The organism is Bradyrhizobium sp. AZCC 1610 (assembly GCF_036924515.1).
Classification (GTDB): Bacteria; Pseudomonadota; Alphaproteobacteria; order Rhizobiales; family Xanthobacteraceae; genus Bradyrhizobium.
This window is the reverse complement of record NZ_JAZHRR010000001.1, coordinates 340,611-396,659: the sequence shown is the minus strand read 5'-3', so window position 1 is coordinate 396,659 and position 56,049 is coordinate 340,611. Positions and strand designations below refer to the sequence as shown.

General features: G+C 63.7%; 54 protein-coding genes, 1 pseudogene and 1 riboswitch (1 of these 56 cut by a window edge). Of the genes and pseudogenes, 28 read left to right on the top strand and 27 right to left on the bottom strand.

What is annotated here, in order from left to right:
- Positions 1–546 carry the 3' portion of a M23 family metallopeptidase gene (locus V1279_RS01960; RefSeq protein WP_334431927.1) on the top strand. 1,524 nt of this gene lie to the left of the window's left edge, so the window shows 546 of its 2,070 coding nt (coding positions 1,525–2,070); the start codon falls outside the window, past its left edge; it ends in the stop codon at positions 544–546.
- 179 nt (positions 547–725) lie between these two features.
- The gene (locus V1279_RS01955) at positions 726–2,351 is read left to right on the top strand and encodes a hypothetical protein (protein ID WP_334431925.1); all 1,626 of its coding nucleotides are present in this window, start codon (positions 726–728) and stop codon (positions 2,349–2,351) included.
- Between the two features lie 5 nt (positions 2,352–2,356).
- Here V1279_RS01955 and V1279_RS01950 read toward each other — a convergent pair whose 3' ends face one another.
- On the bottom strand, positions 2,357–2,854 hold the full coding sequence (locus V1279_RS01950; RefSeq protein WP_334431923.1) for a hypothetical protein: 498 nt from the start codon (positions 2,852–2,854) through the stop codon (positions 2,357–2,359).
- Positions 2,855–2,998: 144 nt separating this feature from the next.
- Here V1279_RS01950 and V1279_RS01945 point away from each other — a divergent pair, with 144 nt between their 5' ends.
- Both V1279_RS01945 and V1279_RS01940 read left to right on the top strand, forming a co-directional pair.
- Positions 2,999–3,358, top strand: a complete 360-nt coding sequence (locus tag V1279_RS01945) for an SPW repeat protein (protein ID WP_334431920.1) — start codon at positions 2,999–3,001, stop codon at positions 3,356–3,358.
- Positions 3,359–3,540: 182 nt separating this feature from the next.
- Positions 3,541–3,822: a hypothetical protein gene (locus V1279_RS01940; RefSeq protein WP_334431918.1), complete on the top strand. Its 282-nt coding sequence runs from the start codon at positions 3,541–3,543 to the stop codon at positions 3,820–3,822.
- Positions 3,823–3,867: 45 nt separating this feature from the next.
- Here V1279_RS01940 and clpB read toward each other — a convergent pair.
- Positions 3,868–6,508 (bottom strand): annotated as a pseudogene (clpB, locus tag V1279_RS01935) (ATP-dependent chaperone ClpB).
- A gap of 219 nt (positions 6,509–6,727) precedes the next feature.
- Here clpB and V1279_RS01930 point away from each other — a divergent pair.
- Together V1279_RS01930 and V1279_RS01925 are read left to right on the top strand one after the other, a co-directional pair.
- Positions 6,728–7,516, top strand: a complete 789-nt coding sequence (locus V1279_RS01930) for an MOSC domain-containing protein (protein WP_334431915.1) — start codon at positions 6,728–6,730, stop codon at positions 7,514–7,516.
- A 1,256-nt stretch (positions 7,517–8,772) separates the two neighbouring features.
- A complete protein-coding gene (locus V1279_RS01925; RefSeq protein ID WP_334431913.1) occupies positions 8,773–9,069 on the top strand; it encodes an HU family DNA-binding protein in 297 nt (98 codons plus the stop codon).
- A gap of 206 nt (positions 9,070–9,275) precedes the next feature.
- Here V1279_RS01925 and V1279_RS01920 read toward each other — a convergent pair whose 3' ends face one another.
- Positions 9,276–10,001, bottom strand: coding sequence for an HpcH/HpaI aldolase family protein (locus V1279_RS01920; protein ID WP_334431911.1), 726 nt, complete (start codon positions 9,999–10,001; stop codon positions 9,276–9,278).
- A gap of 701 nt (positions 10,002–10,702) precedes the next feature.
- Between V1279_RS01920 and V1279_RS01915 the strand changes: the two genes are divergently transcribed.
- Entirely contained in the window at positions 10,703–11,500 is a 798-nt protein-coding gene (locus tag V1279_RS01915; protein WP_334431910.1) for a phosphatase PAP2-related protein, read from the top strand.
- 86 nt (positions 11,501–11,586) lie between these two features.
- On the opposite strand, the gene V1279_RS01910 is transcribed toward V1279_RS01915, so the two are convergent.
- Complete coding sequence (locus V1279_RS01910; RefSeq protein WP_334431908.1) at positions 11,587–12,453, bottom strand: TIGR02594 family protein; 867 nt, start codon at positions 12,451–12,453, stop codon at positions 11,587–11,589.
- A 249-nt stretch (positions 12,454–12,702) separates the two neighbouring features.
- Between V1279_RS01910 and V1279_RS01905 the strand changes: the two genes are divergently transcribed.
- Positions 12,703–13,563: an alpha/beta fold hydrolase gene (locus V1279_RS01905; protein WP_334431906.1), complete on the top strand. Its 861-nt coding sequence runs from the start codon at positions 12,703–12,705 to the stop codon at positions 13,561–13,563.
- Positions 13,564–13,658: 95 nt separating this feature from the next.
- Here V1279_RS01905 and metW read toward each other — a convergent pair whose 3' ends face one another.
- Together metW and metX are read right to left on the bottom strand one after the other, a co-directional pair.
- Positions 13,659–14,333 (bottom strand): methionine biosynthesis protein MetW, encoded by a 675-nt coding sequence (metW, locus tag V1279_RS01900; RefSeq protein ID WP_334431903.1) that lies wholly within the window; start codon positions 14,331–14,333, stop codon positions 13,659–13,661.
- A gap of 1 nt (position 14,334) precedes the next feature.
- Positions 14,335–15,540, bottom strand: coding sequence for a homoserine O-acetyltransferase MetX (gene metX / locus V1279_RS01895; protein ID WP_334431901.1), 1,206 nt, complete (start codon positions 15,538–15,540; stop codon positions 14,335–14,337).
- Between the two features lie 81 nt (positions 15,541–15,621).
- Positions 15,622–15,701, bottom strand: a riboswitch (SAM riboswitch).
- Between the two features lie 173 nt (positions 15,702–15,874).
- Between metX and V1279_RS01890 the strand changes: the two genes are divergently transcribed.
- The 3 genes from V1279_RS01890 to V1279_RS01880 are packed head-to-tail and all read left to right on the top strand — an operon-like array spanning position 15,875 to position 18,797.
- Positions 15,875–16,735, top strand: coding sequence for a chorismate mutase (locus V1279_RS01890; RefSeq protein WP_334431899.1), 861 nt, complete (start codon positions 15,875–15,877; stop codon positions 16,733–16,735).
- Positions 16,736–16,764: 29 nt separating this feature from the next.
- A complete protein-coding gene (gene hisC / locus V1279_RS01885) occupies positions 16,765–17,862 on the top strand; it encodes a histidinol-phosphate transaminase (protein WP_334431897.1) in 1,098 nt (365 codons plus the stop codon).
- Positions 17,859–18,797 carry a prephenate/arogenate dehydrogenase family protein gene (locus V1279_RS01880; protein WP_334431895.1) on the top strand — a complete coding sequence of 313 codons (939 nt, stop codon included), beginning with the start codon at positions 17,859–17,861 and terminating at the stop codon, positions 18,795–18,797. The genes hisC and V1279_RS01880 overlap by 4 nt, the downstream gene beginning before the upstream one ends.
- Positions 18,798–18,936: 139 nt before the next feature.
- On the opposite strand, the gene V1279_RS01875 is transcribed toward V1279_RS01880, so the two are convergent.
- Positions 18,937–20,124, bottom strand: a complete 1,188-nt coding sequence (locus tag V1279_RS01875; RefSeq protein ID WP_334431893.1) for a DUF2125 domain-containing protein — start codon at positions 20,122–20,124, stop codon at positions 18,937–18,939.
- Positions 20,125–20,233: 109 nt separating this feature from the next.
- Here V1279_RS01875 and V1279_RS01870 point away from each other — a divergent pair, with 109 nt between their 5' ends.
- Entirely contained in the window at positions 20,234–20,839 is a 606-nt protein-coding gene (locus V1279_RS01870; RefSeq protein ID WP_334431891.1) for a gamma-glutamylcyclotransferase, read from the top strand.
- Between the two features lie 25 nt (positions 20,840–20,864).
- Here V1279_RS01870 and V1279_RS01865 read toward each other — a convergent pair whose 3' ends face one another.
- From V1279_RS01865 to ftsE, 3 genes are all read right to left on the bottom strand, one after another.
- Positions 20,865–21,578, bottom strand: a complete 714-nt coding sequence (locus V1279_RS01865; RefSeq protein ID WP_334431889.1) for a YdcF family protein — start codon at positions 21,576–21,578, stop codon at positions 20,865–20,867.
- A 116-nt stretch (positions 21,579–21,694) separates the two neighbouring features.
- A complete protein-coding gene (locus V1279_RS01860; RefSeq protein WP_334431887.1) occupies positions 21,695–22,666 on the bottom strand; it encodes a cell division protein FtsX in 972 nt (323 codons plus the stop codon).
- The gene (gene ftsE / locus V1279_RS01855; RefSeq protein ID WP_334431885.1) at positions 22,659–23,318 is read right to left on the bottom strand and encodes a cell division ATP-binding protein FtsE; all 660 of its coding nucleotides are present in this window, start codon (positions 23,316–23,318) and stop codon (positions 22,659–22,661) included. The genes V1279_RS01860 and ftsE overlap by 8 nt, the downstream gene beginning before the upstream one ends.
- Positions 23,319–23,591: 273 nt before the next feature.
- On the opposite strand from ftsE, the gene V1279_RS01850 reads away from it, so the two are divergent.
- Both V1279_RS01850 and V1279_RS01845 read left to right on the top strand, forming a co-directional pair.
- The gene (locus V1279_RS01850; RefSeq protein WP_334446156.1) at positions 23,592–24,476 is read left to right on the top strand and encodes an MJ0042-type zinc finger domain-containing protein; all 885 of its coding nucleotides are present in this window, start codon (positions 23,592–23,594) and stop codon (positions 24,474–24,476) included.
- Between the two features lie 32 nt (positions 24,477–24,508).
- The gene (locus V1279_RS01845) at positions 24,509–24,886 is read left to right on the top strand and encodes a response regulator (protein WP_334431883.1); all 378 of its coding nucleotides are present in this window, start codon (positions 24,509–24,511) and stop codon (positions 24,884–24,886) included.
- Between the two features lie 156 nt (positions 24,887–25,042).
- Here V1279_RS01845 and V1279_RS01840 read toward each other — a convergent pair whose 3' ends face one another.
- Positions 25,043–27,697, bottom strand: a complete 2,655-nt coding sequence (locus V1279_RS01840; RefSeq protein ID WP_334431881.1) for a TIGR02302 family protein — start codon at positions 27,695–27,697, stop codon at positions 25,043–25,045.
- A gap of 168 nt (positions 27,698–27,865) precedes the next feature.
- Here V1279_RS01840 and V1279_RS01835 point away from each other — a divergent pair, with 168 nt between their 5' ends.
- Positions 27,866–28,246, top strand: a complete 381-nt coding sequence (locus V1279_RS01835) for a carboxymuconolactone decarboxylase family protein (protein ID WP_212418832.1) — start codon at positions 27,866–27,868, stop codon at positions 28,244–28,246.
- A gap of 169 nt (positions 28,247–28,415) precedes the next feature.
- Complete coding sequence (locus V1279_RS01830) at positions 28,416–29,327, top strand: NAD(P)-dependent oxidoreductase (RefSeq protein ID WP_334431878.1); 912 nt, start codon at positions 28,416–28,418, stop codon at positions 29,325–29,327.
- A gap of 20 nt (positions 29,328–29,347) precedes the next feature.
- On the opposite strand, the gene V1279_RS37730 is transcribed toward V1279_RS01830, so the two are convergent.
- The gene (locus V1279_RS37730) at positions 29,348–29,569 is read right to left on the bottom strand and encodes a DUF4167 domain-containing protein (RefSeq protein ID WP_442894868.1); all 222 of its coding nucleotides are present in this window, start codon (positions 29,567–29,569) and stop codon (positions 29,348–29,350) included.
- A gap of 378 nt (positions 29,570–29,947) precedes the next feature.
- Here V1279_RS37730 and V1279_RS01825 point away from each other — a divergent pair, with 378 nt between their 5' ends.
- On the top strand, positions 29,948–30,187 hold the full coding sequence (locus tag V1279_RS01825; protein WP_334431875.1) for a hypothetical protein: 240 nt from the start codon (positions 29,948–29,950) through the stop codon (positions 30,185–30,187).
- A gap of 33 nt (positions 30,188–30,220) precedes the next feature.
- On the opposite strand, the gene lysA is transcribed toward V1279_RS01825, so the two are convergent.
- The 3 genes from lysA to argH form a co-directional block, all read right to left on the bottom strand.
- Positions 30,221–31,486, bottom strand: coding sequence for a diaminopimelate decarboxylase (lysA, locus tag V1279_RS01820; RefSeq protein WP_334431873.1), 1,266 nt, complete (start codon positions 31,484–31,486; stop codon positions 30,221–30,223).
- A 7-nt stretch (positions 31,487–31,493) separates the two neighbouring features.
- On the bottom strand, positions 31,494–31,757 hold the full coding sequence (lptM, locus tag V1279_RS01815; protein WP_334431871.1) for an LPS translocon maturation chaperone LptM: 264 nt from the start codon (positions 31,755–31,757) through the stop codon (positions 31,494–31,496).
- Between the two features lie 111 nt (positions 31,758–31,868).
- Positions 31,869–33,266, bottom strand: a complete 1,398-nt coding sequence (gene argH, locus V1279_RS01810) for an argininosuccinate lyase (RefSeq protein WP_334431869.1) — start codon at positions 33,264–33,266, stop codon at positions 31,869–31,871.
- A 121-nt stretch (positions 33,267–33,387) separates the two neighbouring features.
- Here argH and tlpA point away from each other — a divergent pair, with 121 nt between their 5' ends.
- The gene (gene tlpA, locus V1279_RS01805; protein ID WP_442894721.1) at positions 33,388–34,062 is read left to right on the top strand and encodes a thiol:disulfide interchange protein TlpA; all 675 of its coding nucleotides are present in this window, start codon (positions 33,388–33,390) and stop codon (positions 34,060–34,062) included.
- A gap of 141 nt (positions 34,063–34,203) precedes the next feature.
- On the opposite strand, the gene V1279_RS01800 is transcribed toward tlpA, so the two are convergent.
- The 6 genes from V1279_RS01800 to V1279_RS01775 all read right to left on the bottom strand — a co-directional run bounded on the left by V1279_RS01800 (position 34,204) and on the right by V1279_RS01775 (position 38,295).
- A complete protein-coding gene (locus V1279_RS01800) occupies positions 34,204–34,392 on the bottom strand; it encodes a putative motility protein (RefSeq protein ID WP_028348190.1) in 189 nt (62 codons plus the stop codon).
- Positions 34,393–34,615: 223 nt separating this feature from the next.
- On the bottom strand, positions 34,616–35,497 hold the full coding sequence (locus V1279_RS01795; protein WP_334446153.1) for a 3-hydroxybutyryl-CoA dehydrogenase: 882 nt from the start codon (positions 35,495–35,497) through the stop codon (positions 34,616–34,618).
- Between the two features lie 190 nt (positions 35,498–35,687).
- Entirely contained in the window at positions 35,688–36,632 is a 945-nt protein-coding gene (locus V1279_RS01790) for an electron transfer flavoprotein subunit alpha/FixB family protein (protein ID WP_334431867.1), read from the bottom strand.
- Entirely contained in the window at positions 36,632–37,381 is a 750-nt protein-coding gene (locus tag V1279_RS01785; RefSeq protein ID WP_334431865.1) for an electron transfer flavoprotein subunit beta/FixA family protein, read from the bottom strand. The genes V1279_RS01790 and V1279_RS01785 overlap by 1 nt, the downstream gene beginning before the upstream one ends.
- A 124-nt stretch (positions 37,382–37,505) precedes the next feature.
- Positions 37,506–38,078, bottom strand: coding sequence for a cob(I)yrinic acid a,c-diamide adenosyltransferase (locus V1279_RS01780; protein ID WP_334431864.1), 573 nt, complete (start codon positions 38,076–38,078; stop codon positions 37,506–37,508).
- A gap of 22 nt (positions 38,079–38,100) precedes the next feature.
- Entirely contained in the window at positions 38,101–38,295 is a 195-nt protein-coding gene (locus V1279_RS01775; protein ID WP_334431863.1) for a twin transmembrane helix small protein, read from the bottom strand.
- Between the two features lie 191 nt (positions 38,296–38,486).
- On the opposite strand from V1279_RS01775, the gene V1279_RS01770 reads away from it, so the two are divergent.
- A complete protein-coding gene (locus tag V1279_RS01770) occupies positions 38,487–39,347 on the top strand; it encodes a YihY/virulence factor BrkB family protein (RefSeq protein WP_442894867.1) in 861 nt (286 codons plus the stop codon).
- Here V1279_RS01770 and V1279_RS01765 read toward each other — a convergent pair.
- Positions 39,271–40,521 carry an ATP-binding protein gene (locus tag V1279_RS01765; protein WP_334431861.1) on the bottom strand — a complete coding sequence of 417 codons (1,251 nt, stop codon included), beginning with the start codon at positions 40,519–40,521 and terminating at the stop codon, positions 39,271–39,273. The two genes, V1279_RS01770 and V1279_RS01765, sit on opposite strands and share 77 nt — an antisense overlap.
- Before the next feature lie 64 nt (positions 40,522–40,585).
- The gene (gene gluQRS / locus V1279_RS01760) at positions 40,586–41,488 is read right to left on the bottom strand and encodes a tRNA glutamyl-Q(34) synthetase GluQRS (RefSeq protein ID WP_334431860.1); all 903 of its coding nucleotides are present in this window, start codon (positions 41,486–41,488) and stop codon (positions 40,586–40,588) included.
- A gap of 206 nt (positions 41,489–41,694) precedes the next feature.
- On the opposite strand from gluQRS, the gene V1279_RS01755 reads away from it, so the two are divergent.
- The gene (locus V1279_RS01755) at positions 41,695–42,348 is read left to right on the top strand and encodes a DNA-3-methyladenine glycosylase family protein (RefSeq protein ID WP_334431859.1); all 654 of its coding nucleotides are present in this window, start codon (positions 41,695–41,697) and stop codon (positions 42,346–42,348) included.
- Positions 42,349–42,509: 161 nt separating this feature from the next.
- Here V1279_RS01755 and V1279_RS01750 read toward each other — a convergent pair whose 3' ends face one another.
- Complete coding sequence (locus V1279_RS01750; protein ID WP_334431858.1) at positions 42,510–43,397, bottom strand: LysR family transcriptional regulator; 888 nt, start codon at positions 43,395–43,397, stop codon at positions 42,510–42,512.
- A gap of 207 nt (positions 43,398–43,604) precedes the next feature.
- Here V1279_RS01750 and V1279_RS01745 point away from each other — a divergent pair, with 207 nt between their 5' ends.
- The 5 genes from V1279_RS01745 to V1279_RS01725 all read left to right on the top strand — a co-directional run bounded on the left by V1279_RS01745 (position 43,605) and on the right by V1279_RS01725 (position 50,541).
- Entirely contained in the window at positions 43,605–44,579 is a 975-nt protein-coding gene (locus V1279_RS01745) for an NAD(P)H-dependent flavin oxidoreductase (RefSeq protein ID WP_334431857.1), read from the top strand.
- A 59-nt stretch (positions 44,580–44,638) separates the two neighbouring features.
- A complete protein-coding gene (locus V1279_RS01740) occupies positions 44,639–45,835 on the top strand; it encodes an ABC transporter substrate-binding protein (RefSeq protein WP_334431856.1) in 1,197 nt (398 codons plus the stop codon).
- Positions 45,832–47,364, top strand: coding sequence for an acyl-CoA synthetase (locus tag V1279_RS01735; protein ID WP_334431855.1), 1,533 nt, complete (start codon positions 45,832–45,834; stop codon positions 47,362–47,364). Before V1279_RS01740 ends, V1279_RS01735 begins: the two co-directional genes overlap by 4 nt.
- A gap of 220 nt (positions 47,365–47,584) precedes the next feature.
- Complete coding sequence (locus V1279_RS01730) at positions 47,585–48,676, top strand: DUF2855 family protein (protein WP_334431854.1); 1,092 nt, start codon at positions 47,585–47,587, stop codon at positions 48,674–48,676.
- Between the two features lie 104 nt (positions 48,677–48,780).
- Positions 48,781–50,541: a flavin-containing monooxygenase gene (locus V1279_RS01725; protein ID WP_334431853.1), complete on the top strand. Its 1,761-nt coding sequence runs from the start codon at positions 48,781–48,783 to the stop codon at positions 50,539–50,541.
- A 15-nt stretch (positions 50,542–50,556) separates the two neighbouring features.
- Here V1279_RS01725 and V1279_RS01720 read toward each other — a convergent pair whose 3' ends face one another.
- Complete coding sequence (locus tag V1279_RS01720; protein WP_334431852.1) at positions 50,557–51,066, bottom strand: DUF2380 domain-containing protein; 510 nt, start codon at positions 51,064–51,066, stop codon at positions 50,557–50,559.
- Between the two features lie 60 nt (positions 51,067–51,126).
- Complete coding sequence (locus tag V1279_RS01715) at positions 51,127–51,651, bottom strand: DUF3280 domain-containing protein (protein ID WP_334431851.1); 525 nt, start codon at positions 51,649–51,651, stop codon at positions 51,127–51,129.
- A 178-nt stretch (positions 51,652–51,829) separates the two neighbouring features.
- On the opposite strand from V1279_RS01715, the gene V1279_RS01710 reads away from it, so the two are divergent.
- From V1279_RS01710 to V1279_RS01700, 3 genes are all read left to right on the top strand, one after another.
- Positions 51,830–53,221 carry a sensor histidine kinase gene (locus V1279_RS01710; protein ID WP_334431850.1) on the top strand — a complete coding sequence of 464 codons (1,392 nt, stop codon included), beginning with the start codon at positions 51,830–51,832 and terminating at the stop codon, positions 53,219–53,221.
- A gap of 2 nt (positions 53,222–53,223) precedes the next feature.
- A complete protein-coding gene (locus V1279_RS01705) occupies positions 53,224–53,919 on the top strand; it encodes a response regulator transcription factor (protein ID WP_334431849.1) in 696 nt (231 codons plus the stop codon).
- A 93-nt stretch (positions 53,920–54,012) separates the two neighbouring features.
- Positions 54,013–54,981 (top strand): peptidyl-alpha-hydroxyglycine alpha-amidating lyase family protein, encoded by a 969-nt coding sequence (locus tag V1279_RS01700; protein WP_334431848.1) that lies wholly within the window; start codon positions 54,013–54,015, stop codon positions 54,979–54,981.
- On the opposite strand, the gene V1279_RS01695 is transcribed toward V1279_RS01700, so the two are convergent.
- Complete coding sequence (locus V1279_RS01695; protein WP_334431847.1) at positions 54,978–55,901, bottom strand: LysR family transcriptional regulator; 924 nt, start codon at positions 55,899–55,901, stop codon at positions 54,978–54,980. The two genes, V1279_RS01700 and V1279_RS01695, sit on opposite strands and share 4 nt — an antisense overlap.
- Positions 55,902–56,049 lie beyond the last annotated feature (148 nt).

Below are 56,049 nucleotides of genomic sequence, written 5' to 3'. Positions count from 1 at the left end.
AAGAAGTTCCTGGTGCGCAAACCTGTCAGCAACGCGATCATGCGTTCGGGCTTCGGCGGCCGCCGCCATCCGATCCTGGGCTATACCAAGATGCACACCGGCGTGGACTGGGCCACCCCCTACGGCACGCCGATTTTCGCCTCCGGCAACGGCGTGGTCGAGAAGGTCGGCTGGGAAGGCGGCTACGGCAAATATGTCCGCCTGAAACACAACAACGGCTACGAGACCGCCTATGGCCACATGTCGGCCTTCGCCAAGGGCATGGAGCCCGGCAAGCGCGTGCGCCAGGGCCAGGTGATCGGCTTCGTCGGGTCGACGGGCATGTCGACCGGCGCCCATGTCCACTACGAAATCCTGGTCAACGGCCGCTTCGTGGACCCGATGCGTGTCAAGCTGCCGCGCGGTCGCTCGCTCGAAGGCGTGATGATGGCGAACTTCGAAAAAGAGCGCGACCGGCTCGATGTCCAGATGAACAACCGCGGCAGTGCGGCCCGCGTCTCCGAAGCCGCCGGCGCCACGCCGCAGACGCGGCAAGTGAGCCGCTGAACAAGTAAGCCGCTGAAGCAGCCGCTGAGCCTTCGATAAGATCTTTGGGATCGGACACGGCTTCTCACGCCGCGTGTCGGATTTATGGCAGCGGTCGCGCAGGCGCCCGGCAGCTTTGTTTGCCAAACCGCTCGCCGCGACAAATACTGCCTCCCATAAAATCCGTGGGAGGAAGCGTCATGACCAGCAGACTCGCACTCGCAACAACTGTTGCGGCGATCGTTCTTGGGAACACGGCCGGCGCATCGGCGCAGACCTACGAGGTTACCAAGCTGGTTCCGGGCTCGGCGTTTCATGGCGTACACGGGCTCGGAATCGACAAGTCCGGCCGCCTGTTCGCCGGCAGCGTCGCGGGCGCCGCGGTCTACGAGGTCGATCGCAATAACGGCGCGTCGAAGATTGCGGTCCCCTCCCCGGAAGGCATGTCCGACGACATCGCGTTTGCCCCCGACGGCACCATGGCGTGGACCGCCTTCCTCACCGGCGATCTCTATTCGCGCAAGGGCGACGGCCCGGTGAAGAAACTCGCCTCCGGCCTGCCCGGCATCAACTCGCTCGCGTTCCGCAAGGACGGGCGGCTATACGCGACGCAGGTTTTCCTCGGCGACGCGCTCTATGAGATCGACGTCGAGGGCGTCAAGCCGCCGCGCAAGATCATGGAGAAGATGGGCGGCCTCAACGGCTTCGAATTCGGGCCGGACGACAAGCTCTACGGCCCGCTGTGGTTCAAGGGCCAGGTCGCCAAGGTCGACGTCGACAAGGCCGAGCTCTCCGTGGTCGCCGACGGCTTCAAGATTCCGGCGGCGGTCAATTTCGATTCCAAGGGCAATCTCTGGGTGGTCGATACCGCCCTCGGCCAGTTGGTGCGGGTCGATCCGAAGACCGGGGCCAAGAAAATGGTCGCGCAGCTCAAGCCCTCGCTCGACAATCTCGCGATCGACGACAAGGACCGCATCTTCGTCTCCAACATGGCCGACAACGGCATTCAGGAGGTCGATCCGGCAACCGGCAATGCCAAACAGGTGATATCGGGCAAGCTGGCGCTGCCCGGCGGCATCGGCGTCGTCTCCGACGGCGGCAAGGACACGATCTACATCGCCGACGTGTTCGCCTACCGCACCGTGGATGGCGCGACCGGCGAGGTCTCCGAACCCGCCCGCATGCATGCCGACGGCGTGACGCTGGAATATCCGATGAGCGCCACCGCCAAGGGCGACGATGTGCTGCTGTCGAGCTGGTTCACCGGCACGGTGCAGCTGATCGACCGCAAGACCGGCAAGACCAAGGAGATGCTGCACGGTTTCAAGGCGCCGCACGACGCGGTCAAGCTTGGCGACGGCAGCATTCTCGTCAACGAGCTCGGCAGCAAATCGCTGGTCCGCGCCAGCGGCGAGCACGGCAAGGACCGCACCATCGTGATCGGTGGCCTCGAAGGGCCGGTCGGGCTCGCCGCCGGATCGGGCGGCACGGTCTATCTGACCGAAGCCTTTGCCGGCCAGGTGTCGAAGGTGGAAGCCAACGGCGAGAGGTCCGTGGTTGCCAGGGATCTGAAGGGACCCGAGGGCATCGCGCTGGCGCCTGACGGCAAGCTGATCGTGGCCGAGGTCGGCGCCAAGCGGATTATCCAGATCGACCCGGCGAATGGCACCATCACCGAGATCGCCGCCAACCTGCCGATCGGATTGCCGGCCGCGCCCGGCGGACTGCCGAGCAACATCCCGACCGGCGTCGGCGTTGGGGCTACGGGGGTGATCTATTTCTCGTCGGATCTGGAGAACGCGCTTTACAAGGTGGTGAGGAAATAGGCGCGCTAGCGAGCGCCGTTGGCGCAGATTAGAAAGACGATTCCCAGCGCCGTCAGACCGAATGCCACGGCCGCAAGCGGCAGCAGCATGTCGATGGCGGCCTGCGTGCCATGAAGCCGGCCGCCCCAGACCACGAAGTCGCCCCTTCTCCAATCGCGCAGTGAAATGCTGTTCGGATCCCGCTCATGGGGCATCCGGTGCCTACTCCAGACCAGGGACAGCGACCAAGGCAGCATCACGGCGACCAGCAGCAGGACACTCACCATCGCGAGCGGAAGCCCGATGTCGCTTTGGCGGTCGAACAAGATCCAGGCCGCGGCGGCGAACCAAACGACAAGGCCGACCGCAGCGCGGTAAATGCCCGGGTGAAACTGATCGAACACGGGGGTGTTGCGGGTAACGAGTTCCCTGGTCATAAAAAGCGCCTCCTGCATCGGGACCGGCTGGGCAACCCGGTTCGCGCCGCGACGACCCTGTTCGCGCCGCAACACTGCGACCCGCATTCGCCCGAAGATTTCTACCGGAGCCCCTGCTCAGGCACCAACCGACCGTGGCCACGCCGGTTTCATCAAATTTTCCCCCGGCAGTGGAACCGGCACGCGGTCATCCGGTTGATTTGCATAGGAAAACCTCCAATGGAGGCTGTCATGGAGAACTGGACGAACGCAAAATTCTGTGACGTCGCGAATCTGGTACTTGGTGCGATTCTTCTGTTATCGCCCTGGATATTTGGGTTCGACAGCGGAACGGTCTCTGCGAATGCTAATATTACCGGTCTCGTTATCGCGGTCCTTGCGGTCGCGGCACTGGCGGCATTCGCGGTCTGGGAAGAGTGGTTGAACCTTGTCGTCGGACTTTGGGCGCTGGTTTCGCCTTGGGTCCTGGGCTTCCAGGGAACCACCGCGATGACCGTGCATGTGGTGATCGGCGCGGCCGTGGCGATCCTGGCGGCGATCGAACTCTGGATGATGTCCCAGAACCCGCCTCGGCTGACGACAGGCCGCTGAGGCCAAACTTTTTGGATAAGCCGGCCCGGCGTTGGACAAATCTGCCCGGCGCCGGGTTGGTGAATGAACTCGAACGGTGCGGCGAGGACGCTCGGCTCCGCCATTTTTATTGGCGGCCGAGGGAACCTGAACGGGGAGCGACCATTTGATCAGCATCGGCAGAACCTCGATGGAGGATGGCCATGGCGAACCTGTCGGGATCCGAGCGCATTACGCGGGATGACATCACCAAGGCGATCAGCGAGGCCGACGACGTCACCATAGCCAACATCATCGCGACCGGTGCAACGACGGACGAACTCGCCGAAGCCCTTGCGTGGATGGCCAATGACGAGCCGATGCTGAATTCTGGCCGGCCGCTGGCGACAGGGCGGGTTCGCGAGCTTGTAGATATCCTGTCAGAGCTTGAGCCCGAAGATGAAGATGATGGAAGGGGAGCGCCCGTTTCCACGGATCAGGGCTGAGATGCCCCGGCACGCATGGCGCGCGCCGGAGCACATCCATTTAGGTCAGTTCAGCTTGCGCTTCGGCACCGGCGCCTCGAACGGGGCGATCTCCGCGGTCTGCGCCGCCTTGCCGTTGAAGGTCAGCACGTTGCCTTCGCTCGAGATCACGACGCGGTCGCCGTCGGCGATTTCGCCGGCGAGGATCATCTCGGCCATCGGGTCCTGAAGATTGCGCTGGATCACCCGCTTCAGGGGACGTGCGCCGTAGGCGGGATCCCAGCCCTTGGCGGCGAGCCAGTCGCGGGCCGCCGCATCGAGCGTCAGCGTGACCTTGCGGTCCTCCAGCAGCTTCTGCAGCCGCGCGAACTGGATCTCGACGATCCGGCCCATCTCGCTCTTCTGCAGGCGGTGGAACAGGATGATCTCGTCGACGCGGTTGAGGAATTCGGGCCGGAAATGCGCCCGCACCATCCCCATCACCTGCTCGCGCACCGCTGAGGTATCCTCGCCCTCCGGCTGGTTGACCAGGAATTCCGAACCGAGGTTCGAGGTCATGATGATCAGCGTGTTGCGGAAGTCGACGGTGCGGCCCTGACCATCGGTCAGGCGGCCGTCGTCGAGCACCTGCAGCAGCACGTTGAAGACATCCGGATGCGCCTTCTCGATCTCGTCGAACAGCACGACCTGGTAGGGCCTGCGCCGCACCGCTTCGGTGAGAGCCCCGCCCTCGTCATAGCCGACATAGCCGGGAGGCGCGCCGATCAGCCGCGAGACCGAGTGCTTCTCCATGTATTCCGACATGTCGAGGCGGACCATCGCAGTCTCGTCGTTGAACAGATATTCCGCGAGCGCTTTGGTCAGCTCGGTCTTGCCGACGCCGGTGGGACCCAGGAACATGAACGAGCCCATCGGCCGGTTCGGGTCCTGCAGGCCGGCGCGCGAACGGCGCACCGCGGTTGCCACCGCACGCACGGCTTCGGCCTGTCCGACCACGCGTTTGCCGAGCGAGCCCTCCATCTTCAGGAGCTTGTCCCTTTCGCCTTCCAGCATCTTGTCGACGGGAACGCCGGTCCAGCGCGACACCACCTGCGCGATGTGGTTGGCGGTCACCGCCTCCTCCATCATCTCGCCGACGTCCTCCTTGGCCTCGATCTCGGCGAGCTTCTTTTCGAGCTCGGGAATCCGGCCATAGGCAAGTTCGCCCGCGCGTTGGAATTCGCCGCGGCGCTGCACGTTGGCGAGTTCGATGCGCAAGGCGTCGAGTTCGCTCTTCAGCTTTTGCGCATTGGAGAGCTTGTTCTTCTCCGCGCTCCAGCGCGAGGTCAGGTCGGCCGACTGCTTTTCAAGCGCGGCGAGCTCTTTCCTCCAACGTCTGCAGGCGGGTTTTCGAGCCGGTATCGGTTTCCTTTTTCAGCGCTTCCTGCTCGATCTTCAGCCGGATGATTTCCCGGTCCATCAAATCGAGCTCTTCGGGCTTGGAATCGACCTGCATCTTCAGCCGCGCCGCCGCCTCATCCATCAGGTCGATCGCCTTGTCGGGCAGGAAACGGTCGGTGATGTAGCGGTTCGACAGCGTGGTCGCGGCGACCAGCGCGGAATCGGCGATGCGAACGCCGTGGTGCTGCTCATACTTGTCCTTCAGCCCGCGCAGGATCGAGATGGTATCCTCGACGGTCGGCTCGGAGACGAACACCGGCTGGAACCGGCGCGCCAGCGCCGCGTCCTTCTCGACATGCTTGCGGTATTCGTCGAGCGTGGTGGCGCCGATGCAATGCAGTTCGCCGCGCGCCAATGCGGGCTTCAACAGGTTGGACGCATCCATCGCTCCGTCAGCCTTGCCGGCGCCGACCAGGGTGTGCATTTCGTCGATGAACAGGACGATCGAGCCTTCGGCCGAGGTGACTTCCTGCAGCACGGCCTTCAGCCGCTCCTCGAATTCGCCGCGGTATTTTGCGCCCGCGATCAGCCCGCCCATGTCGAGCGAGAGCAGCTTCTTGTCCTTCAGGCTTTCGGGCACGTCGCCGTTGAGGATGCGCAGCGCCAGGCCCTCGACGATGGCGGTCTTGCCGACGCCGGGCTCGCCGATCAGCACGGGGTTGTTCTTGGTGCGGCGGGACAGCACCTGGATGGTGCGGCGGATTTCCTCGTCGCGGCCAATCACTGGATCGAGCTTGCCGTCGCGCGCGGCCTGCGTGAGATCGCGGGCATATTTCTTCAGCGCATCATAGGCGTTTTCGGCCGTGGCGCTTTCTGCGCTGCGGCCCTTGCGCAGCGTTTCGATCGCCGCGTTGAGGTTTTGGGGCGTGACGCCGCCCTTGCCGAGAATGCTGCCGGCCTCGCTGTTCTTCTCGAGCGTCAGGCCAAGCAGTAATCGCTCGACTGTGACAAAGCTGTCGCCGGCCTTTTCGGCGGCCTTCTCCGCCGCATCGAAGGCGCGCGCCATGTCGGGGGCTAGATAGATCTGCCCGGCGCCGCTGCCCGAGACTTTCGGCAGCTTCTTCAGCGCATCCTCGGTGGCCTTGAGGATGGCGCGGGAGTTACCGCCGGCGCGGTCGATCAGGCCGCCAGCCAGCCCCTCGCTGTCATCAAGCAGTACTTTGAGCATATGCAGCGACGAGAACTGCTGGTGTCCGTCGCGCATGGCGAGCGATTGCGCAGACTGGATGAAGCCGCGCGCCCGCTCGGTGTATTTTTCAATATTCATCGGTTTATTTCCCTCGGCATGCCACCCTCACCCCTGAGGCATGATTGCGGCATCTTCATTGGGTATCCGCGAACCGCATTGACTTTCCTCAACCGGCCGCAGTCGTCGCCCGCTTTTCAGGCTTGCCTCGAATGTGGGCATCGCGGCGAAAAACGGAAGAGGCACGGCTACAAATTTGGAGCGGTGGCGTGGGCTGCAGGAATCCCTTAAAGAAGCGGCATGTCTGCCACCGCGCTTCCCGCCCGGATCGCCGGGATCTACCGCTACCCCGTCAAGGGCCTGACCCCGGAGCAGCTCAGCCGCGCCGAACTCAAGCCCGGCCAGACGCTTTTGGCCGACCGCCGCTACGCGATCGAAAACGGCCCTTCCGGTTTCGACCCTGCAGAGCCGAAATGGCTGTCGAAACCGCACTTCCTGATGCTGATGCGGGACGAATGGCTGGCCGGCCTGCGCACCCATTTCGACGATTCGAGCAACGTTCTCTCGATTAACCACAACGGCCAGATCGTGGCCCAAGGCAATCTCGCAACGCCCGAGGGCCGGCGGACAATCGAGAACTTCTTCGCCACCGCCTTTGCCGGTCAGATCAAGGGCCCGCCCAAAGTGCTCGAAAGTCCGGGCCACAGTTTTTCGGATGTCGCCCGCAAGGTCGTCTCCATCATCAATCTCGCCAGCGTCCGCGCCATCGAGGACATGGTGGGTGCGCCGGTCCATCCGCTTCGCTTCCGCGCCAACCTCTATGTCGAGGGCTGGTTGGCCTGGCACGAATTCGACCTCCTCGACCGCACGCTGGCGATCGGCGACGTGAGACTCAAGGTGGTGAAACGCATCGTCCGCTGCGCCGCCGTCAATGTCGATCCGGATACGGCCCAGCGTGACCTCGCCATCCCGCAAGCGCTGCAGCGCCGGCTCGGTCACGGCGATTGCGGGATCTATGCCGAGGTGATCGAGGGCGGCACAATTAGTGCCGACGATACGATCGCGGCGGAGCAGCCGGAGTTGCTGTAGTTCGACAGCGCGTAGGATGGGTGGAGCGAAGCGATACCCATCAATACCGGTCGCGAGCCGATGGGTATCGCTGCGCTCCACCCATCCTACGATTCCTTCTTTAGGCCGCGAGATGGATTGCTTCGCGGAGCCTGTCATCGGGCGGCGCTTCGCGCCGACCCGTTGGCTCGCTATGACGGCGTCTATCATTTGGACATAAACTCGCGTTCTCGCGACGCAAAGCGCCCGAGCTTTTCCATGAACCTTGTCCCTCCTGAGAGGGAGCAGGGAATGCCGGGTGCTTGCTGCACCCGCGGTCTCGTGTGCAATGTGCACAAGGAAGTGCGCACACGAGCATACAGGTACAGCCGGAGCACTCCGGCATTCCCTGCGCAATGGTTTGACGGCTTATGCCGCGCTCTCCCTGGAGACGAATTCGTCTTGCCTCCATCGCTGCCGGCTTGATGGCTGATCGATCCGGTCGGATCGATGTCGCCACCGGCAGCTTGGCACCAGCCACGGGTGTCAGGACCACACGGTTTTGCCGTACGCGTCAGCGCCGTACGTCCTGCGCGCCGGATTTTCGCTCACAAGATAACTTGCCCTGCGACTCCGTCTGCGCGCCTGACGCTGCTGCGTCCACCGCATCCCATCCCGCGTTCGTGACGATCGCGATACGCCCCTCTTGCCGGGACGAGACGGGCGAATTGATAGAACTGATTTGCCCGACACGTTAAGCGGAATATTTTTGCAACCGAGACTGGACGACCCAAATCACGTTGAAATGGCTGACCAAATCGCCGTTTTGGCGCAGCGGGTTTTGGACGGTTCGTCCGCAGAAATTGTAGCCCGCATGAGCGAAGCGATATGCGGGTCCTGAACAGCGGTATCAGCTAAGTGCCAACGGCAACAGCATTCGATCAGTTCGTCATCCGGTTCTAGGAGAAGCGCTTTGGCACGTACCGCGTAATAGCTTTGGATGTCTGGCACGCGCGATGGCTGCAGTAATCTGCATTGTTACGCCTATGAGGCATTACGTCCGAAGCGAGGCGCCGCGATGGTCCAATCAAAGGAAAGCGTTGGTGAGCAGGCCAGATATGGAGCGCACGCCGAGCTGCTTCTTGCGTTTTGGGCCTCGATAGGTTTTAAGCCCGGGGACTTTCATGAACAAAGGCATGAACGAGTAGCGTGCTGCGTGGCTTTGCCGCGTCTTAAACAGAGTGACGCACCTAGCGTGGCTCATGCGCATTGAATGAAGCTCTACAAAGGAACCCATCATGGCCAAGATGACCAAGAATCAGTTAATTGATGCAATTGCAGAGGGAACGCAGATTTCCAAGGGAGACGTAAAGGCCGTCATCGAGCAGATGGCGATCGTAGGTTACAAGGAGCTGAATGAATCCGGCGAGTTCGTCATTCCCGGTTTTGTCAAAATGTCGGTCGTGAACAAGCCCGCTACGGAAGCTCGCAGCGGTGTAAATCCTTTTACGAAAGAGCCTATGGAGTTTGCGGCCAAGCCAGCCAGCAAGTCGGTCAGGGCGTCACCCCTGAAGGTTGCTAAAGACGCTGTCTGAAGCGGCGGCTTGGCTGACGTGTGTTCGTTCGTCTGTGGGTAATTCCATTACACCCTACAGTCTCGCAAAGGCCATGCGGTGTAATGCCCGCGTGGCCTTTTGTTTTTATTTATTGGATAGTCTGGCCGGAAAAATACGGACTCTGTTCATTCTCCGCGAACCGATATTGATTTCAGGCCACCTTCGTCGGCAATTCGCCCTTCGCTCTAATTCGTCACGGTTCCCTGCAACAGCTTGATGCCATGCGCGAGCGCGCCCTGCATCAATAGCGTGTCAACGCCGTAGGCAATCATGCGAAAGCCCTTGGCACGAAAATCGCGCGCCCATTGCTCGTTGCCGGCGAGAAAGCCCGGCGTCTTGCCGTGCTTCTTGCACGCCCTGACCAGGCTATCGACGGCGGCATGGAATTTTGGGTTGTCGAACTCCCCGGGGATGCCGATGAAGTTCGTCAGATCGTAGTGACCAAGCCAGACCACGTCGACGCCGTCGACTGCCGCGATCGCCTCGACATTCTCGATGCCTGTTGCGGTCTCAACGAGCGCGATCACCATCGTGCGGGCGTTCGCCTGGGCGATCTTGTCGGTCTCGGGCCCGCCCGAATAGTCATCGTGCGCCGCTACATTGAAAGCGGCGCCACGTCGTCCTGCCGGCGGATATCTGGTGCAGTCAACGATCGCCCTTGCCTGCTCGGGTGTTTCGACCATCGGCACCATGATGCCCATCGCACCAATATCGAGTGCACGCGCAATGTGATGGTAGTCGCCCGAGGGAACGCGGACGAGAGGCACCAGATCAAGTCCACGGCAGAATGCGAATTGTGCCTTCATGGTCTCGAAGCCGACGCCTGAATGCTCCATATCATAGAGGATGAACTCAGCGCCTGCCTCGCGGCAGATCGTCGGGTAGCCGGGCGTGAAGAATTCGAACGTCATCGTTCCGAACGCACAGCCGCCCGACGCAAGGCGAGGTTTCAATGGGTTTGGGCGCAACGCATTTCCCCAGAAGTGCTCCATGGTCACCCGAGCATGGCGAAGACCGTGACGATCATCAGCATTTGATGCAACCTACGTGGGCCCCTGGCTTTGATCAATCCCGCCCTGCAGGATCAAGAGGATCCGCGGGGTCGATGCCTGGATTGCAGGGCCCAACCATGTCAGGGAGCTTACCAACATACCGGGTTTCACACGTCCCCGACATGGCTGCGAAGGTCGAACCGCTCCCGCGCGAACGATTCAGATTCCAAGCGCGAGAAAGCCGGTGCAAACCACAATCAGGCTCACAATGATAAGAGCAAGGAAACTGGAAGAAGTAATGTCTTCGCGCATGACGGCACCTATGCCTCAATCAGGCAAAGATCATTGAACCATCAATTTGTTTCAGGATGTCTTCGTCGCACTCAGAAAACGACTTCGTCGGGCGGCTCTACTGTTACGTGCAGCACGCCCCACGAAGCATCTTCACGTCCGCGAGAGCCCCGCGAGCATCGGGTAGGCCTCATCATACCGCTCAACGCGACGGATTTCCGAGATGTGGCGTGCTTCACACGCGGCTATCGCGCGCACGACTACAGTTGCGTGCTCCCAGTTGACAATTGGCTTGGCCCCAGCGGAAATTTGCGCACGGAGCATTCGTCATGGAAGAGACCATACGGCTCTACCGAACGCTGCTGGGCAATCGCGCGTATCTGCGCTCGCTGGCCGAGGGCGCAGCTTTCCTCGCCGCCAGCACCATCGCGATATTCGCCGCGGTCACCTATGCTACGGTCCATGCCAGCAACTACGTCACCGATTTTGTGCTGAGCCGCGTTGGCCCTTTCAACGTGCGCTTTCTCTTCATCTACGGGACATTCACAGCGTTCGTCATTACGGCGAGCCTGCTGGCCTGGCGGCCAAACCGGGTGCCATTCGCGCTCAAGGCGATGGCGCTGTTTCTGCTGGTCCGCGCCGTGTTCGTGGCGCTCACCCACATGGCGCCATCGCCGATCGATCCGCAGAAGCCGGCGCCGTTCTTCAACTCGATTTTTTACGGCAGCGATCTGTTCTTCTCCGGCCACACCGGCCTGCCGTTTCTCGCCGCGCTTGCCTTCTGGCACATCCCGCAATGGCGAATGTTCTATCTCGCGCTGACCGGCTTCTTCGGCTCAGTCGTGCTGCTCGGCCACTATCACTATTCGATCGATGTGTTGGCCGCCCTGTTCATCACCCATGGCGTCTTCCAAATTTCGTGCTGGCTATTTGCGCGCGACTACACGCTGTTTCGCTCTTCCGAAAACCAGACCGCCCCACGGCCCAAGCGTGCAAGCCGAAAGGCGTTGGCGCCGGCCGGTAGCGGACATGAGCGCGCTCCCAAACCGTTTGTGCTGCACGTCGTCGGAGACGAAGCGATGCCGAGCGGCCAATCCAAAGCCGACTTGAGTCATCCGAACGGATAGGCGCTGCCGTGTATTCCGTACCCGTCCCGCGATGAAGGCGTCCCCTTCCCGTCAAGGAACGGCAAGAGAATGCAACGCAATCCGCCTCAGCTCGACGGCATGACGTAGGCATAGATCCGGCCGCGCGAGACCGGGGCTTCGCGGACGCGGTTGCCGTTGTTGCCCGAAATCATGATCGGATTGCCCTTGGCGTCGATGCCGGTGATGATGCCGACATGGCCGCCGCGGCGGCCGCGCGTCATCACCGCAATCGCGCCGACTTGCGGCCCGGAAATGCGCTGGCCGTATTTCGCGAACGAACTCGCCATATCAGAGCCGGTGCCGCGATAGCCGGAGTGCTGCAGAACCATGTTGGTGAACCGCGCACACCACAGGCTGCCGCGTCCCGTCGGGTTGCCGCCGAGATAGCGGCGCGCTTCGGCCACGACATTCGATGAGGTGAAGTGAGAGGCCATCGCGCCTCCGGTCGGCGTCCCGGTTGCATTCGCCCCGACGCTTGCGTTCGTCGCGACGCTTGCATTGGCATCGGCAAGACCGCGCGCCTGCATTTGCGCTACGCTGCGTTCCCAGCGCGACGTGTGCGCGGCGTGCTTGAGCCGGGCACGACGGCCGCGATCGGCGCGCGCCTCAGTGACGGCGTTGGGCGCGCTGAAGCCGCCAGGCGCAGCCATCTGGGGGCTGCTTTCCATGAAGCTCGGGTTGGTGTTGGCAAAGCCGCCGGCCTGCATTGGCGCACCCCCGCGCTTCCAGCGCGACATCCTGATGGCATGGCGATGGTGACGATGAGCGTAATGATGCTTGGCATGATGGCCGGCGTGATAGGCCCGGGCGTGTCGCCCTGCGCCGTGGTGAGGCCGTGCTTCAGCTGGAGAGACAAATACGACGATGGAAGCCGAACACAGTGCCAGCGCGATGAAACGAAGCGACCGGCGAAACGCAAACAACTGACGCATACTTGATCCTCTAACACTTCCCCTTTGCGTTCGTCTACGAACGAACGCGGGCGGCGTTTTGCGTCGCGATGTGACGGGAGGAAGATTTCATGTGGCGGCGCGGAAACGATTTCGGGGTGATTCCGCGATGATTCGATGGCGAAAATGAAACTAAACTGCCGCATTGCAGCCGCGGGAATTAACTGCAATTTTGCGGGCCGGCCGCGCAAGGAAGTTGCGTGAAAACAAGAAAATGGAGAGGAATCCGAAATGCCCTATGCCGTCGCCAAGGATAGCGTTCGTCTTCACTATGAAGAGGCGGGAAGCGGGACGCCGATCATCTTCCTGCACGAATTCGCGGCCGACCATAGCAACTGGGAGCCGCAGATGCGCTACTTCTCGCGCGGCCACCGCTGCATCGCCTATTCGGCGCGCGGCTATACGCCATCCGACGTGCCGTCTGACGCCGACGTCTACACTTACAAGCACTTCTACACCGACGCGCTCGCCGTGCTCGATCACCTCGGCATCGCGAGAGCGCATTTCGTTGGCCTGTCGATGGGCTCTTATTCCTCGCTGCAGGTCGGCCTCAATGCGCCGGAGCGGGCGCTGTCGATGACGCTCGCTGCCGTCGGCGCGGGCTCGGATCTCGAAAACCTCGACGCCTTCCGCGCGCAGTGCCGGGCCAACGCCGAGCAGTATGAGGCGATCGGCTCGGTGGAAGTCGCCAAGGTTACGCGTGAGGCTCCGAGCCGGATTCCGTTCCTGCTGAAGGACCCGCGCGGCCACGCCGACTTCTACGCCGCGCTGGCGCGGCACGACGCCAAAGGTTCGGCCAACACCATGCGCAGCTTTCAGGGGATGCGTCCCTCGATCTACACCATGACGGATGCGATCAGACGCGTGCCGGCGCCGGCGCTGATCCTGTGCGGCGACGAGGACGACAATTGCATCGGGCCGAGCCTGTTCCTGAAACAGCATCTGCCGGCGGCCGGGCTCTCGTTCTTCCCCAAGTCAGGCCACGTGCTCAATCTCGAAGAGCCGGCGCTGTTCAACGAGATGGTGGAGCGGTTCATCGCGCTGGTGGAGGCCGGGAGATGGCCGGTGCGCGATGCGAGGTCGATGGTCTAGCCCCGTCATTGCGAGCGAAGCGAAGCAATCCATGCCTCGACTCGGGGAAAGATGGATTGCTTCGTCGCTTCGCTCCTCGCAATGACGGCGGAGGCCTATTTTCCCTGCCCCGCCCCGCCCCTGCTCAGCAAAAACACGCCCTGCTCGCCGAACATGTTCCAGACCCACCAGGGCAGGTTCAGCGGCACCGGGCGGCCGTAGAGATCGAGCGCCATGGCGCGCTCCATCTTGACGTTGATCTCGTCGCAGAGCTGCACGAAATCCTTGATGGTGCAGAAATGGATGTTCGGCGTGTCGTACCAGGTGGCGGGGAGATTTTCGGTACGCGGCATGTGCCCGCCGACCAGCAGTTGCAGCCGCATCTTCCAGAAGCCGAAATTCGGGAATGAGACGACCGCGCGCCGGCCGATCCGCAGCAGGTTTTCCAGCACGGCCTTCGGCTGCCGCGTGGCTTGCAGCGTTTGCGACAGGATCACGTAGTCAAAGGCGTCATCAGGATAATTGACTAGGTCAGTGTCGGCGTCGCCCTGCACCACCGCAAGCCCCCTGGCGACGCAGCGGTTGACGCCCTCGCGCGACAGCTCGATGCCGCGGCCGTCGATGCCGCGGCTTTCCAATAGCTGCAGCAACTCGCCATCGCCGCAGCCGACGTCGAGCACCTTCGAGCCAGATGGAATCATTTCCGCGACCAGAAGATGATCGGTGCGATACTTGCCGGTGCGATCGGGCGCTATGCCGCCGAGCGGCAAGGCCGGTTCCTGAACCGCCATATCAACCACCCGCACCATTGCAGAGCCCACGCGCCTTGCCGGCGGATTCCAGGAAGGCGCGGGCAATGTCGAAGAGCTCCGGCACATCGAGCAGGAAGGCGTCATGGCCGCGATCGGTTTCGATTTCGGCGAACGACACCCGCGCGCTGGAGGCGTTGAGCGCATGCACCAGCGCCCGCGATTCCGAGGTCGGGAACAGCCAGTCCGAGGTGAACGACACCACGCAGAAGCGGGTCTTGATGCCGCGAAACGCCTGCGCCAGCACGCCGTCATGGTCGGCGGCGATATCGAAATAGTCCATCGCCCGCGTCAGGTAGAGATAGCTGTTGGCATCAAAACGCTCGACAAACGACGAGCCTTGATAGCGCAGATAGCTTTCGACCTGGAAATCCGCGTCGAACGAGAAGGTCGGCAACTCGCGATCCTGCATTCGCCGTCCGAACTTGCGATGCAGCGCGGCGTCGGAGAGATAGGTGATGTGGCCAGCCATCCGCGCCACGGCCAGCCCGCGGTGCGGATGGGTGCTGCGTTCGAAATAGCGCCCATGATGCCAGTCCGGATCGGCCATCACGGCCTGTCGGCCGAGTTCGTGAAACGCAATGTTTTGCGCCGAATGGCGCGTCGAGCAAGCGACCGGCAGCGCCGAAAACACGCGCTCCGGACAGGCGGCGGTCCATTGCAGCACCTGCATGCCGCCCATCGATCCGCCGGTCACGCACAACAACGTTTCGATCCCCAGCCGATCGAGCAGCATGGCCTGCGCGCGAACCATGTCGGGGATGGTGATGACTGGAAAATCCAGCCCCCAGGCCTTGCCGGTAGCCGGATTGGTCGAGGCCGGACCGGTCGATCCCATGCAGCCACCGATCACGTTCGAACAGATGATGAAATATCTGTCGGTATCGAGCGGACGGCCGGGACCGACCATGATCTCCCACCAGCCGGCCTTGCCGGTCAGGGGATGCACGTTGGCGACATGCTGATCGAGGGTCAGCGCGTGGCAGATCAGAATAGCGTTGGAGCGGTCGGCGTTCAGTTCGCCATAGGTCTGATAGGCGATCTGAAATGGCGCGAGATCGATGCCGCAATCGAGCTTCAAGGGCTGCTCGGTGCCGAACTTCGCCACCAGCGAGGTCGGATGATCGGCCTCATGGGCGCGATCCTCGTTGAGGATCGAGGGGCTCGGTATCGAATGCACGTTTGTCATCGCGGCGACCCTCCTCCTCGCGGAGGCTACGGACAGAATCAGGCCATAAAAAACCCGGCCTGAACAAAGGTTCGGCCGGGATCAAATCTGTCCCCGGCCTGTTTAGCGAATTGTTTAACGTGGCTGCAAGCCGGCCGGCTCAAATGACCACGGAATGGAACAAAGCTAGTCCCGCCCAAGCATTTCGTCAAGGCAGGCGGGGCCGGGCACCATGGTTAACCTGATCGCGCAGGGCTCCTCCGTGACGTTTCTCTTTGCTTTCAGCGCCCGTCTTTCCTAATCAATGCGACTGTCTGCCGGCCGCATCGGGCTGTCCGGCACCAAGGTTTTTGAGATGTCCAAGGTACCGTCCAAGGCACCCCCGGCCCCGCCCTCGCTGCAGGAGCTGCGCAAGGAGATCGACGCGATCGACGAGCAGGTTCATCGCCTCTTGATGGCGCGCGGCGACATCATCGACCGGCTGATCCAGGTGAAGCAGACCCAGGAAGTCGGCTCTGCGTTCCGGCCTGCGCGCGAGGCCAGCATGATGCGGCAACTGGTGCAGCGCCATCGCGGCATCCTGCCGCTCGACACCATCGAGAGCATCTGGCGCGTCATCATCTCGACGTTCACCTATGTCCAGGCGCCGTTCTCGGTGCATGCGGATGTCTCGGTCGGCGAGGCCGCGATGCGGGATTCGGCGCGGTTTCACTTCGGCTTCGTCGTGCCCTATGTCGGCCATTTCAGCGCGCACGCCGCAGTCGAGGCGGTGGCGAAATCGAAGGGCGATCTGGCGCTAGTCTCGGCGATCTCGAGCCGCACGCCGTGGTGGATCGCGCTGGAGGCCAGCGGCGCACCGAAGATCATCGCCCGGCTGCCGTTCCTCGAACGCGCCGATCATCCGGCGGCGCTGCCGGTGTTCGTGATCTCGCGGGTCGCCGACGACGCCATGGTGACGGAAGTCCAGATGTGGAGCGTGCGCGTCGCCGGCTGGAACGCCGATACCGCGCGCGCACTGGCGCCGCTTGCCGAAATCGTCGCCGTGCCCGATACCGCCTTCGACGGCGCGGCGCTTCTGGTGTCGGACGCCGGCGCCGGCTTCGAAAAGATCAAGAATGCCCTGATCCAGGCCGGCGCCTCAGTGCGCTCTTCGGCCCTCGTCGGCAGCCACGCAACGCGCTATACGGTGCCCCCGAACGGGGCAGCCAAGGCTTAAGGGCCCGCCCCGAAATTCCGGAGTTGAAGATGAACCGACCCGTGCCGAATCCCGGCATTCTCGATATTGCGCCCTACACGCCCGGCAAGACGCCGGTGCCGGAGCCGGGCCGCAAGGTATTCAAGCTGTCCGCCAACGAGACCCCGTTCGGGCCCTCGCCGAAGGCGATCGAAGTCTACAAGCAGGCGGCGGCGCATCTGGAGGACTATCCGGAAGGCTCCTCGCGGGTGCTGCGCGAGGCGATCGGCCGCGCTTATGGGCTAGATCCCAACCGCATCATCTGCGGCGCCGGCTCGGACGAAATCCTCAATCTCTTGGCGCACACCTATCTCAGCCATGGCGATGAAGCGATCTCCACCGCGCACGGTTTTCTGGTGTATCCGATCGCCACCATGGCGAACGGCGCGAAGAACGTCATCGCGCCCGAGACCGACTTCACCGCCAACGTCGACGCCATCCTCGCGCGCGTGACGCCGCGCACCAAACTGGTCTGGCTGGCCAACCCGAACAACCCGACCGGCACCTACGTGCCGTTCGACGAGGTCAAGCGGCTGCGCGCAGGTCTGCCGCCGCATGTGCTGCTGGTGCTGGATGCCGCCTATGCCGACTACGTGTCGCGCAACGATTACGAGCTCGGCCTCGAACTGGTGGCGACCACCGAAAATACCGTGATGACGCATACGTTTTCCAAGATTCACGGGCTGGCCAGCTTACGAATCGGCTGGATGTTCGGCCCCGCCAACATCATCGACGCCGTCAATCGGATCCGCGGGCCGTTCAACGTCTCGACGCCGGCGATGCTGGCGGCGGTCGCGGCGATCGAGGACACCGCGCATGTCCGGATGTCGAAGGCGTTCACCGAGCAGTGGCGCAACTGGATCACGGAAGAGGTGACAAAACTCGGGCTCAAGGTCACGCCGAGCGTCGCGAATTTCGTGCTGATCCATTTCCCGCTCGACAAGGGCAAGACCTCGACTGAGGCGGATGCGTTCCTCACCAGGCGCGGCCTGGTGCTGCGCGCGCTCAACAATTACGGCCTCCCCCACGCCCTGCGCATGACCATCGGCACCGAGGAGGCCAATCGCCTCGTCGTCGATGCCTTGCGCGACTTCATGGCGGCCAGATGAGCGCCGCGCCGATCTTCCGACGCGTCGCGCTGATCGGCTTCGGCCTGATCGGCGGCTCGATCGCGCGCGCGGCGCGGGCGCAAGCGCTCGCCAGCGAAATCGTCACCACCGCGCGCTCGGAAAAAACCCGCGCGCGGGTGACCGAACTCGGCATCGTCGACCGCGTGCTGGAGACCAACGCGGAAGCCGTTGCAGACGCCGACCTCGTGATCCTCTGCATCCCGGTCGGCGCCTGCGGCCCGGTCGCCCAGGAGATCGCGCCGTTCCTGAAAGCCGGCGCGATCGTCTCCGACGTCGGCTCGGTCAAGGGCGCGATCGTCCGCGAGATGGCGCCGCATCTGCCGCAGACCGTTCATTTCGTTCCGGCGCATCCGGTGGCGGGCACCGAGCATTCCGGGCCCGATTCCGGCTTCGCCGAACTGTTCATCGACCGCTGGTGCATCCTCACGCCACCTGATGGCACCGATCCGACGGCGATCGAAACCCTGCGAGCGTTCTGGGCCGGCATGGGCGCCAGGGTCGAGATCATGACGCCCGATCATCATGATCTGGTGCTGGCGATCACGAGCCATCTGCCGCATCTGATCGCCTACACCATCGTCGGCACGGCAGATGAACTGGCGCAGGTGACGTCGTCGGAGGTAATCAAATTCTCCGCCGGCGGCTTTCGTGACTTCACCCGCATCGCAGCGTCGGACCCGACGATGTGGCGCGACGTGTTTTTGAACAACAAGGAAGCGGTGCTGGAAATGCTCGGCACCTTCAACGAGGATCTTTCAAAGCTCACCCGCGCGATCCGCCGCAACGACGGCGAGGCGCTGTTCGAGCATTTCACCCGCACCCGCGCCATCCGCCGCGGCATCGTCGAGATCGGCCAGGATTCGGCGGCGCCGGATTTCGGCCGGCCGCATCCGCCGCTGAAGAAGACGGAGTGAGGGTTGTGCGCTCCGCTCTCCCCTCCGTCATTGCGAGCGCAGCGAAGCAATCCACAGCGCGGCATAACCGATGGCTGGATTGCTTCGTCGCTTGCGCTCCTCGCAATGACGTGGAGAGATTGGCGCGCAACGGTGAAAGCTAAAACAGCGGCGGCACTTGCCCCACCTTTATTGGCCCCAAAAACACCGCGCCGTCGACGAAGCGCATCGGGAAGACGCGCGCCTTTTTGCCCTCCAGCTCCGCCTCCTTGCCGAGCGCGTTGATGCCGGCGACAACGCCGGTATTGGCGTTCTGCTTGACGACCTTGCCGAGGCCCGGGATCGCCCTGTCGAGCGCGCCGAACAGGTTGTTGAGGTCCTGCGACTTGACGCCCGGCGCGACGCGATCGAGCGTTGCCTGTGGCACGCCCTCTTCCAGCATCTTTTCGATCCCAAGCGCCGGGATCACGCGCTCCAGTCCCGTCACCGTCATCTGCAGTTCGCCGTCGATCCGCCCCTGCGCGTTGAGACTCAACGTCCCAGCGGCCACCGAGATCAGATCGCCCTGTTGAATCCGCGAGCGCACGATCTCGACATGACCGCCCGCCGCCTGCAATTCCCTGAACCGCTCGGGCCACGGCTTCGGCGTAAAATCCTTCAGGCCCGTGAGCTTGGTCTGGATGTCGGCGTCGAATGGCGCTGCGAGTATCGGATGCACTTCCTGCACGTTGCCGCCTGCTATCTGCAGCACCGCTTCGATCACCGGCCTATCCCTGGCCGAGCCCTCGGCGAGGCGGCCGTGCAATTCGGCACGGCCGGCGCGCGCGAGCGGCGTCTGCACCGGTCCGTTGACGCGGTCGATCGAGGGATTGTCGAACACGATGGAAGCGCGCTGCGGAATATCGGGCAAGCCGCTCACGCTGCTGCGGCCGCTGGTCCAGTTCACCTTCATCGACGGCGGCTGGCCGCGATCGGCCAGCGTGGCCGGCGCCTTGAATTCTGCGATCAGCAATCTCGGCTGATAGATCTGCGCGATCACCATGATCTCGCCGAGCCGCGCGGTGAACGGCGCCTGCGCGCCCGCCGTCTGCGAAACCAGCGATACGCTGGCGTCGTCGCAGCGGACCTCGAAGCGGAACGGGAAGCCTGCCACCGAGCGCTTGCCGCACGCATAGACCCGGCCGGATTTTGCCTCCTGCGCCGCCCAGGCGTCGGCGCGCACGCCGACTTCGGAAGCGGCATAGAACCAGAACGCGCTCCATGCCGCGGCGGCGACGACGAGCAGTGCGGGCATGATGAAGAGGCGCCACAGCGGGCGCCGGCGCGGCGCGGGGGTCGTGTCAGGCATGCGGCGTCCTTTGGCTAGCGATTTTGTCAAATGTAAGCATCCGCTCCCCGCAACAAAAGGCATTGATTTCACTTCGCTTTGCCGTGCCGTTCTGGTAGCGGTGCGGGCGATGTCCGCGATTGCGCTCAACGATACGGAATTCTCGTCAGGCGACCTCTGGGTGTTCGGTTACGGCTCCCTGATGTGGCGCCCGGGTTTCGAATTCATCGAACGGGTTCCGGCACGGCTAATCGGCGAACACCGCGCGCTCTGCGTCTATTCCTTCGTCCATCGCGGCACGCCGGAAAAGCCCGGCCTCGTGCTCGGGCTCGATCGCGGCGGCGCCTGCCGCGGCGTCGCGTTCCGGGTCGCGGAGAAGAACCGCACAGCGACCATCGCCTATTTGCGCGAACGCGAGCAGGTCACCTCGGTGTACCGCGAGGTGAAACGATCGGTGTGGCTGGAGAACGAGGCGCGCCAGCGCGTCAGCGCGCTCGTCTATGTGGTCGACCGCGGCCACGTGCAATATGCCGGGCGGCTGTCGCTGGCGGAACAGTTGCGCCACGTGCTTCAGGGACACGGCCAGTCCGGCGTTAACCGCGACTATGTTCTAGCCACCGTGAAGGCGATCGAGGCGGCCGGCTTTCGCGATTCCCAACTGCATCGGCTGGCGATGATGCTGCACGATCAGCATCTGCTCCATTCACCCGTTCAAGGCGCGCAAGATGCGCCCTAGCCTGGTAGCCGAAAGCCGGTCAGTTTCAGTTGGCTTGCGCCGTCGCCGGGCGGGGCGGCCCCGGCGCGGGCTGATCGGAAGGTTCGGGCACGAGATCGATGCCCGCACCGGCGAGGCGCACTCGCACCTCGGCGGCGACATATTTCGCATACTCCGACAGCAACAGACGTAGCGTCGCGCCGCTGGTCCACCACGGCTCGTCGCGCCATTTGTCGCCGATCACCGCGAACGGAATCAGCGTGACATCCGGCATCGCATGCGACAATTCCAGAATGGCCCGCGGCATGTGGTAGTTCGACGTCACCACGATCAGCGACTTGAAGCCGCGCTCCCGCGCCCAGCGCCGCGTCTCGGCGGCATTGCTGCGCGTGTTGATCGCGGAGCGGTCGAGATCGACGCAGCAGCCGAGCAGCGACTGGTTGTCGGGCAGCGAGCGCGAAATGTCGCGCGCGGCGTTGGTCGGATGCACGCCCGAAATCAACAGCCGCTTGCCGTAGCCGCCGGCCAGCAATTCCATCGCATCCGACACCCGCGACGAGCCGCCGGTGAAGACCACGATCCCGTCGGCGGCGCGCGTCGGCTTGATTTCGACGCCGCGCAATTGCGAGAGAAAGGCGATGAAACCTACCGCCGCACCGACGAACAGAATCGCCATGGAGCCGACGATGACCGCGCGCAGCCATCCGCGCGGCGGCGCGACCCGCGTTCCCGGCGTGCTATCGTCGTGCTGCAAATCCATATCGTCCGGCAACCCTCGTCCCACGGATAATTCTAGAACGTTTTCAGGCGAAGTGGAGTCCCGGTCCCCGGGTCAAGTCCGTGACTTGCTTCACTTGAAAATACCAATGGCCCAAATCAATCGATATCGTCCAGCGTGGCGAACAGCGTTCGCCGCGAGGCCCAGGCGGTAATGGCGGCGATTGCCACGGCCTGTATCGCGAGCGCCAGATAGCCCGAGGGCGGCAGCGAAAACGTCCCCAGGAGCGCTGCGAATTGATCGCCGACGGGGGTGCCCGAGAACCAGGCGGCGATCGATTCGGAGAAGCCGAAACCCAGCATCGCGGCGCCGCCGCCGATCAACCCGCCCTCCAGCCCGAGCCTGAGAAAATGCCGCAGGAAATGGTTGGCGATATAACGGTCGCCGGCGCCGACGAAGTGCAGCACCTCGACGATCGGGCGGTTCGCCGCCATCGCACCGCGGGTCGCGAACGAAACCGAAATGATCGTCGCCGCGATCACCAGCACGAGGATGCCGACGCCGGCAAATACGGTCGCCCCGGTCATCGAGCGCATGCGCTCGATCCAGGCGCGGTGATCGTCGACGCTCGCCGACGGCGCGACCTGCGTCACCCTGGAGCGCAGTGCCGCGAGATCGAGCGTGGTGCCGGGCTGGACGCGCGCGACGACGACGCGCGGCACCGGCAACTGCTCGATCGACAGCCCGCTGCCAAGCCACGGCTCCAGCAACCTGGCCGATTCGTCCTTGGTGAACGGCTTGACCTGGACGATGCCGGGCTGCGCCCGCATCGCCTCCACCGCCGCGGTCACGTCGCGCTCGAGATCGCGCCCCGCCTGCGGGCGCACCTGCATGGTGATTTCGCTGGCGACCTCCGACTGCCATTCCGCGGCCGATGCGCTGACGAGCAGCACGGTGCCGGTGGTGATGGAAGCGAGGAACGTCATGATGGCGACGACGGCGACCAGCGCGCGGCCGGAGATCGACGCCCGCGGCACGATCGGCGACATGTTGCGCGCGCGCGCCGGCACCTGCGGGCGCTCGGTGCCGAGGTCCACCAGCGGCCCATGCTCGTCATCCATCTTACTCATAGATGTGCAACCGCCCCTGATGCAGCACCATCCGCCGCGCCTCGTACTGGTCCATCAGCGTGATGTCGTGGGTCGCGATGATCACCGCGGTGCCCAGCCTGTTCAATTCGATGAACAGCCGCAGCAGGCGCCGGCCGAGCGTCGGGTCGACGCTGCCGGTCGGTTCGTCCGCCAGCAGCAATTGCGGCCGCGAGATCACCGCGCGCGCGATCGCGGCGCGCTGCTTCTCGCCGCCCGACAGGATCGGCGGCAGCGCATCCATGCGCTCGCCGAGACCGACCCACTTCAGGAGGTCGATCACCTCCCGGCGATAGCTGGATTCTTCACGACCCATCACGCGGAACGGCAGCGCCACGTTCTCATAGGTCGTCATGTGGTCGAGCAGGCGAAAATCCTGCAGCACGATGCCGATGCGCGTGCGCAGACCCGCGATCTGATCCTTGTTGAGCAGCGAGACGTCCTGGCCGAACAGGTTGACGAGGCCGCGCGTCGGCCGCAGCGACAGAAACAACAACCGCAGCAGCGAGGTCTTGCCCGCGCCCGAGGGACCGGTGAGAAACTGGAAGGAATGGGCCGGGATCAGGAAAGTAAGGTCGCGCAAAATCTCCGGGCCGAGCCCGTACCGCAAACCGACATTTTCGAACCGAACCAAGCTCAGCTCCGCTCGACATGAGCCGTGGCCGAGCTCTGCTCGGCGTGGGCAGTGGCCGAGCTCCGCTCGGCGTGGGTAGTGACCGAGCTCCGCTCGGCGTGGACCGCGGCCGGAAACCCCGGACTTGAACCTGGACCCGAACCTGAACTTTGGGCTCGTGGCCCGCTGGTTTGGGCACCAACCGGACAAAACGGTTTTGCGGCCGTTATGGTTTCCGATTCGTTAACGGTCGCTATGTAGCATCCGGGCAAAGACACTGGTGAGATGGGCTCCATGCATATCGTTTGCCCTCATTGTACAACATCTTACGCCATCAATCCTGCCACCCTGGGGCCCGCCGGACGTACCGTCCGCTGTTCGCGCTGCAAGGAGACCTGGCTGGCGCGGCCCGAAGACGCGATCGAAATGGCGGCCGCCGGGCCGGCCGCCATGCCAACTTCGGCGCAATCGGCCCCGCCGGCCGCGAACGATGCCGCGGCCGAGTGGGAGGCGCTGGCGCGCGAGGAGGAGGGGCATGACACCCCGGTGGTCGACAGCCCCTCGATTTCGGCCGGCTGGCCGGCCGAGGGCGAAGGATCGCAACCAAGCGGCGACAGCGACTGGCCGTCGGCCACCCGGCTGGATGCGGAAAACCATGAGGGGATCCCGATCACCACGCACCGCCAGCGGTTGGCCCGCCTGTTCCGGCTGCCCTCCCTGCCCCGCATCCCCTTCATGCCGTCCTTGGGCCTGCCGACCGCCTGCGCCGCGATGGGCGCGCTGATCCTGGCGCTGATAATCTGGCGCGCTGAAACCGTGCGGCTGCTGCCGCAAACCGCGACGTTCTACAAGATGGTCGGGCTGGAGGTGAACCTGCGCGGGCTGGCGTTCAAGGACATCAAGATCAGCAACGAGACCGTGGACGGCAAGCCGGTCCTGGTCATCGAAGGCGTGATCATAGGCGAGACCAAGAAGCCGGTCGAATTGCCGCGGCTGCGCTTTTCCGTCCGCGACGCGCAAGGCGCCGAGATCTATGCCTGGAACGCGGTGCTCGAGCAGCCGGTGCTCAAGCCCGGCGAGCGCGCCTACTTCAAGTCGCGGCTGGCTTCGCCGCCGCCCGAAGGCCGCAATATTGACGTACGCTTTTTCAACAAGCGGGATCTGGCCGGCCACGCCTGAACCAGGCCGCCTGAGGCGAGAGAGACGACTTCATGCCACGCGTGCTGATTGCCGATGACGAGGATTCCATGCGCTCGCTGGTGGCGCGCGCCATCGCCATGGACGGCCATGAGACCGTCACCGCCGAGGACGGCGCCGAAGCGCTCGATATCCTGACCCGCGAACACGGCACGTTCGACCTGCTGCTGACCGACATCCAGATGCCCGTGATGGACGGCATCGCACTTGCGCTGACGGCGGCGCGCGATTTTCCCAAGCTGAAGATCCTGTTGATGACGGGTTTCGCCGATCAGCGCGAACGCGCCTCCGGCCTCAACGCCATCGTACACGACGTGGTGACGAAGCCGTTCTCGGTGCACGACATCCGCACGGCTGTGGCGGATGCGCTGGCGGCTGGGAAGGCGGGGTAGCTGGGAGGGCGGTCTACCAGTGCCGCCACATCCTCAGCTCGTCATCCCCGCGAAGGCGGGGATCCAGTACGCCGCGGCTTCTCGATCAATCCCTGACACCCGCCTTCGCGGGTGACGACAGTGTGCGTGATGACGGTCGGTTGAGCCGAGCCCCGCTCAATAATCCTTCAACAGCCGCTCGATGTAATCGAGTTCGATCTGCGGGCGGGACGGATCGGCGAGACGGCGCCGCAGTTCTTCGAGGATCCGGCGCACCCGCTGCACGTCGATCTCGCCGGGGATCTTCACCGAATAATCGTCGGTGAATTCGTTGTTGCGCATCGGCCGGCCCAGCGGATCGGTCGAGTTGGCAGCGCCCTGCTGGCGGCCTCTTGGATTGCCGGGGCCGTCGCCCGGCTGGTCGCCGTCACCCTGCTGCATGGCCTCGGCCAGGCTCTGCGCACCCTTGCGCAGCGCGTCGAGCGCGCGGCCTTGCGAGTCCACCGCGCCATCGGCATTGCCATCGCCGAGCCGGCCGGTGGCATCGCCCATCGCCGAATCGGCCTGGCCGAGCCCGTCCTCACCGTCGCCCTGGTCGCCGCCTTGACCCTGCTGGCCTTGACCCTGCTGGCCCTGCCCCTGTTCGCCGCGCTGACCCTGCTGGCCCTGTTGGCCGCGCTGGCCCGGTCCCATGCCGCGCTTGGCGAGTTCTTCCTGCAATTTCTTCAGCCGATCGCGGAGGCCCTGCTGGTCCTGCTGCAGATCGCCCATGCTCTGGTCGCCCTGCTTGCCGCGCATGCGGTCGCGCCTGGAATCCTGGCCCTGCTTGTAGGTCTTGTCGCGCAATTGCTGCTGCTTGCGGATCATGTCGCCGAGCTCGTTCAGCGCCTGCTCCATCTCGTTGTCGCCCTGGCCTGGCTGCGCCATCTGCAGGTTTTCCAGCATCTGCTGCAGCTGTTCCAATAGCTGTTTGGCGGCATCCTTGTCGCCGGACCGCGACATCCGCTCCAGCCGGTCGAGCATGCTCTTGAGATCCTGCTGGCTCAGCATCTTGGTGTTGGGATCGAGCGGGCGGGCCAATTGCTGCGGATTGTTGCGGAACTGCTCGGCGAGCTGGCGCAGGAAATTGTCCAGCGCGGCGCGCAGATTGTCGGTGAGCTTCTTGATCTCCTCGTCGGTGGCGCCGCGCTCCAGCGCCTGCTTGAGCGCTTCCTGGGCCGCGCGCAGCGCCTTGTCGACGTCGGTGATGTTGCCGTCCTCGATGGCGACGGCAAGCGCCCACAGGCTGGCGACGACTTCGCGCAGCGCGGCATCGGTGCGCGACGCCTCGAGTTGGTGCTTAACGCTGAAGAGGCCGAGATAATGCCCAGCCTCCGGCGTGAACAGTTCCGGCGCGATCATCAGCGCATCGAGCGCAGTATAGACCTGCGCATTCTGGTTGGCGTCGAGGGCGAGGATGCGGCGCTGCTCGATCAAGGCACGCGCCAGGGGCTTTGTGAACAGCCGCTCCGGCAGCCGCATATTGAACGGCTCGCTCTTGCCTTCATTGCCGGCCTCGTCCTTGGCCGTGAGCGTCAGCGTCACGTCGGCGCCGGCATAGGGATCTTCGCTGAGATCCTTCACCGTCTGGCCGACGCCGTTGCGGGTACGCGCGTTCGGCAGCACCAGCGGAAACTGCGGCGACTCGAACAGCGGCCGCGGCTCGGCCTTGTCGGCCTCCTTGCTCTTGCCTTCCTTCGCATCGGGGGTCTTGGCATCGGGGGTCTTGGCATCAGAAGTCTTGGCCGCATCGGCGGGGCGGGCGACGAATTGCGCGCGCGCTTCGGTGACGCCGTAATCGTCCTCGAGCTTGTAGGACATCTGCAGCGAGCCGCGGGCCTGGCGTTCCGGATCCTTGGCAAGCGAAATGGTCGGCGCGCGGTCGGGAGTGGCCGCAAAGCGCCACAGCGGCTGGCCGGACGGCGCGCGGACATGCGCACTGCCGTCGCCGGTGATCTTGAAATGCCGTTCGTTGGTGCCCTTCGGCGCCTGTTCACCCGGCGCGATCTCGGTCACGCCGCCGCCGACCACGACATCGATGGTGCCGCCGCTGGAACGCACCAGCAGCGTGCTGCCTGAAGGCACCGGCAACGGTGCTCCGCTATCGGGCGAAGCCGCATCCCTGGCGGCGGACAGAATGACCGGCGGCTTGCCGGTATAGACCGGCGGGGTCACCCAGGCATCGACCCGGACGTTCGCCGGCGCCAGCACCCCGTTCCAGTCGAACGCCGCGGCAATTCGCAGCGTGCGCTCGTCGCCGGCGGCGACATAGGCGGCCGCCAGCATCACCATGACCAGCGCGCGCAGCGCCCAGGGATCGTGGATCGGAAGCCGCGGCGAAGGCAGCCCGGCGCGGATCCGCTTGATCGAGGCCAGCGTGCGCTCGCGCTGCTCGCGCCACAGCGCCTGCGCGATCGGGTCCTTGTTGGAGAGCGTATCGGTCAGCGCGGTCGCCGGGCGGTGGCGAATGCCGGTGCCGCGGTCGAGCCGGCTCAACGCCTCTTCGCGGCTCGGCCAGCGAAACCGCGCGAGCGGGAATAACGCCGCCAGCGCCAGCAGGATGAACAGGCCGAGGCCGATCGCACGTGCAAGGAATGGCAGCGCCAGCCACAAACCGGCCCAGGACGCCACCAGAAACAGTCCGATCACGCTCAAAATCCGGGCGAAGCCCGGCCAGGCGCGTTCCCACGCAATCGCATACTGAGCCCGTTGCAGGGCCTGCGTCAGTTTGAGCCGCGCGACAGCATCCGGCTCGCGGGTGGTTTTAGTGGGGTCGGGAGAAGCGCCGTTCAACAAACTCTCTCCGGGTTACCGACAAGTCAGCCTAGCACAACGGCGGCAATGAGGCACCCGTTCCCGGGGTAACCCACACCCGGAAATACGCATAACACGAAGGCGTGACTGCGGGCGGGCGACCCCGTAACGTCGGCATCGAACCGTAAAAATACGTAAGGAAACGTCATGGACCAAAAGACACACGACAAGGGACTGGAAATTCGCAAAGCCGTGCTCGGCGAGGCCTATGTCAACAATGCCCTGAAGAACGCCGACAGCTTCAACAAGCCGTTCCAGGAACTCGTCACCGAATATTGCTGGGGCGCGGTATGGGGCCGCGAGGAACTGCCGCACAAGACGCGCAGCATGCTCAACCTCGCCATGATCTCGATCCTGAACCGGCCGCACGAATTGAAGGCGCACATCAAGGGCGCGCTGACCAACGGCGTCAGCCGCGACGAGATCCGCGAGATCTTCATGCAGGTTTCGATCTATGCCGGCATCCCCGCCGGCGTCGACAGCTTTCGCATCGCGCGCGAAGTGTTTGCGGAATTGGACAAGGGTTAAGAGCGTCGAAATAACAAACCGTTTCAGCCGTCATTGCGAGCGAAGCGACTTGTCCGCCGAAGCTTTAGCGAAGGCGGAAGCAATCAGACCTAGGCGCGCTTCCGCCTTCGCTCTTCGAGCTACGGCGGGACAAGCCTCGCAATGACGAAGTGCGAGAGGAAACACCATCATGGAAATCGGATTCATCGGCCTCGGGAAGATGGGTTTTCCGATGGCGCGACGCCTGATCGAGGCCAAGCACCAGCTCACCGTGTTCGATACGCGGAAGGAAGTCGTCGACCAACTGGTCGCGCTCGGCGCGCAGGCCGCATCGTCGCCCAAGGACGTCGCCGACCGTTGCGAGACCGTCCTGGCGAGCCTACCCTCGCTGCAAGCTTCACTCGATGTTGCGACCGGCGGCGCCGCTGGGGTGATCGAGGGCAAGCGCGTCAGGCGCTTCGTCGATCTTTCCACCGTCGGTTCGCAGATGGCCACACGGATTCACGGCCTGCTGGCTGCGAAGAACATCGTGCAGATCGACAGTCCCGTGAGCGGCGGCGTCGGCGGCGCCGAGAAGGGAACGTTGGCGGTGATGGCCTCCGGCCCGCGTGCCGACTATGAGGCGGTAAAGCCGGCGCTCGACGTGATCGGAAAAGTGTTCTTCATCGGCGAAAAGCCCGGCTCGGCGCAGACGATGAAACTTGCCAACAACTTCCTCTCCGCAACCGCGATGGTGGCGACGTCGGAAGCCGTGGTGATGGGCGTCAAGGCGGGGCTCGATCCGGCCGTGATGATCGACGTCATCAATGCCGGTTCGGGACTGAACACCGCCAGCCGCGACAAGTTTCCGCGCTCGGTGCTGCCGCGCAGCTTCGATTTCGGCTTCGCCACCGGCTTGATGGTGAAGGATGTGCGGCTCGCGCTGGCGGAGATGAAATCGCTGGGGCTGTCGATGGAAGTCGCCGAAGCGGTCGGACGCTTGTGGGAGGTCATCATCCGCGACGAGGGTCCGGAGTCGGATTTCACCGCCGCGATCAAGCCGATCGAAAAGGCGGCGGGCGTGGTGGTCGGCGGGGCAAAGGGCGATCACGCGGCGAAGTGATCTCTCGTGCGACCTACGTGCTAATTCGCATTCTTCGACATCGACCGGAAATAGTGCTCGGCATGCTGGAAATAATTCTCCGCTGCGATCCGGTCTCCCCTCAGAAGTTCAGCGCGGGCCAAGGCCAGATAGCGTTCATAGTTTCTCTCTGCGCTCTGAGCACTCTTCGCCTGAGAGCCAGGGAACCCGGAAGATTCATTTCTCCGGGCGGGCCGGGATCGTGGCCGCGCTGCACCGGCCATAAGTTTCGCATTTGGGCGTGAGTGTGCCGTTACCGGCTTAGGTTCCGAAATGTATTTCATGTTGGTCCGTATGCCGCTCCGGCAGAGCCGTGCGACGTTGATTGGAGGAAATGTCGTGCTGCAATCCGGTCGATGGGCCACTGCGGGCGGCGCTCAAACTTCGGGGGTGCGGTATGCGTTCCTGGCGCCCGATTAGCAGCAGAGAGGGCCCGCCGAACGAATCCATATCGACTGCGTTTTAGATATGACCTCGGAAAGCGATTTCAAGTTGCTGGCTGAAGAGGAATTTTCGGCGAAAGTGTCCACCCTCGTTGAGCCAGCGCCCATAACGCGGCAGCGGCCAGAACATAACAAGGGAGGTCCGTGATGAGAAAATTCATGACGACGATGACCGAGGAGCCAGTCCCCAGGAACATCATGCGCGCTGATGTCACTATCACCGAGGGTTTCGGCATCGAGGTCGACGGTCAGATGAAGGCGGTGTTCGACACCAAGGAAGCCGCCGAAAAGAAAGCGCGGGAACTCAAAACCAAATACCCGATGCTTCAGGTCAAGGTCTATGACGCAGCGCAAAAAACGAGTGCGGTGATAACGGCCAAAACAGCCGAAACAGTATGACGGACGTTCAGGAGACCATCGAGGCGACAACGCTCACAGCCAGGGCGCCGGCTTGTCCATCGCGATCAGTTCCTCGACCTCGATGCGCGGGCGCACCACGGCGTACTGGTCGTCCTTGACGAGGACTTCCGGCACCAAAGGCCGCGTATTGTAGAAACCGGACTGCACCGCGCCGTAGGCGCCGGCGGTCATGATGGCGATGAGATCGCCGGCCCTGGGTTCGGGCAGGTTGCGATCGAGGGCGAGATAGTCGCCGGTTTCGCAGACCGGACCGACGACGTCGGCCATGATCGTTCGCGCGCCCTTCGCCGCCTCGCGGATCGGCACGATGTCGTGATGGGCTTCGTAGAGCGTCGGCCGTATCAGGTCGTTCATCGCGGCGTCGATGATGACGAAGTTTTTCGCCTCGCCCGGCTTCACATAAATGACGCGGGAGACGAGGATGCCGGCATTGCCGACGATCATCCGCCCGGGCTCGAACATCAGCGTGCAGCCGAGATTGTGCGTCACCCGCTTGACCATCGCGGCGTAGGCGGACGGCAGCGGCGGCGCTTCGCGGTCGGCGTGATAGGGGATGCCGAGCCCGCCGCCGAAATCGATGTGGGAGATGTTGTGTCCGTCGGCGCGCAGCGTCAGCACGAAATCGGAAAGAATCCGGAACGCGGTTTCCATCTTGGAGAGATCAGTGATCTGGCTGCCGATATGCATGTCGGTGCCGGTCACCTCGATGCCCGGCAGCTTTGCCGCGAGGGCATAGACCTCGCGCGCCCGCTCGATCGGAATGCCGAACTTGTTTTCGGATTTTCCGGTGGCGATCTTGGCGTGGGTGCCGGCATCGACATCCGGATTGACCCGCAACGAAATCCGCGCGGTCTTGCCGGTCTCGACCGCGAGCTTCGACAGCAGTTCCAGTTCGGGCTCGGACTCGACGTTGATGCAGAGAACGTCGGCCGCCAGCGCTGCACGCAGTTCTGGCTCGGTCTTGCCGACGCCCGAGAACAGGATCTTGCTCGGCGGAATACCCGCCGCCAGCGCGCGCTTCAACTCGCCGCCGGATACCACGTCGGCCCCGGCCCCGAGTTTCGCCAGCGTACGCAGCACCGACTGGTTGGAGTTCGCCTTCATGGCGTAGCAGACCAGCGTCTTCTCGCCGGCAAAGGCCTCGGTGAAGACGCGGTAGTGACGCTCCAGCGTCGCCGTCGAATAGCAATAGAACGGCGTGCCGACGGCATCCGCGAGTTCGGACAGGTTGACGGCCTCGGCGTGCAGCACGCCGTTGCGATAATCAAAATGATTCATGGCGCGCTCAGTCCAGCAGCGGATCGAGAACGAATTTCTTCTTGCCGCCCTTGGGGGCGCTGGGGCCAGCCTCGGATCCGTAGGTCGAATTGAAGACGCCGGGCTGCGCGGCGCGCTCGGCCTCGGTGTCCGACGTGGGTTGCGCCTGTGACGCCGCGTTCGGCGGCAGGTCGAGCCCGCCCTTGCGTCCGCAGCCCCCGAGCGCGAGCGCGGTTACGCTCAACAAGATGATGGCCCATCCCGACGATGACGGGCGGTAGTTACTGATCACGACGAAATCCCCAATGCGCGCCGCACCATACAAAGATTGCCGCAGTCTGGCGAGTGCCGATGGGCCACGGAAACCCAAGAAAAACCTAAGAAATTGCAGCGAAATTTTTCCTCAGCCCAATTTTCGCTCTTTTTCCAGCCGCCTCAGCCAGGCTTTGGCCTGGGAAAGCACGTTCTTCGGCGCGGTGCCGCCATAGCTGGTCCGGCTCTTGACGGAAGCTTCCACCGATAGCACGCGCAGGGCGTCCGCCGTAATCTTCGGCTCAACTTCCTGCATCGCCTGCAGCGGCAGTTCGTGCAGCGCCACGCCCTGCTTCGACGCGAGGCCCACGATGCGCCCGGTGACGTGATGCGCGTCGCGGAACGGCATTTTCAGCGTCCGCACCAGCCAGTCGGCCAGATCGGTGGCGGTGGCATAGCCCTCGCCGGCGGCAGCCTTCATCCGCGCCTCGTCGGGGACGAGATCGATGACCATGCCGGTCATCGCCCGGATCGCGAGCGAGAGCGCACCGAACGCCTCCATTGCGCCCTGTTTGTCCTCCTGCATGTCCTTTTGATAGGCGAGCGGCAGCCCCTTCATCACGATCAGGAGACCGTTGAGCGCGCCGATCACCCGGCCGGTCTTGGCGCGCACCAGTTCGGCCGCATCGGGATTGCGCTTCTGCGGCATGATCGAGGAGCCGGTGGTGAACTTGTCGGAGAGCCGCACCAGGCCGACCAGCGGCGAGGTCCAGATCACGATTTCCTCGGCGAAGCGCGACATGTGCACGGCCGCGATCGAGGCCGCAGACAGGGTTTCCAGCACGAAGTCGCGGTCCGATACCGCGTCCAGCGAATTGGCCATCGGCCGGTCGAAGCCGAGCGCTTTCGCGGTCGCCGTGCGGTCGATCGGAAACGAGGTTCCGGCCAGCGCCGCAGCCCCGAGCGGCGATTCGTTCAGCCGCTTCCGCGCATCGGCAAACCGGCCGCGGTCGCGCGCGGCCATCTCGACATAGGCGAGCAGATGATGCCCGAAGGTGACGGGCTGGGCGGTCTGCAGGTGGGTGAAGCCCGGCATCACGGTCGCGGCATGTTCCAGCGCGCGCTCCGCCAGCGCATGCTGGAAGGCGGCCAGCGCCGCATCCGTCTTGTCGATCGTGTCGCGAACATAGAGCCGGAAATCGGTCGCGACCTGGTCGTTGCGCGAGCGTGCGGTGTGCAGCCGTCCCGCGGCCGGCCCGATCAGTTCGGAAAGCCGGCTCTCGACGTTCATATGGATGTCTTCGAGCGCGCGCTTGAAGTCGAACGCGCCCTTCTCGATTTCTGACAAAATCGTGTCTAGACCCTTGCCGATATTTTTCGCATCACTCGCCGTGATAATGCCTTGCGCGGCCAGCATCGCCGCGTGGGCCTTGGACGCGGCGATGTCCTGGGCATAGAGGTGACGGTCGACATCGATCGAGACGTTGATTTCCTCCATGATCGCATCGGGACGCTCGGTGAACCGGCCGCCCCACATCTTGTTGCTCATGACTTCTCAAGCCCTGCCATTTATCGTCGAACGGAAGCGAAACGCCGCGCCGGTTTCGGCCGTAACTCGACCGTAATCTTGAGCCCTGCATAGCCGTATCTGATACAGGATGACAAACGATATGCCCGAAATTTCCCCGCCCCGCCCGGCCGCGACGCGCCGGATCCCGCTCGCCATCGGTGCGGTGGCGGCTGTGGGCGTGATCGGATTAGGCGCGTTTTACGGGCTCGGCGGCTTCAAACGCGCTGGCGGCGATCCCATCTGTAGGGGAGCGGTTGAACTTGCCCGCAAGATCGCGCCGCTGGCGCATGGCGAGGTGGCGGCGCTGACCATGGCGACGGTGCCCTTGCGGCTCCCCGACCTCGCTTTTGAGGATGCCGCGGGCAAGCCAAGAAAACTGTCGGAATGGCGCGGCAAGACCGTGCTGGTGAACCTGTGGGCCACCTGGTGCGTGCCCTGTCGTAAGGAAATGCCGGCGCTCGACAGCCTGCAGGCCAAGCTCGGCGGCAAGGATTTCGAGGTGGTCGCCGTCAATATCGACACCCGTGATCCCGAGAAGCCGAAAAACTTCCTCAAAGAGGCCAACCTGACCAGGCTTGGCTATTTCGCCGACTCAAAAGCCAAGGTTTTTCAAGACCTTAAGAGCATAGGCAAGGCCCTGGGGATGCCAACCTCGGTGCTGGTCGACAGCCAGGGCTGCGAGATCGCCAACCTTGCCGGTCCCGCCGAATGGGCCAGCGACGACGCGATCAAGCTGATCAAGGCCGCGATGGAGCCGGTAAAGGCCGGGCCTTAGCAGTCTGCAGGTAGGCGCTCGGCGAAGGGTGAGTGGCACCAGCGGGGCCACATGGTTCTCCCGGCGATGCGAATCATCGTGCGGAGGCGGCGCTAAAGCGCCTCCTCACCATGAGGGTTCAATGATGCGACCGGCTTTCTCTCAGGCCGCAATATTGAGATTGCCGCCGACACCGGGGGCGAGATTGGCCGTCGAGGGCGTGCCCAAGAGCGTCTGGACCGCGGCCTTCTCGGCATCCGCGTTCTGTTTGATGATCGAGGTCTGGATCTGCTGCTGCGTACCCGCCGCCTGCATCGCGAGCATGCTCGATACCATCGCCATCATATCCATACGCAGCACTCCTTAAACGTGAGGGCACCTTACCCCGACACCGGTTAACGAATTCTGGAGATGGCAGAAAAGTTGGGTGGGCGCGCGAATGCATGAGCGAGGACACTCTGCGCGTGTCCAGTATTCGTAGGATGGGTGGAGCGAAGCGATACCCATCAATCCCTGCGCGGAAGCATGATGGGTTTCGCTGCGCTCTACCCATCCTACGAAGGCGCGATGACGCCTACCGCGTCGGGACCGGCTTGTCGCCGCGGTAGTCGTAGAAGCCGCGCTGCGTCTTGCGGCCGAGCCAGCCGGCCTCGACATATTTCACCAGCAACGGACACGGCCGGTACTTCGAATCCGCCAGCCCCTCGTGCAGCACCTGCATGATCGACAGGCAGGTGTCGAGGCCGATGAAGTCGGCGAGTTCCAAAGGCCCCATCGGGTGATGCGCGCCGAGCTTCATGGCGGCGTCGATCGCCTCGACGTTCCCGACGCCCTCATAGAGCGTGTAGATCGCCTCGTTGATCATCGGCAGCAGGATGCGGTTGACGATGAAGGCGGGGAAATCCTCGGATACGGCAATCTGCTTGCCCATCCGGGTGACGAATTCCTTCGCGGTGTCGAACGTCAAATCGTCGGTGGCGATGCCGCGGATCAGCTCGACCAGTTCCATCGCTGGCACCGGATTCATGAAATGAATGCCGATGAAGCGCTCGGGACGATCGGTCGAGGAGGCGAGCCGCGTGATCGAGATCGAGGAGGAGTTGGTAGCGATGATCGCTTCGGGCTTCAGCACCGAGCAGAGCTCGTGAAAGATCTTGCGCTTGACCTCTTCCTTTTCGACCGCGCTCTCGATTACGAGGTCGCAGTCCGCCAAACCATCCAGCGTCTCGGTGGAGGTAATCCGGGCGAGTGCCTTTTTGCGCGCGTCCTCGGTGATGGTCTGCTTGGCAACCTGGCGCGACAAATGGCCGTTGATGGTCGCCATCGCCGATTTCAGCCGTTCGTCGGAGACGTCGTTGAGCACCACATCGAAACCGGCGAGCGCCGCCACATGCGCGATGCCGTTGCCCATCTGGCCCGAGCCGATCACGCCGACCTTCTTGATTGTCACCGCCATCTTGTCATCCACCGGAACGGCGCGCACATCGCGCCTGTTCATCTCTAAACCTGGGTTCTGATATCATCAGAAGCGAGGTTCAGTCCCCTTCTTTGGCACGTTTTCTTCACGCGAGGCCGGAAACCTCGCTTGAAACCGCTTTTAAAGTAAACACCGGCCGGACGTCGCGCGTCCGGTCGGTGCAGAATTATTACTTCCCGAGCTTGCCGAGCGCCTCGGTCAGTTCAGGAACCGCCTGATAGAGGTCCGCCACCAGGCCGTAATCGGCAACCTGGAAGATCGGCGCGTCTTCATCCTTGTTGATCGCAACGATTACCTTGGAATCCTTCATGCCGGCGAGATGCTGGATCGCACCGGAGATGCCGATCGCGACATATAGTTCCGGCGCCACCACCTTGCCGGTCTGGCCGACCTGCCAGTCGTTAGGCGCGTAGCCAGCATCGACCGCGGCGCGCGAGGCGCCGACGCCGGCGCCGAGCTTGTCGGCGAGCGGCTCGATATATTTGGCAAAATTCTCGCGGCTCTGCATGGCGCGGCCGCCGGAGACGATGATCTTGGCCGAAGTCAGTTCCGGCCGGTCGCTCTTGGCGACTTCCTCGCCGACGAAGCTGGAGAGGCCCGGATCGGCCGCCGCGGCGGCGTTCTCGACCGGCGCGCTGCCGCCGTCGCCGGCCGCGGCAAAAGTCGAGGTCCGCACGGTGATGACCTTCTTGGCGTCCTTTGATTTCACCGTCTGGATCGCGTTGCCGGCATAGATCGGCCGCTCGAAGGTGTCAGGCGAGACCACCTTGATGATCTCAGACACCTGCATCACGTCGAGCAGCGCTGCCACACGCGGCATCACATTCTTGAAGCGCGAGGTCGCGGGCGCGACGAAGGCGTCATAACCGGGAGCCAGCGACACGATCAGCGCGGCCAGCGGTTCGGCGAGGTCATGGGCGTAGGCGGCGTTATCCGCGAGCAGCACCTTCGTCACGCCGGCGAGCTTGGCCGCGGCATCAGCCGCCGCCTTGGCGTTTTCGCCGGCGACCAGCACGTGCACGTCGGTGCCGAGTGCGGCGGCCGCCGTCAGCGCCTTGTTGGTGGCGTCCTTGATCGACGCGTTATTGTGTTCGGCAATCAATAGCGTCGTCATCAGAGAACCCCGGCTTCGGTCTTGAGTTTCGAGATCAGTTCGGCGACGTCCTTGACCTTGACGCCGCCCTTGCGGCCAGGCGGTTCCGATGTCTTGAGCACTTCGAGATGCGGCGTGAGATCGACGCCGTAATCGGACGCGCTCTTGTCGTCGATCGGCTTCTTCTTCGCCTTCATGATGTTGGGCAGCGACGCATAGCGCGGCTCGTTCAGCCGCAAATCGGTGGTGACGATCGCCGGTCCCTTCAGCTTCACGGTCTGCAGGCCGCCGTCAACCTCGCGCGTGACGTTGAAATCGGTGCCATCGACTTCGAGCTTGGAGGCGAAGGTCGCCTGCGACCAGCCGAGCAAAGCCGCCAGCATCTGCCCGGTCTGGTTCGAGTCGTCGTCGATCGCCTGCTTGCCGAGAATGATGAGGCCGGGCTTTTCCTGCTCGGCGATGGCTTTAAGAATCTTGGCAACCGCCAGCGGCTCCACATTGCCTTCGGCCTTGACGAGGATGCCGCGGTCGGCGCCCATGGCAAGACCGGTCCGGATCGTCTCCGAGGCCTGCGCCGCGCCGATCGACACCACCACCACTTCGGTCGCCTTGCCGGCTTCCTTCAGCCGCAGCGCTTCCTCGACGGCGATCTCGTCGAACGGATTCATCGACATCTTCACGTTGGCGAGTTCCACGCCCGTTCCGTCGCTCTTGACGCGGACCTTGACGTTGAAATCGACCACCCGCTTTACCGGCACAAGAACCTTCATCGATCCTCTTTCGCTTGAATTCTGGGGTTTGATTGGCTGTTATCAGCTTGGGCGCGGAACCTAAAGGTCCCGCTATCGGCGGTCAACGCGCGAAAGCCAAAAATCAGCCCCGGACAAGGGTACCTTAACGGTTCTGACCGGGCACCCACAACACGTCTCCGGCCCCATTATCATTCATATGTCGGCTGGCGACGAACAGGAAATCCGACAGGCGGTTCATATACTGAATGGCGGCCTCGCTGACCGGCTCCTCTGGGTTGGCGGCGAGTTCCACCATGATCCGTTCCGCCCTGCGGCATATGGTACGGGCGAGATGCAGGTAAGCCGCAGCGGGGGTGCCACCGGGCAGGACGAACGAGGTCAAGGGCGCCAGATGCTCGTTCAGCACGTCAATGTCGCGCTCGAGCCGTTCGACCTGGCTCGAGAGCATCCGCAGCCGCTCGGCCTTGCCGTCGCGCTGGGGCACCGCGAGATCCGCGCCGAGATCGAACAGGTCGTTCTGGATCCGTCCCAGCATCGCATCGAGTTCGCGGGCTTCGCCGAGGTGCAGCCGTACCACGCCGATGGCGGCGTTGGTCTCGTCCACGGTGCCGTAGGCCGAGATGCGCAGATCGTATTTCGGGCGGCGCTCACCGCTGCCGAGCGCCGTGGTGCCGTCATCGCCGGTCTTGGTATAGATGCGGTTGAGTACGACCATTGGCGCTTTCCTTTTCCTGCCCTTATTTAGCCATCGCCCAGACCACGACCATGGTGATGACGATGGCGATGAATTGCAGCAACACCCGAAGCCGCATCAGGTTCTGCGAGCGGCTCGGCGAACCGCCCCGCATCATGTTGACGAGGCCGAGCAGCAGCACGATGGCCACGGCCGCAACCGCGATCGGGAGGACGATCGAACTCAGAAAGGATGCCATCGGCGCTACATAACACCGCGAAGCGCCGACTGCCACACGTCGACAATCCTTCGCACAACCCCTCGCACAACCGCTCGACGATCTGGCTTTTAAGCCAATAATATCAGATGCTAGCCCAAGTTTAGCATCGGACTTCCGTACTCTGATCGAGGTGAGATGTGAGGCTCATTCGCTACGTCTACCTCGTGGTGATGGAGGCGTTCTATACGTTCCTTGCCGATGACGGCTGGGCGATCGCGAGCCATATCGCGTTGTCGACGTTGATGGCGCTGTTCCCGTTCCTGATCGTGCTGACGTCGCTGGCCGGCTTTTTCGGCTCCAAGGAGCTGGCCGACGGAGCGGTGGGGCTGTTGCTGCAGACCTGGCCGCAACAGGTCGCGGACGCGCTGTCAGGCGAAATCCACGACGTGTTGACCACGACGCGCGGCGACATCCTGACCGTCGGCGCGGTGCTGGCGGTCTATTTCGCATCGAACGGCGTCGAGGCGGTCCGGGTCGCGCTCAACCGCGCCTATTCGGTGGTCGAGCCGCGGGCGTGGTACTGGCTGCGGCTGGAATCGATCGGCTATACGCTGGTCGCCGCCTTCACCTCGCTCGCCATGGCGTTCTTGATCGTGCTCGGTCCGCTGATCCTGGAGACGGCACGCCGCCACATTCCGTTCTTTGTCGAGTCCAATGAAAGCCTTCTCAATTTCGCCCGCTACGGCATCACCATCACGGCGATGATCGTGGCGCTGTTCGTGCTGCATGCCTGGCTGCCCTGCGGCCGCCGAAGTTTTCTGCAGATCCTTCCCGGCATCGTCTTTACGATGGTGGCATCGCTGATCTCGGGCATCGTTTTCGGCCAGTATCTGGCGCGCTTCGCCAGCAACTACGTTACGATGTATGCGGGGCTCGCCTCGGTCATCATCGCGCTGGTGTTTCTGTATTTCATTGCCGCGATTTTCGTCTATGGCGGCGAACTGAACGCAGCCATCATGAAGTCGCAGTTGCCGAAGGGGATGTCGCTTCATGCAGCGCAGTCGCCAGGGCGCGCGGAGACACAGGCTTGACCAGAAAGATATCGGCGCCGGCGGCGCGCGATGCCGCCTCGTCCTCGCTGCGGCCGGATATGCCGATGATCGGAATGCGCCCGAGCGGCGGCTGAAGCGCGCGAATGCGCGTGATCGCTTCAATGCCGTTGATCCCCGGCAGGACCATGTCCATCAGCACCGCGTCGAATGCGCCCTGCGCGATCCGCTCGGGCGCCGCCTCGCCCTGACCGATGAACTCGGCCTGGTGACCGAGCTCGGTCAGGATCGCGTTGAGGACGACGCGGCCGAACGGATTGTCCTCGACGCTGAGCAGGCGCAACGGCCGCGGCGAGTTGATCGAGACCTCGCCATCGGCGCCGGATGCCGCCGTCACGGCCTCGTCGGCGGGCGACATCACGACACTAAGGGTGAAGATAGCGCCGCCGCCCCGCCGTTGCGCCACGGTGACGTCGCCGCCCATGGCGCGCGCCAGTTGCTTGACCGACGACAATCCGAGCCCGGCGCCGCCGAAGCGCGATGCAATGGAGGCATTGGCCTGCGAGAACGGCCGGAACAGGCGCTTGATCTCGCTCAGCGTGAGGCCGATCCCGCTGTCGGAGACCTCGAATGCAACGGCGACCTTGCCTTTCAGGCTGCGCAGGGGCGTGACCTGGAGGGCGACACTGCCTTGGTCGGTGAATTTTACGGCATTGTCGATCAGGTTTTCCAGCGCGGCGCGCAGGCGGACGGGATCGCCGATGGCAAATCCCGGGAGCTTTTCGGAAATAACCACCGACGACTGCAACCCCTTGGCCGCCGCGCGCCCGGCCAGCGAATCGCCGGCATTGCGGGCGAGCGTGCGCAGGTCGAAGAAGTCCTGCCGTACTTCGAGCCCGGGACCGCCGCTGCGAGCGGCGTCGACGAACAGGGTCGCAAGGCTCGCCAGATGTTCCGCTCCCGCCTTGATGGTGTCGACCCAGCGCCGTTCGCGCTCGCCAAGCTCAGAGGTCGCCAGGAGATTGCTGATCGCCAGGATGCCTGTGAGCGGCGTGCGGACCTCGTGCGCAAACGCCGCCAGCGCGGTTTCGACCATGCCGGGGGCGGCGGACTTGCGCGTACTCCGCGCGTTTGTCGCGGCGCTGGATACGCGCTTCTTCGCTCGCCGCTTCTTGACTGGCCGTGTGATGCGCCGTGAGCGCCGCTTTGCCGCCATGGTCCCCCTTCCTCTGCCGCGACCAGCATGACACGCGGTGGCGGCCGATGTCACGGAGGCGTTTTCAACAACCCCCAGTAGTGTTAGGGGACTCGTCGGGCAGACCGACGAGGCTGCGAATGTCCGCAGGCAGGGCACCTTGTCCACGCAATTCGCGCAAGGCCGTGGCTTGCGTCGATTTCGACAGCTTGTTTCCCGACGCATCTTCGATGAGCCGGTGATGCCGATAAATCGGTTGCGGGATACCGAGCAACTGCTGCAACAAGAGGTGCACGCTCGTCGACCAGAACAGGTCCCTGCCCCGCACCACGTCGGTCACGCCCTGCAAGGCGTCGTCGATCACAACGGACAGATGATAGCTGGTTGGCGTCTCCTTGCGCGCGAGAATGACGTCGCCCCAGGCTTCGGGTTGGGCGACCACGACACCGGTCTCACCATCAGGACCTTCGCCATGTTCGATCCAGGTGAGTGCATTCGTACGCGCGCGGGCCGCCGCCATGTCGAGCCGCAGCGCGTAAGGCATGCCCTGCTCGATCAGCCGGCTGCGTTCGTTCGGCGACAGCGATTTCGCGGCACCCGGATAGAGCGGCGCCCCGTCCGGATCGCGCGGCCATGGCGCACAGGCTTCGCGTTGCGCAACCAGACGAGCGATTTCCGCGCGGCTCTCGAAGCTCGGATAGATCAGGCCCAAGCCTGCCAGTTTTTCGACCGCCTCCCGATAGCGCGCAAAATGCTCCGATTGCCGCCGCACCGGCGTTTCCCAGGATATCCCCAGCCAGGCGAGGTCTTCATAGATCGCCGCCTCGAATTCCGCCCGGCACCTGGTCGCGTCGATGTCCTCGATCCGCAGCAGGAATCTCCCGCCAGTGCGGCGCGCGAGGTCGAAGTTCAGCAGCGCCGAATAGGCGTGACCGAGATGGAGGTAGCCGTTCGGGCTCGGCGCGAATCGGAAAACGGGTGGCGGCATGACAATGTTCTCGTCATGCCCGGGCTTGTCCCGGGCATCCACGTCTTCGGTGCCTCATGACAGGTATGTCAAGCCTCGATCGGAGTGAATGCGCAGCCGTGTCCCACTCATTTGCTATAACTAAGAATGCCGTGCGATTGAAAAGAGAAGACGTGGATGGCCGGGACAAGCCCGGCCATGACGACCGAGAGAGTTTTGAGCTAGCAATGCCCATCCACCTCAGCAGCCAGTCCGATCTCGAAGACGCCGTCCTCGCGCTGGTCAAGCAGGATGTGCGCCTGAAGCCGATTTTCGAGCTGACGGGCATGCCGGCGCTGCGGCAGCGCGAGCCGGGTTTTGCTGGCCTCGCGGCGATCGTATGCGGCCAGCAATTGTCCACAGTCAGTGCCGCGGCGATCTGGGCGCGGCTGGCGGCGGCGTTCGATCCGTTCGACCATGACGTCATCCGCAAGGCCCGCGCCGACCGCCTCGGCCGTCTCGGGCTTTCGGCCGCCAAGATCAAGACGCTGAAGAATATCGCGCGCGAACTCGCCGCCGAGCGGCTCAATCTCGACGTGCTGGCGGAAGAGGACGCGGATGCCGCCCACCACACCCTGACCGCGCTGCACGGCATCGGCCCGTGGACCGCCGACGTCTATCTGCTGTTCTGCCTCGGCCATGGCGATGCCTGGCCGGCGGGCGATATCGCCATACAGGAAGCGATCAAGATCGGCCTTGGCCTGCAGACGCGCCCGAACGCCAAGCAGATGGCGCCACTGGCGGAGCCGTGGCGTCCGCTGCGCGGGGCAGCGGCGCACTTGTGGTGGAGTTATTATCGGATGCTGAAAAAGCGCGAGGGCGTGCTCGTGAGCAAGCCTTGATCTCGTGTCCCGGACGCGGTGCGGCGCTTCAGCGCTGCGCCGCAGAGCCGGGACCCATCTCGCCGCGCGCATCGTCTCATGGGCCCCGGCTCGGCAGCGCATCACTGCGTGCTGCGCTGCGTCCGGGGAACGGAGAGTGTCACCTAACTCCATCTGTCTTCTCAGCCCCGCAGCCGCACCCGGTCCTCGCGCGCGGAAGCCGTGACGAAATCGATCACCGCCCGCACAGCCGGAAGTTCGACCAGGTCGGGATGCGCGAGCAGCCAGAGATCGGCCACGCTGGTGAGCTTCTGTGGCGCGACGCGGAGGAGATCCGGATAGGCGGCCGCGACAAAGCAGGACAGCGTCGAAATCCCCAGGCCCGCACGCGCGGCGGCGAGCATGTCGCCCTGCGACGAGCACCGCATCACCATCGAGCCCTGCCGCGCGATCGCGTCGCTCCAGCGCGCCAGCCGTTCGTTCGACAATCGATCGGCGAAGCCGATGACGCTGTGCCCCTTCCATTCGTCGCGCCGTTCCGGCAGCCGCCGCCGCGCGGCGTAATCCCGCGAGGCGTAGAAGCCGGTGCCGAGACGGCCGATCTTGCGCCCGATCAAATTCTCTTCGCCGCTGTCCACCGGCCGCAATACGACATCGGCCTCGCGGCGCCGCACGCTGGCCGGATAGGGATGGGTGATGATCTCAAGCTGGATATGGTCATGCGCGCGCAGGAACGGACCGAGCTTCGGCATCAGCCAGTGCGAGGCGAGCGTCGAGCCAATCGACAGCTTGACGACGCCGCGCGCCTGCGCTCCCGTCGCCGACACCGCGGCTTCCGCACGCAGCGCCGCCGCCGCCATAGCCTCGACATGCTCGCGAAACTTGCGGCCTTGTGAGGTCAGCGAAAGGCCGTCGTTGGAGCGCGCGAACAGGGGAATGCCGAGCTGGCCTTCCAGCTCGGCGATCTTGCGGCCGACCGTCGGATGGCTGGAGCGCAGCTGCCGCGCGGCGGCGGCGAAGCTGCGGGTCTCGGCCACCGCGACGAAGGTCTTGCACAGGTCCCAGTCCATCGGCTCCTCCGCCGCGACGCGCGCAGCCTGTGTTCATTCCTGACGAGCAATCTGTTCAATATTGAACAGACGGGGCGCCCCGTCCAGCCCTATAATGATCGGTAATAAGCGCAGGCCAGCGGCTCCGCCCGGCCCGACGCTCGCAAATCAACAGCAACAGACGCGCCCCGGACGTTACCGGCCTTGCGCGATCAAGGGAGAGACCGAATGCCGTTGCCCGCTTCGCTTGCCGATACGCTCGAACTGCCGGTGGTCGGCTCGCCGCTGTTTATCGTCTCCGGACCGGAACTCGTCATCGCCCAGTGCAAGGCCGGCATCGTCGGCTCGTTCCCCGCGCTGAACGCGCGCCCGGTCGAGAAGCTCGACGAGTGGCTGAGCCGAATCGAGAACGAACTCGGCGAGTACAAGGCGCTGCATCCGGAGAAGAAGGTCGCGCCTTACGCGGTCAACCAGATTTGCCACGCTTCCAACGACCGGCTGATGAAGGACATGGAGACGTGCGTGAAGCACAAGGTTCCGATCATCATCACCTCGCTGCGCCCGCCGATCGAAATCGTCGAGGCCGCGCATTCCTATGGCGGCGTGGTTTTCCATGACGTGATCAACGTCAAGCATGCGCGGAAAGCCGCCGACCATGGCGTCGACGGTCTCATTCTGGTCTGCGCCGGCGCCGGCGGCCATGCCGGCACGCTGTCGCCGTTCGCGCTGCTGCGCGAGGTGAAGCAGTGGTTCAAGGGCACCGTCCTGCTGTCGGGTGCGATCTCCGATGGCTGGGGCATCGCGTCGGCGCTCGCGCTCGGCGCCGACATGGCCTACATGGGAACGCGCTTCATCGCCACCGCAGAAGCCAACGCCGATCCGGCCTACAAGTCCGCGCTGGTCGAGCACGCGGCACACGACATCGTCTACTCGAACCTGTTCACCGGCGTGCACGGCAATTATCTCGGCCCGTCGATCGTGGCCGCGGGCCTCGATCCCGCCAATCTGCCACTCAACGACAAGTCGAAGATGAATTTCGGCTCCGGCGGCAACACCAAGGCCAAGGCGTGGCGCGACATCTGGGGCTCAGGCCAGGGCATCGGCCAGATCGCGGACGCGCCGCCGGTTGCCGAACTGGTGGAACGCCTCAAGTACGAGTTCACCGAGGCCAGCAGTGACTTTCTCAACCGAGCGCGCGCCTAAGATGCGCCGGTTCCAACAGCAGCGAACTATCAAACAAACAAAACAGAGGGATGGAAACAATGAGAGTGTCGCGACCCTTATTGACGATTGCATTTGCGTTGCTGGCAAGCACGGTCGCTCTCGCCGAGGGCGCCAAGGACGAAATCCGCATCGGGCAGACGCTGCCCTATAGCGGGCCGGCATCCGGCTTCGGCATCATCGGCCGGGCGCAGGAGGCCTATTTCGAGAAGATCAACGCGGAGGGCGGCATCAATGGCCGCAAGATCAAGTTCATCAGCCTCGATGATGCGTACTCGCCTCCCAAGACGGTCGAGCAGACGCGCAAGCTTGTCGAACAGGAAGAAGTGCTGCTGACGTTCGGCTCGCTCGGGACCGCCACCAACAACGCGGTGCATCGCTACCTCAACAGCAAGAAGGTGCCGCAGCTCTTTGTGCTCAGCGGGGCGACCAAATGGGCCGACCCGAAGAATTTCCGCTGGACCATGCCGGGAATGGCGGCCTACCAGTCCGAAGGCGTCGTCTATGCCAAGCATATCCTGCGGACCAAGTCTGACGCCAAAATCGCCATCCTCTCCCAGAACGACGACTTCGGCCGCGATTACGTCGCCGGCTTCAAGCGCGGCCTGGGCGACAAGGCCGCGACCATGATCGTGTCGGAAGCAACCTACGAAACCAGCGCGCCGACCATCAGCTCGCAGCTCGCGACGCTGAGGGCCTCCGGGGCCAACGTGATGTTCGGCGTCGTGCTCGGCAAATTCACCTCGCAGATGATCAAGGGCGTTACCGAGATCAACTGGAAGCCGGATCTGTTCTTCGTGCCGACCTCGGCGTCGTCGATCTCGTTCCTGGAACCGGCTGGCCTAGACAACGCCGTCGGCCTGATTTCGTCGAGCAACGTGAAGGACACGCTGGACGCGCAATGGGCCAATGATCCCGGCGTGAAGGAATATTTCGCCTTCATGAAGCAGTATCTGCCTAATGCAGACTTGACCAATTCGAACTACGCTGCCGGATATCACTATGCGAACCTCATGGTGAAGGTTCTGGAAGCCTGCAAGGACGATCTCAGCCGCGAGAACATCATGAAGCAGGCGGCGTCGCTGCGCGAGGTGCCGCTGCCGCTGTTGTTGCCGGGCATCACGGTATCGACCGATGCCGAGGACTACCTGCCGTTCCAGCAATTGCGGTTGCGTCGCTTCGACGGCAAGAGCTGGGTCGGCTTCGGAGAAATTCTGGACGACCGAGAGGAAAAATGACATCGATCATCAGCGGCGAACGCCAAATCAGCTATCCCGAGATCCACGCCCGCATCGCGCGGGCGGCGACGGGCTTCAGGGCGCTCGGTATCAGTGGCGGAACGCCCGTCGGCATGATGCTGCGCAACGATTTTGCGTTCTTCGAAGTCTCGGGCGCGGCGGCGGCGCTGGGCAGCCCGGTGGTGCCGATCAACTGGCATCTGAAAGCCGAGGAAGTCGCCTACATCCTGGCCGACAGCGGCGCGAAAATCCTGGTCTGCCACGCCGACCTGCTGCCGCAGATCCGCCACGGCCTGCCCGCCGATGTGCAGCTATTGGTGGTGACGACGCCGCCGGAAATCGCCATCGCCTTCAACGTATCAGCCGCGCTGACGCAAGTCCCCGATGGCATGATCGACTGGGACCGTTGGCGCGACACGCATGCGCCGTTGCCGGAAGCTCCGGTCGGCAGCGCGCCGATGTTCTACACGTCGGGCACCACCGGTCTGCCCAAGGGCGTACGCCGCAAGCCAATGACGCCGGAACAGGCGGCGGCCTCGGCGCGGGTCGGCGGCATCGCCTATGGCGTTAAGCCGAACGAGGACCAGGTCATCCTGATGAACGGCCCGATGTACCATTCGGCGCCGAACTCCTACGGCATGCTGGCGTTCCGCAGCGGCTGCACAATCGTGCTCGAGCCGCGCTTCGATCCCGAGGACATGCTGCAACTGGTCGAACGTCATCGCGTCACCCACCAGCATATGGTGCCGACGATGTTCGTGCGCCTGCTGCGGCTGCCGGATGAGGTCAAGGGCCGCTACGATCTGTCGTCGCTGCGCTTCATCGTGCACGGCGCGGCGCCCTGCCCGCCGCAGGTCAAGCGCGCCATGATCGAGTGGTGGGGACCGGTCATCAACGAATATTTCGGCTCGACCGAAACCGGCATTCCGGTGTGGCACTCGGCCGAAGAGGCGCTGGCAAAACCCGGCACCGTCGGCCGCGCCATCGAAGGCGGCGTGGTCAAGATCTTCCGCCCGGACGGCGAATTGTGCGGCGTCAATGAGCCCGGCGAGATCTTCATGCGGCAGATGTCGGTGCCGGATTTCGACTATCACGGCAAGGCCGAGGCGCGCACTGAGGCTGGCCGCGACGGCCTCGTCAGCGTCGGCGACGTCGGCTACCTCGACGAAGACGGCTATCTGTTCCTGTGCGACCGCAAGCGCGACATGGTGATCTCGGGCGGCGTCAACATCTATCCCGCCGAGATCGAGAACGCGCTGATCGGCATGGACGGCGTGCGCGACTGCGCGGTGTTCGGGGTTCCCGACGACGAATTCGGCGAGCGGCTGTTTGCCTGCATCGAGTCGGAAGCGAATACCGCGCTGTCGCCGGCCGCGGTGCAGGAGTTCTTGCGCGGACGCCTTGCGAACTTCAAGGTGCCGAAGGACATCCAGTTCATGGATGCGATGCCCCGCGAAGCCACCGGCAAGATTTTCAAGCGCAAGCTGCGCGATCTGTATGCCGAGGGGCGATTGCGGGCGATTGGATGAGGGCTAACCCTCCGCTCCCTCCACGTCATTGCGAGCGAAGCGAAGCAATCCATCTATCCCCGCGGGGATAGATGGATTGCTTCGTCGCTCCGCTCCTCGCAATGACGAGGATAGCCTTCCTGCAACCAAATCCGAACAGCGTTTTAAACATCATTGCTGTTGCAAAACATTCATCGGATGGCGCAAAGATCGCTGCATGTGAGAAGCAGGGATCGAAACAATGGAAGCCACCGACTTCATCGTTGCCCGCAACGATCTGCAGCAATGCAAGGTAATCGAGACGCAACTGCCCGACGCAGCCGCGCTGCCTGACGAGACGCTGCTGGTGAAGGTCACGCGCTTCGCCTTCACCGCCAACAACATCACCTATGCCGTGCTCGGCGATCATCTGAAGTACTGGCAACTGTTTCCGGCGCCCGAAGGTTTCGGCAACGTTCCGGTATGGGGATTAGGTGAGGTAGTCGCTTCAAGGCATGCCGGCATTGCCGCAGGCGAAACGCTGTTCGGCTATTTCCCGATGGCGACGCATCTTGTCATTGAAGCCGCCGACGTCAGCAAGCGCGGCCTTCGCGATGCCGCTGCGCACCGGCAGGGCGTGGCGCCGGTTTACAACGCCTATGCGCGCGTCAACGGCGACCCGGCTTTTGTCGGTAAACAGGGCGACTATCAGGCGCTGCTGCGCCCCTTGTTCATGCTGTCGTTCCTGGTTGATGACTTTCTCGCCGAGAATGAATTTTATGGCGCAAAAAGCGTGATGCTCTCCTCCGCCTCCAGCAAGACTGCTTACGGTCTCGCGTATCTTCTGCATGCCAGGGGCAACGGCATCAAGGTGATCGGGCTGACGTCGGCGGGTAACACCGGCTTCGTCCAATCACTTGGCTGCTACGACGAGGTCGTAACCTATGACAATGTAAGCTCGCTGCCGACGAGTTCCGCGGTCGCGTATGTCGATATGGCGGGCAACAGCCCGTTGCGCGCGACGCTGCACCGGCACTTCGGTGAGCAAATGAAATACAGCGGAATCATTGGGCTCACTCATCGCAAGTCATCGCCTGGTGAACCGGCGCAGGCACTGCCGGGCGCAAAACCTCAATTTTTCTTCGCACCGGACCAGATCCGCAAGCGCGCCAAGGAATGGGGACCGGGCGGCGTCGACATGCGGTTTGGCGCGGCGTGGTCCGGGTTCGTTCCGAATCTGGACCGATGGATGGACGTGCGCGAAGGCTACGGGCCTGCGGCGGTTCAACGGGCCTATCTCGACACCCTCAACGGCCGCGTCCCGCCGGATCAGGGGCTTATCCTGTCGCTCTAGCGGCATGACCGATATCTCCTCACACCCTTTCTGCGCTGTCCCGAATGGGTATAGGCTCGCAGAACAGGGAACGCCGCATAGATGGCTCGTGATGGGAAACGCCCATGCTCGACAGGACGGACGACAGTTCGGTAGCCGCCGACACCTGGCTTGCGCAGTTCGAGGACACGCTCGGAAAGCCCGATGAAGCCCTGCTGAAGACCCTGTTCCATCCCGACAGCTATTGGCGCGACGTGCTGGCGCTGAGCTGGAACATGCAGACCCTCAACGGCAGAGACGCCATCCTGAAAGCCCTACCGCCGCTGGCCCGCCACGCGGGACCGAGCGGCTTCGCCATCGCCCCCGGTCGCGCCGCACCGCGCAAGGTGATGCGCGCCGGCACCAACGCGATCGAGGCCATTTTCAAATTCGAAACCAATGTCGGGCGCGGCAACGGCATCATCCGCCTCATTCCCGATGCGGACGATGGCCACCGTCTGAAAGCCTGGACGCTGCTGACCGAACTTGGTGAGCTGAAGGGTTTCGAGGAGCAACTCGGCGTCAATCGCCCGCGCGGCAACGCCTATTCGCGGGATTTTCGCGGCCCCAACTGGCTCGACCAGCGCAAGGCCTCCGCTGAATATGCCGACCACGATCCCACCGTCCTCGTCATCGGCGGCGGCCAATCCGGACTTTCCATCGCCGCGCGGCTGAAACAGTTGAACGTCGACACGCTGATCGTCGATCGCGAGAAGCGTATCGGCGACAACTGGCGCAAGCGCTACCACGCGCTGACGCTGCATAATCAAGTGCAGGTCAATCACCTGCCCTATTTGCACTTCCCGCCGAACTGGCCGACCTACATTCCGAAGGACAAGCTGGCCAACTGGTTCGAAGCCTATGTCGAGGCCATGGAGCTGAACTTCTGGACCGATACCGAGTTCGAGGGCGGCAGCTATGATGAGAAGGACGGCCGCTGGACAGTGACGCTGCGCTGCGCCGACGGCTCCAAGCGCACCATGCATCCGCGCCACGTCGTGCTGGCGACCGGCGTCAGCGGCATTCCGAGCGTGCCTGAGATTGCCGGGCTGAAGGATTTTGCCGGCAAGGTGATGCATTCCAGCCAGTATGACGACGGCGAGAACTGGAAGGGCAAGCGCGCCATCGTGATCGGCACCGGCAACAGCGGCCACGACATCGCGCAGGACCTGCATTCCAGCGGCGCTGAGGTCACGCTGTTCCAGCGCTCCTCCACGCTGATCGTCAGCATCGAGCCGTCGGCGCAACTGGTCTACGCGCCCTACAATGAGGGCACGCTGGAGGATAATGACCTGATCACTGTTTCGATGCCGCTCAAGCTGGCGCGGAGGAGCCACGCGTTGACGGCGGAGAAATCCAAGGCGCTCGACAAGGAATTGCTCGAAGGTCTCGAACGCGTCGGCTTCAAGCTCGATTTCGGCGAGGACAATACCGGCTGGCAGTTCAAATACCTCACCCGCGGCGGCGGCTATTACTTCAACGTCGGCTGCTCCGACCTGATCGTGAAAGGCGATATCGCGCTGAAGCAGTTCGACGATCTCGAAAGGTTCACAGCCACCGGTGCGAAGATGAAGGACGGGGAGACCATCACCGCCGACCTTGTGGTGCTAGCGACCGGCTACAAGCGCCAGGAAGAGCTGGTGCGCAAGCTGTTTGGCGAAGCGGTAGAGAAGCGCGTCGGCACCATCTGGGGCTTTGGCGAGGAGCAGGAACTGCGTAACATGTACACCCGCACCGGCCAGCCCGGCCTCTGGCTGATCGCCGGCGGCCTCGCGCAATGCCGCATCGGCTCAAAACATCTCGCGCTGCAGATCAAGGCGATCGAGGAGGGGCTGCTGCAGCGCTGACGCCAGCGCTGCCGTTCACCATTCGCCGTGATCGAGGATTTGCCGGGCAAGGAAGGATTCCGCCCGGCGCCAGGCCGCGTCGTTGTCGCCGCGGAAGCTGATATAGCGATCGAACACGACTTTCCGCGCTTTCACGTCGATGACGTCGAATTTCGCCTGCTGTATCAGCGTGCTCATCTTGTGAAAGCGGCCAATCAATAGATGGGTGGCGCCGGCCTCCTTCGCCTTGCCCAGCAGTTGACCGTCATGGATGTCGCCCACCGAGCAGGCGTTTGGCGGACATTCAAGCGCTGCATTCGCTATCTTTCCGCTCGCTACCAGATCGCTGCGCAACGCGGCTTCGAATTCACGCAGCCGCCGGCGATGGTCGGTGCTTTGATCGATCACCTCACCCGAGGTGTCGACATAGTGGATTTCGGCGACGGCGAGCACGAGCGTCGGCGCCTGCGCCCGACCTTGCTGGACAGAACAGGCGCAGACAACAGCGGCGGCGGTCAAAGCGAGGCTCAACATCCGTAGTTTCATCAGCTTTTCCATCACAAATGGTTCCTTGGGCGTTTCGTAACGTGCGTTTCGTTCTGGTAACTATTTCGCCTGCTCCAGCAGACGGTTCTCGATCAACCACCGCGCGCCGCGGCTCCAGGCCACGTTGGCGCCCATGCGCAGGTCGGTCTGCGCAACCGCGACGATCGCCCCGGATCTGGCGTCGCGAAGCTTGAATGTGACCGCGTATTCCGTTCGGGTGATGCGCGTGACGATCCCGATCATCGACTGATCTGCGTCGAGGCCGGCCGCGATCCTGGCTTCGCAGCCGTCGCAATCCCGCAACTTGCCTGCTTTTGCCGCCTGGTCGTTCACAGCGCTGACGTCGACCAGTTGGTAGCGCCCGGATGCCGCGATCAGCCGACGGGCTTCGTCGGTCGAAAGCCGCAATTGCTCGCGGTCGATGTCATCAGGCGGGACATAGGCGGCCGCGGCGCTGAAATCCTCCAGTTCGAACGGAAACACCGCAATTTTGATCGGCGACGGTGCGGCCGTCTCGGCGGCCCCAGCCGCCGCGAGCGCTGCAAGCACAATTGCCGGAGCGAGGATAAGGGCGATGTTGCGCATGGATCACCTCGGAAACTGTCTTACTCCTCGCGATATCGCCGATCTACTGCCGTGCCGAAACGGCTGCTTTCCCTGAAACGGCCGGGTGAAATACCCGATCTTGTCTCGCCCCGCTTTCTTCCCGGCGAAATTTGCCTCACTATTCGAAGCCGATTGGAAGGAAGCTTGGGGAGGAGGCTTGCGACAGGCACCCAACTCCGTGGCGAGCTGCCCGCCCGCCATCGATCTGAAGCTGCGGCTGGCGTTACGCGTCGCGGCGCTCGCGGCCATTTGCTTCATCGCCGTCGCGGCCTACGCCCTGTTTGACAGCGACCGTGTCGCGAAGGCCAAAGCGAGCCGTATCGCCGAGATCGTGGCCCGGGATCTTTCGTTGCAGCAATCGCAGGCGCAATGGCTCTCCGTGTCCATCAACGCAACGCCGGATCTGCAGGGGATCGCGGCGCTGATGGAGCCGGGGCTCTGCATCGCCTACCGCGACAACACTGGCGCGTTTCGGCAAGGAGTCTGCAGCGGGGCGCCCGCCGACGAAATGACCGCGCCCGAAATCTTCGCGTCGCTCTACCGCGCCATCTTTCGTCCGGGTGAACCGGTCTCGATGCCGGTCCTCGTGGCGGGCACTGCCCGGGGCATGGCCGTCGCGACCTTCGATCCCGCCACGCAGATCGGCCAGAGCTGGCGCGAGGCAAGCCGGCTGCTTTCCATCATGGCTTTCGCGCTGGCAGGGCTTTGTGTTGCGGTCTATGCCGCGCTGGCGCGCGCGCTGCGGCCGACCCGGGCCATTGGCACCGGACTGCGGCAACTGGCGGCCAACGATCTTTCCGCGCGCCTGCCCCGTTTCGATCTCGCGGAATTGTCTGTTATCTCCGGCGTCTTCAACAGCCTTGCAGAACGGCTGCAGACTACCCTCGCCGAACGCAACGCCTTGACGCGAAAGCTGATCGAAGTGCAGGACGAGGAACGGCGCCATCTTGCACGCGAGTTGCACGACGAATTCGGTCAGTCGCTTTCCGCCATCGCGGCGCAGGCCGCCGCCGCCGCCCACACCGCGGAGCGCGAATGCCCGCCGCTATACGAGGAATGCCGGAGCATCTCGCGCACGACGGCGCATATGATGGAAACCCTGCGCGGCGCGCTGGTGCGCCTGCGTCCGCCCGATATCGAGGAACTCGGCCTCACCCTCAGCCTCGAAAGCCTGGTTGCGAGCTGGAACGGCTTCGAGAAGGGCCGCACCCGATTTGAGATTGCCGTCAGTGGCGAGGCCGACGATTTGCCGCCCGGTGTCAGCGCCAACCTCTATCGGATCGCGCAGGAGGCGATCACCAATGCGGCAAAGCACGCGCACGCGAGGCATGTGCAACTGCGCCTTGAGGCCGGAGACGCCGACATCGTCCTGACCGTCGAGGACGACGGCGAAGCCGCCGGCGCCAGCCCCACGCCGAAAGCCGGCATGGGACTGCTCGGCATGCAGGAACGGGTGGTTTCGCTCGGAGGGACCTTGCAATTCGAGCGGCGAGAGGCGGGCGGCGCCCGGCTTGTCGCACGCATTCCCACCCTGCGGGTGGAGCCTTAGACATGGCAGCCTCAGACATGGCAGCCTCAGACTTGGCGAACACCGCAGGCCGCACGCGCGTGATGCTGGTGGACGACCATTCCATCGTGCGCGAGGGCTATCGCTCGCTGTTGCAAAAGCAGGATCGCCTTCAGATCGTCGCCGAAGCCGACAACGGCGCCGACGCCTATCGCGTCTACAAGGAAGCCAGGCCCGACCTCGTCATCATGGACCTGTCGATGCCCGGAATTGGCGGAGTCGAGGCTATCAGGCGTATCCGGCAATGGGACAAGTCCGCGCGCATCCTCGTATTCTCAATGCACCAGAGCGCCGCCTATGCGATCCAGGCGATCAAGGCGGGCGCACGCGGCTTTGTCACCAAAAGCAACCCGCCCGAGGCGCTGCTGCGCGCGATCGCCGAGGTCATGGCCGGACGCATCGCGCTCAGCCCCGACATCGACCACGAACTGGCGATCAACCGGCTCGCCGACGAGCCTTCGGCAATCGACACGCTGAGCCCGCGTGAATTCGAGATCCTGCGCATGCTGCTGGCGGAGAAATCCGTAGATGAGATCGCAAACACGCTGCATATCAGCGTCAAGACCGCGGCCAACACCCGCTATCAGATCCGCGCCAAGCTCGGCGTCGGCTCCGACATCGAATTGGTACGCCTGGCGCTTCGCCAGCGGATCATCGCGGCGGAGGATATGGGGAGCTAGTCTGGAAGAAACGTGCCATGCGCAAATCCCCCTCGTGCTTCGGACAGGTCTCTGCAACACTCCCGCCAACAAATATCAGATGGGGAGAAGCGCATGCCCACAATCCTCGGCTCAGGCGACCACCGTTACCGCGTGGTTGAAAACTGGGCGAAGCTGCCTGACGGATGGAGCCTGACCGACGCCGCTTCCGTCGCGGTCGACAGCAAGAACCGCATCTATGTCTTCAACCGCGGCGACCATCCGATGGTAGTGCTCGACCGCGAGGGCAATTTCATCACCAGCTGGGGCGAAGGCCTGTTCAACCGCGCGCATGGCCTGCACATCGACGCCGACGATCATCTCTATTGCACCGATGACGGCGACCACACCGTGCGCAAGTGCACGACCGACGGCAAGGTGCTGCTGACCATCGGCATTCCGAACAAGCCGGCGCCGTTCATGAGCGGCGAGCCGTTCCACCGCTGCACGCATACCGCACTGTCGCCGAAGGGCGAGATCTACGTCTCGGACGGCTATGGCAATGCCTGCGTCCACAAATATTCGCCGAATGGAAAGCTGCTGAAGACCTGGGGCGAGCCCGGCACCGATCCCGGCCAGTTCAACATTGTCCACAACATCGCCACCGATGCCGACGGCTGGGTCTATGTCGCCGACCGCGAGAACCACCGCGTGCAGGTGTTCGACGGCAACGGCAAATACGAGACGCAGTGGAACAACCTGCACCGGCCATGCGCGCTGTGTTGCTGCGGCGGCAAGCAGCCCACTTTCATCGTCGGCGAGCTCGGCCCCGGCTTGGCCGTGAACCGCAAGGTGCCCAATCTCGGCCCGCGGCTTTCGATCGTCGATTCAAAAGGCAAACGGATCGCCCGGCTCGGCGGCGAGAACGGCCCGGGGCTGGAGGCGGGCAAATTCCTCGCGCCGCACGGCATCGCGATGGATTCGAAGGGCGACATCTATATCGGCGAAGTCGGCGTCACCGACTGGAAGACCAGTTTTCCGGATACGCCGATGCCGCCGGAGGTTCGGGTGAGCCGCTGCCTGCAGAAGCTGGAGAAAATCTAGACCGCAGAGCGGGATAGGCCTCGCCCGCTAAACAAGCTGTGCTCACGGGCAAGGCCCTCTCCAACGATATCGAAGAACGCACGAACCCGCGCGGTCCGTTTCAGGTCAGCGTGGGTCACGATCCATAGTTCGCCAGCCAGGTCCGGCACTGGCCCAGGCAGCCCGCGGACGAGGTCGGAATCTTCGTCGCCGAGATAGCAGGGAAGCAGCGCGAGACCGATGCCGGCCTTCGCGGCGATGAACTGATTGACGAGGCTGTTGGTCCGATAAACGAAGGCGTCATCCGGCACCGTTCTGTTCAGCCAATCTGCAGCCATGATGCCGGCAGCCGTATCCTCCCATCCGATCAGCGCGTGGCCGCCGAGATCTTCCGGGGATGAAACGGCGCCGCCTCGCTCTTCGAGATAGCGAGCAGTGCCATAGACGGTCCATGCGACATCGGCGAGCTTGCGGCCCCAGAGGTCGCCCTCCTTCGGCCGCATCGGGCGAAGCGCGATATCCGCCTCGCGGCGCGAGAGGCTGAGGACACGGTTGTCGATCACGAGCTCGACGACGATGCCGGGATGGGTTTGCCGGAACCGTGCGAGGTGACCGGTCAGCTTTCGATACGCGAGCGTCTCCGAGGAGGTTACGCGCAAGCGGCCGGAGAGGCGGTGGTCGCGGCCGGCAATGTCACGATCGATGGCGAGCGCCTCGTCTTCCATGCGCTCCGCCGCTGCCGCCATCCGCTCGCCCGCCGGCGTCGCCTGGTACGCCCCGCCCGGAAGCCGTTCGAACAGGCGAACGCCGAGCCGCGTTTCCAGCGCATTCAGGCGCCGGAACGCGGTCGAATGGTCAATATCTAGCGCTTTGGCGGCGCCGGTGAGGCTGCTTGCCCGATGCACCGCCAACACGAGTTGGGGCTCGTTCCAGTCCTCCATGGCTGCACAGCTAGGGGCCCCTTGCAATTTCGCAAGTGACGCTGGCGCAATTCCAACGTGCTTTCCGTTCCGCCAGACACCACCTGTCGGACAACGGAAGCGAGATGAGGAACACAGGATGACGCCGATCCAGCTTTGCAGCGAAGCA

Bases quoted from the DNA above. Each gene is read 5' to 3' on its own strand.
- V1279_RS01955 (WP_334431925.1), top strand. From the start codon at position 726: ATGACCAGCAGACTCGCACTCGCAACAACTGTTGCGGCGATCGTTCTT.
- V1279_RS01950 (WP_334431923.1), bottom strand. From the start codon at position 2,854: ATGCGGGTCGCAGTGTTGCGGCGCGAACAGGGTCGTCGCGGCGCGAAC.
- V1279_RS01945 (WP_334431920.1), top strand. From the start codon at position 2,999: ATGGAGAACTGGACGAACGCAAAATTCTGTGACGTCGCGAATCTGGTA.
- V1279_RS01940 (WP_334431918.1), top strand. From the start codon at position 3,541: ATGGCGAACCTGTCGGGATCCGAGCGCATTACGCGGGATGACATCACC.
- V1279_RS01930 (WP_334431915.1), top strand. From the start codon at position 6,728: ATGTCTGCCACCGCGCTTCCCGCCCGGATCGCCGGGATCTACCGCTAC.
- V1279_RS01925 (WP_334431913.1), top strand. From the start codon at position 8,773: ATGGCCAAGATGACCAAGAATCAGTTAATTGATGCAATTGCAGAGGGA.
- V1279_RS01920 (WP_334431911.1), bottom strand. From the start codon at position 10,001: ATGACGTTCGAATTCTTCACGCCCGGCTACCCGACGATCTGCCGCGAG.
- V1279_RS01915 (WP_334431910.1), top strand. From the start codon at position 10,703: ATGGAAGAGACCATACGGCTCTACCGAACGCTGCTGGGCAATCGCGCG.
- V1279_RS01910 (WP_334431908.1), bottom strand. From the start codon at position 12,453: ATGCGTCAGTTGTTTGCGTTTCGCCGGTCGCTTCGTTTCATCGCGCTG.
- V1279_RS01905 (WP_334431906.1), top strand. From the start codon at position 12,703: ATGCCCTATGCCGTCGCCAAGGATAGCGTTCGTCTTCACTATGAAGAG.
- metW (WP_334431903.1), bottom strand. From the start codon at position 14,333: ATGGCGGTTCAGGAACCGGCCTTGCCGCTCGGCGGCATAGCGCCCGAT.
- metX (WP_334431901.1), bottom strand. From the start codon at position 15,540: ATGACAAACGTGCATTCGATACCGAGCCCCTCGATCCTCAACGAGGAT.
- V1279_RS01890 (WP_334431899.1), top strand. From the start codon at position 15,875: ATGTCCAAGGTACCGTCCAAGGCACCCCCGGCCCCGCCCTCGCTGCAG.
- hisC (WP_334431897.1), top strand. From the start codon at position 16,765: ATGAACCGACCCGTGCCGAATCCCGGCATTCTCGATATTGCGCCCTAC.
- V1279_RS01880 (WP_334431895.1), top strand. From the start codon at position 17,859: ATGAGCGCCGCGCCGATCTTCCGACGCGTCGCGCTGATCGGCTTCGGC.
- V1279_RS01875 (WP_334431893.1), bottom strand. From the start codon at position 20,124: ATGCCTGACACGACCCCCGCGCCGCGCCGGCGCCCGCTGTGGCGCCTC.
- V1279_RS01870 (WP_334431891.1), top strand. From the start codon at position 20,234: ATGTCCGCGATTGCGCTCAACGATACGGAATTCTCGTCAGGCGACCTC.
- V1279_RS01865 (WP_334431889.1), bottom strand. From the start codon at position 21,578: ATGGATTTGCAGCACGACGATAGCACGCCGGGAACGCGGGTCGCGCCG.
- V1279_RS01860 (WP_334431887.1), bottom strand. From the start codon at position 22,666: ATGAGTAAGATGGATGACGAGCATGGGCCGCTGGTGGACCTCGGCACC.
- V1279_RS01850 (WP_334446156.1), top strand. From the start codon at position 23,592: ATGCATATCGTTTGCCCTCATTGTACAACATCTTACGCCATCAATCCT.
- V1279_RS01845 (WP_334431883.1), top strand. From the start codon at position 24,509: ATGCCACGCGTGCTGATTGCCGATGACGAGGATTCCATGCGCTCGCTG.
- V1279_RS01835 (WP_212418832.1), top strand. From the start codon at position 27,866: ATGGACCAAAAGACACACGACAAGGGACTGGAAATTCGCAAAGCCGTG.
- V1279_RS01830 (WP_334431878.1), top strand. From the start codon at position 28,416: ATGGAAATCGGATTCATCGGCCTCGGGAAGATGGGTTTTCCGATGGCG.
- V1279_RS37730 (WP_442894868.1), bottom strand. From the start codon at position 29,569: ATGGCCGGTGCAGCGCGGCCACGATCCCGGCCCGCCCGGAGAAATGAA.
- V1279_RS01825 (WP_334431875.1), top strand. From the start codon at position 29,948: ATGACGACGATGACCGAGGAGCCAGTCCCCAGGAACATCATGCGCGCT.
- lysA (WP_334431873.1), bottom strand. From the start codon at position 31,486: ATGAATCATTTTGATTATCGCAACGGCGTGCTGCACGCCGAGGCCGTC.
- argH (WP_334431869.1), bottom strand. From the start codon at position 33,266: ATGAGCAACAAGATGTGGGGCGGCCGGTTCACCGAGCGTCCCGATGCG.
- tlpA (WP_442894721.1), top strand. From the start codon at position 33,388: ATGCCCGAAATTTCCCCGCCCCGCCCGGCCGCGACGCGCCGGATCCCG.
- V1279_RS01800 (WP_028348190.1), bottom strand. From the start codon at position 34,392: ATGGATATGATGGCGATGGTATCGAGCATGCTCGCGATGCAGGCGGCG.
- V1279_RS01795 (WP_334446153.1), bottom strand. From the start codon at position 35,497: ATGGCGGTGACAATCAAGAAGGTCGGCGTGATCGGCTCGGGCCAGATG.
- V1279_RS01790 (WP_334431867.1), bottom strand. From the start codon at position 36,632: ATGACGACGCTATTGATTGCCGAACACAATAACGCGTCGATCAAGGAC.
- V1279_RS01785 (WP_334431865.1), bottom strand. From the start codon at position 37,381: ATGAAGGTTCTTGTGCCGGTAAAGCGGGTGGTCGATTTCAACGTCAAG.
- V1279_RS01780 (WP_334431864.1), bottom strand. From the start codon at position 38,078: ATGGTCGTACTCAACCGCATCTATACCAAGACCGGCGATGACGGCACC.
- V1279_RS01775 (WP_334431863.1), bottom strand. From the start codon at position 38,295: ATGGCATCCTTTCTGAGTTCGATCGTCCTCCCGATCGCGGTTGCGGCC.
- V1279_RS01770 (WP_442894867.1), top strand. From the start codon at position 38,487: ATGGAGGCGTTCTATACGTTCCTTGCCGATGACGGCTGGGCGATCGCG.
- V1279_RS01765 (WP_334431861.1), bottom strand. From the start codon at position 40,521: ATGGCGGCAAAGCGGCGCTCACGGCGCATCACACGGCCAGTCAAGAAG.
- gluQRS (WP_334431860.1), bottom strand. From the start codon at position 41,488: ATGCCGCCACCCGTTTTCCGATTCGCGCCGAGCCCGAACGGCTACCTC.
- V1279_RS01755 (WP_334431859.1), top strand. From the start codon at position 41,695: ATGCCCATCCACCTCAGCAGCCAGTCCGATCTCGAAGACGCCGTCCTC.
- V1279_RS01750 (WP_334431858.1), bottom strand. From the start codon at position 43,397: ATGGACTGGGACCTGTGCAAGACCTTCGTCGCGGTGGCCGAGACCCGC.
- V1279_RS01745 (WP_334431857.1), top strand. From the start codon at position 43,605: ATGCCGTTGCCCGCTTCGCTTGCCGATACGCTCGAACTGCCGGTGGTC.
- V1279_RS01740 (WP_334431856.1), top strand. From the start codon at position 44,639: ATGAGAGTGTCGCGACCCTTATTGACGATTGCATTTGCGTTGCTGGCA.
- V1279_RS01735 (WP_334431855.1), top strand. From the start codon at position 45,832: ATGACATCGATCATCAGCGGCGAACGCCAAATCAGCTATCCCGAGATC.
- V1279_RS01730 (WP_334431854.1), top strand. From the start codon at position 47,585: ATGGAAGCCACCGACTTCATCGTTGCCCGCAACGATCTGCAGCAATGC.
- V1279_RS01725 (WP_334431853.1), top strand. From the start codon at position 48,781: ATGCTCGACAGGACGGACGACAGTTCGGTAGCCGCCGACACCTGGCTT.
- V1279_RS01720 (WP_334431852.1), bottom strand. From the start codon at position 51,066: ATGAAACTACGGATGTTGAGCCTCGCTTTGACCGCCGCCGCTGTTGTC.
- V1279_RS01715 (WP_334431851.1), bottom strand. From the start codon at position 51,651: ATGCGCAACATCGCCCTTATCCTCGCTCCGGCAATTGTGCTTGCAGCG.
- V1279_RS01705 (WP_334431849.1), top strand. From the start codon at position 53,224: ATGGCAGCCTCAGACATGGCAGCCTCAGACTTGGCGAACACCGCAGGC.
- V1279_RS01700 (WP_334431848.1), top strand. From the start codon at position 54,013: ATGCCCACAATCCTCGGCTCAGGCGACCACCGTTACCGCGTGGTTGAA.
- V1279_RS01695 (WP_334431847.1), bottom strand. From the start codon at position 55,901: ATGGAGGACTGGAACGAGCCCCAACTCGTGTTGGCGGTGCATCGGGCA.